At 73.2% G+C, this 57,671-nt stretch carries 38 protein-coding genes (1 of these 38 running past the window's edge); 22 read left to right on the top strand and 16 right to left on the bottom strand.

Annotated elements, in window-relative coordinates:
* From prfB to ACFYWQ_RS38500, 3 genes are all read right to left on the bottom strand, one after another.
* Positions 1-326, bottom strand: partial view of a peptide chain release factor 2 gene (prfB, locus tag ACFYWQ_RS38510; RefSeq protein WP_389523842.1) — the beginning only. The gene continues 781 nt to the left of window position 1, outside the view; the window shows 326 of its 1,107 coding nt (coding positions 1-326); the start codon lies at positions 324-326; the stop codon falls past the left edge of the window.
* A 114-nt stretch (positions 327-440) separates the two neighbouring features.
* Positions 441-1,688 carry a serine/threonine-protein kinase gene (locus ACFYWQ_RS38505; RefSeq protein ID WP_389523839.1) on the bottom strand — a complete coding sequence of 416 codons (1,248 nt, stop codon included), beginning with the start codon at positions 1,686-1,688 and terminating at the stop codon, positions 441-443.
* 506 nt (positions 1,689-2,194) lie between these two features.
* Positions 2,195-3,877, bottom strand: coding sequence for a serine/threonine-protein kinase (locus ACFYWQ_RS38500; protein WP_389523836.1), 1,683 nt, complete (start codon positions 3,875-3,877; stop codon positions 2,195-2,197).
* 322 nt (positions 3,878-4,199) lie between these two features.
* Between ACFYWQ_RS38500 and ACFYWQ_RS38495 the strand changes: the two genes are divergently transcribed.
* The 9 genes from ACFYWQ_RS38495 (at position 4,200) to ACFYWQ_RS38455 (ending at position 22,590) form a co-directional block, all read left to right on the top strand.
* Positions 4,200-7,931 carry an FHA domain-containing protein gene (locus tag ACFYWQ_RS38495; protein ID WP_389523833.1) on the top strand — a complete coding sequence of 1,244 codons (3,732 nt, stop codon included), beginning with the start codon at positions 4,200-4,202 and terminating at the stop codon, positions 7,929-7,931.
* Between the two features lie 497 nt (positions 7,932-8,428).
* Positions 8,429-9,808, top strand: coding sequence for an ABC transporter substrate-binding protein (locus ACFYWQ_RS38490; protein ID WP_389523830.1), 1,380 nt, complete (start codon positions 8,429-8,431; stop codon positions 9,806-9,808).
* A 7-nt stretch (positions 9,809-9,815) separates the two neighbouring features.
* On the top strand, positions 9,816-11,162 hold the full coding sequence (locus ACFYWQ_RS38485) for a carbohydrate ABC transporter permease (RefSeq protein ID WP_389523826.1): 1,347 nt from the start codon (positions 9,816-9,818) through the stop codon (positions 11,160-11,162).
* Complete coding sequence (locus ACFYWQ_RS38480) at positions 11,159-12,040, top strand: carbohydrate ABC transporter permease (RefSeq protein ID WP_389523823.1); 882 nt, start codon at positions 11,159-11,161, stop codon at positions 12,038-12,040. The genes ACFYWQ_RS38485 and ACFYWQ_RS38480 overlap by 4 nt, the downstream gene beginning before the upstream one ends.
* A gap of 150 nt (positions 12,041-12,190) precedes the next feature.
* Entirely contained in the window at positions 12,191-14,470 is a 2,280-nt protein-coding gene (locus tag ACFYWQ_RS38475) for a CDP-glycerol glycerophosphotransferase family protein (protein WP_389523820.1), read from the top strand.
* A gap of 163 nt (positions 14,471-14,633) precedes the next feature.
* Positions 14,634-16,838, top strand: a complete 2,205-nt coding sequence (locus ACFYWQ_RS38470) for a CDP-glycerol glycerophosphotransferase family protein (RefSeq protein WP_389523817.1) — start codon at positions 14,634-14,636, stop codon at positions 16,836-16,838.
* An 8-nt stretch (positions 16,839-16,846) separates the two neighbouring features.
* Positions 16,847-19,060 carry a CDP-glycerol glycerophosphotransferase family protein gene (locus ACFYWQ_RS38465; protein ID WP_389523814.1) on the top strand — a complete coding sequence of 738 codons (2,214 nt, stop codon included), beginning with the start codon at positions 16,847-16,849 and terminating at the stop codon, positions 19,058-19,060.
* A 620-nt stretch (positions 19,061-19,680) separates the two neighbouring features.
* Positions 19,681-20,949 (top strand): hypothetical protein, encoded by a 1,269-nt coding sequence (locus ACFYWQ_RS38460; RefSeq protein WP_389524066.1) that lies wholly within the window; start codon positions 19,681-19,683, stop codon positions 20,947-20,949.
* 87 nt (positions 20,950-21,036) lie between these two features.
* The gene (locus ACFYWQ_RS38455; RefSeq protein WP_389523811.1) at positions 21,037-22,590 is read left to right on the top strand and encodes a hypothetical protein; all 1,554 of its coding nucleotides are present in this window, start codon (positions 21,037-21,039) and stop codon (positions 22,588-22,590) included.
* Between the two features lie 173 nt (positions 22,591-22,763).
* Here ACFYWQ_RS38455 and ACFYWQ_RS38450 read toward each other — a convergent pair whose 3' ends face one another.
* Positions 22,764-23,177 (bottom strand): organic hydroperoxide resistance protein, encoded by a 414-nt coding sequence (locus ACFYWQ_RS38450; RefSeq protein ID WP_389523808.1) that lies wholly within the window; start codon positions 23,175-23,177, stop codon positions 22,764-22,766.
* A 139-nt stretch (positions 23,178-23,316) separates the two neighbouring features.
* Between ACFYWQ_RS38450 and ACFYWQ_RS38445 the strand changes: the two genes are divergently transcribed.
* Positions 23,317-23,844: a MarR family winged helix-turn-helix transcriptional regulator gene (locus tag ACFYWQ_RS38445; RefSeq protein ID WP_389523805.1), complete on the top strand. Its 528-nt coding sequence runs from the start codon at positions 23,317-23,319 to the stop codon at positions 23,842-23,844.
* 56 nt (positions 23,845-23,900) lie between these two features.
* Positions 23,901-24,881: a UDP-glucose 4-epimerase GalE gene (gene galE, locus ACFYWQ_RS38440; RefSeq protein WP_389523802.1), complete on the top strand. Its 981-nt coding sequence runs from the start codon at positions 23,901-23,903 to the stop codon at positions 24,879-24,881.
* A 57-nt stretch (positions 24,882-24,938) separates the two neighbouring features.
* Here galE and ACFYWQ_RS38435 read toward each other — a convergent pair whose 3' ends face one another.
* Positions 24,939-25,565 carry a TetR/AcrR family transcriptional regulator gene (locus ACFYWQ_RS38435; protein ID WP_389523800.1) on the bottom strand — a complete coding sequence of 209 codons (627 nt, stop codon included), beginning with the start codon at positions 25,563-25,565 and terminating at the stop codon, positions 24,939-24,941.
* Between the two features lie 330 nt (positions 25,566-25,895).
* On the opposite strand from ACFYWQ_RS38435, the gene ACFYWQ_RS38430 reads away from it, so the two are divergent.
* Positions 25,896-26,813, top strand: coding sequence for an ABC transporter permease (locus tag ACFYWQ_RS38430; protein WP_389523798.1), 918 nt, complete (start codon positions 25,896-25,898; stop codon positions 26,811-26,813).
* On the top strand, positions 26,806-27,666 hold the full coding sequence (locus ACFYWQ_RS38425; protein WP_389523795.1) for an ABC transporter ATP-binding protein: 861 nt from the start codon (positions 26,806-26,808) through the stop codon (positions 27,664-27,666). The genes ACFYWQ_RS38430 and ACFYWQ_RS38425 overlap by 8 nt, the downstream gene beginning before the upstream one ends.
* Before the next feature lie 68 nt (positions 27,667-27,734).
* On the opposite strand, the gene ACFYWQ_RS38420 is transcribed toward ACFYWQ_RS38425, so the two are convergent.
* Complete coding sequence (locus tag ACFYWQ_RS38420; protein ID WP_389523794.1) at positions 27,735-32,678, bottom strand: NAD-glutamate dehydrogenase; 4,944 nt, start codon at positions 32,676-32,678, stop codon at positions 27,735-27,737.
* A 611-nt stretch (positions 32,679-33,289) separates the two neighbouring features.
* Here ACFYWQ_RS38420 and ACFYWQ_RS38415 point away from each other — a divergent pair.
* Positions 33,290-33,856, top strand: a complete 567-nt coding sequence (locus ACFYWQ_RS38415) for a DJ-1/PfpI family protein (protein ID WP_389523792.1) — start codon at positions 33,290-33,292, stop codon at positions 33,854-33,856.
* A gap of 174 nt (positions 33,857-34,030) precedes the next feature.
* On the opposite strand, the gene ACFYWQ_RS38410 is transcribed toward ACFYWQ_RS38415, so the two are convergent.
* Positions 34,031-34,693, bottom strand: a complete 663-nt coding sequence (locus ACFYWQ_RS38410; RefSeq protein ID WP_389523790.1) for an HAD family hydrolase — start codon at positions 34,691-34,693, stop codon at positions 34,031-34,033.
* Between the two features lie 124 nt (positions 34,694-34,817).
* Entirely contained in the window at positions 34,818-35,336 is a 519-nt protein-coding gene (locus ACFYWQ_RS38405; protein WP_389523787.1) for a DUF6912 family protein, read from the bottom strand.
* Between the two features lie 337 nt (positions 35,337-35,673).
* Between ACFYWQ_RS38405 and ACFYWQ_RS38400 the strand changes: the two genes are divergently transcribed.
* Positions 35,674-36,240, top strand: a complete 567-nt coding sequence (locus ACFYWQ_RS38400; protein ID WP_389523785.1) for an Rv3235 family protein — start codon at positions 35,674-35,676, stop codon at positions 36,238-36,240.
* 113 nt (positions 36,241-36,353) lie between these two features.
* Here ACFYWQ_RS38400 and secA read toward each other — a convergent pair whose 3' ends face one another.
* Positions 36,354-39,164, bottom strand: a complete 2,811-nt coding sequence (gene secA, locus ACFYWQ_RS38395) for a preprotein translocase subunit SecA (protein ID WP_389523782.1) — start codon at positions 39,162-39,164, stop codon at positions 36,354-36,356.
* A gap of 279 nt (positions 39,165-39,443) precedes the next feature.
* Between secA and ACFYWQ_RS38390 the strand changes: the two genes are divergently transcribed.
* Positions 39,444-40,028, top strand: a complete 585-nt coding sequence (locus ACFYWQ_RS38390) for a GNAT family N-acetyltransferase (protein WP_389523779.1) — start codon at positions 39,444-39,446, stop codon at positions 40,026-40,028.
* A 49-nt stretch (positions 40,029-40,077) separates the two neighbouring features.
* Positions 40,078-41,274 (top strand): winged helix-turn-helix domain-containing protein, encoded by a 1,197-nt coding sequence (locus ACFYWQ_RS38385; RefSeq protein WP_389523776.1) that lies wholly within the window; start codon positions 40,078-40,080, stop codon positions 41,272-41,274.
* 66 nt (positions 41,275-41,340) lie between these two features.
* Here ACFYWQ_RS38385 and ACFYWQ_RS38380 read toward each other — a convergent pair whose 3' ends face one another.
* The 7 genes from ACFYWQ_RS38380 to mtnA form a co-directional block, all read right to left on the bottom strand.
* Positions 41,341-42,087 carry a response regulator gene (locus tag ACFYWQ_RS38380; protein ID WP_389523773.1) on the bottom strand — a complete coding sequence of 249 codons (747 nt, stop codon included), beginning with the start codon at positions 42,085-42,087 and terminating at the stop codon, positions 41,341-41,343.
* A gap of 206 nt (positions 42,088-42,293) precedes the next feature.
* Positions 42,294-42,986 carry a ribosome hibernation-promoting factor, HPF/YfiA family gene (gene hpf, locus ACFYWQ_RS38375; protein WP_389523770.1) on the bottom strand — a complete coding sequence of 231 codons (693 nt, stop codon included), beginning with the start codon at positions 42,984-42,986 and terminating at the stop codon, positions 42,294-42,296.
* 308 nt (positions 42,987-43,294) lie between these two features.
* Complete coding sequence (locus ACFYWQ_RS38370) at positions 43,295-44,347, bottom strand: ComF family protein (protein WP_389523767.1); 1,053 nt, start codon at positions 44,345-44,347, stop codon at positions 43,295-43,297.
* 219 nt (positions 44,348-44,566) lie between these two features.
* Entirely contained in the window at positions 44,567-46,351 is a 1,785-nt protein-coding gene (locus tag ACFYWQ_RS38365; protein ID WP_389523764.1) for an LpqB family beta-propeller domain-containing protein, read from the bottom strand.
* Between the two features lie 142 nt (positions 46,352-46,493).
* Positions 46,494-48,557, bottom strand: coding sequence for an MtrAB system histidine kinase MtrB (mtrB, locus tag ACFYWQ_RS38360; protein ID WP_389523761.1), 2,064 nt, complete (start codon positions 48,555-48,557; stop codon positions 46,494-46,496).
* Between the two features lies 1 nt (position 48,558).
* Positions 48,559-49,248, bottom strand: coding sequence for a two-component system response regulator MtrA (gene mtrA, locus ACFYWQ_RS38355; RefSeq protein ID WP_187283109.1), 690 nt, complete (start codon positions 49,246-49,248; stop codon positions 48,559-48,561).
* 1,294 nt (positions 49,249-50,542) lie between these two features.
* A complete protein-coding gene (gene mtnA / locus ACFYWQ_RS38350; RefSeq protein WP_389523757.1) occupies positions 50,543-51,685 on the bottom strand; it encodes an S-methyl-5-thioribose-1-phosphate isomerase in 1,143 nt (380 codons plus the stop codon).
* Between the two features lie 140 nt (positions 51,686-51,825).
* Between mtnA and ACFYWQ_RS38345 the strand changes: the two genes are divergently transcribed.
* The 5 genes from ACFYWQ_RS38345 to ACFYWQ_RS38325 are packed head-to-tail and all read left to right on the top strand — an operon-like array spanning position 51,826 to position 57,532.
* On the top strand, positions 51,826-53,193 hold the full coding sequence (locus tag ACFYWQ_RS38345; protein ID WP_389523754.1) for a glycerophosphoryl diester phosphodiesterase membrane domain-containing protein: 1,368 nt from the start codon (positions 51,826-51,828) through the stop codon (positions 53,191-53,193).
* Positions 53,194-53,197: 4 nt separating this feature from the next.
* Positions 53,198-54,040 carry a DUF4129 domain-containing protein gene (locus tag ACFYWQ_RS38340; protein ID WP_389523752.1) on the top strand — a complete coding sequence of 281 codons (843 nt, stop codon included), beginning with the start codon at positions 53,198-53,200 and terminating at the stop codon, positions 54,038-54,040.
* Positions 54,037-55,233, top strand: a complete 1,197-nt coding sequence (locus ACFYWQ_RS38335; RefSeq protein ID WP_389523749.1) for a DUF4350 domain-containing protein — start codon at positions 54,037-54,039, stop codon at positions 55,231-55,233. Before ACFYWQ_RS38340 ends, ACFYWQ_RS38335 begins: the two co-directional genes overlap by 4 nt.
* Positions 55,233-56,222 (top strand): AAA family ATPase, encoded by a 990-nt coding sequence (locus ACFYWQ_RS38330; RefSeq protein ID WP_389523747.1) that lies wholly within the window; start codon positions 55,233-55,235, stop codon positions 56,220-56,222. Before ACFYWQ_RS38335 ends, ACFYWQ_RS38330 begins: the two co-directional genes overlap by 1 nt.
* Positions 56,222-57,532, top strand: a complete 1,311-nt coding sequence (locus ACFYWQ_RS38325) for a DUF58 domain-containing protein (protein ID WP_389523745.1) — start codon at positions 56,222-56,224, stop codon at positions 57,530-57,532. The genes ACFYWQ_RS38330 and ACFYWQ_RS38325 overlap by 1 nt, the downstream gene beginning before the upstream one ends.
* The last annotated feature ends 139 nt before the right edge of the window (positions 57,533-57,671 follow it).

The following is a 57,671-nucleotide window of genomic DNA, read 5'->3' as shown; positions in this document are numbered from 1 at the left end:
AGCGCCTTCCGGACGGCGGCGAGCTCGGACTCGGCCTCGGCACGGGTGTCCGGGTCGTCCTCCTCCTCGGCCATCTCGAACAGCACCGCGAGGTCGTCGATCCGGCCGCGCAGCGCGTCGGCCTTCCTGACCTCGGCCTGGAGGTGGGACAGCTTGCTGGTGATCTTCTGCGCCTCTTCGGGGTTGTCCCACAGGGACGGCGCGGCCGCCTGCTCCTCGAGCACGGCGATGTCTGCCCTCAGCCTGTCGAGGTCCAGAACGGCCTCGATCGACTCCATGGTCGAGGAGAGGGACTTGAGCTCTTCGGATACATCGACGACTGCCACGCCTCCAGCGTAACGGCTCCGCCAGGCGGGGACGGCCGGAGGACCGGGCCCGGGGTGCTCCCCGGCGCGGACGCGGCCGTCACCGGGGGCGGCGGCGCCCGGTGACGGGCCGGGTCACGGCGAGGCCGGTGCCGAGTTCTTCGTGTCCCCGGGGCCGGTGCCGGGGTCGTCGTCCGAGGTCGCCGCCCAGGTGCCGACGCCCACGGCGGCGAGCAGCACCGCCGCGGCCACGCCCAGCGTGATCCGGCGGCGCCGGGTCGCCGCGCGGTTGCGCGCGGAGCCGGGGCGCGGTGCCCCGGCCGTCCTCGGTACCCGTGCCGTCCCGTGCGCGCCCCCGGCCAGCTCGTCGGGCGCCGGCACCCGCATCGAGGTGTGCGTGTCCCGGCTGGAGTCGGGCTGGGCACCGGGCACCAGGGGGACCGAGCCCCGGCGGGCCCGCCCGGCGAGGGCGGTGGGCTCGGCGGCGGGTGCCGTCTCCTCCCGGCGGCCCTCCTGCGCCGTCTCCGCGTCGGGCTCGTCGACGTCCAGCGGCGGCATCCCCGCCAGCGTCGGCAACTGCTCCCGCAGCCGCGCCGCCAGCTCGGAGGCCCGCAGACGGGAGGCCGGGGCCTTGGCCAGGCACTGCACGAGCAGCTGCCACAGCTCGTCGGGGATGCCGGGGAGCGGGGCGACCGTCTCCGTGACATGGCGGCGCAGGACCGCGCCCGGGTGCCCACCGCCGAACGGGGTGAAGCCCGCGAGCAGCTCGTACAGGACCGTGGCGAGGGCGTAGATGTCGACGGAGGCGCGCGGGGGAAGGCCCTCGACGATCTCGGGGGCGAGGTAGTCCGGAGTGCCGATGATCTTCGTGGCGCGGGTCCGCTTCGGGGTGTCGATCAGCTTGGCGATCCCGAAGTCGGTCAGCAGCGCCCGGTGCGAGCCGCCGGGGCCCAGCGGGCCCCGCATGTCCAGCAGCACGTTCTCCGGCTTGACGTCCCGGTGCACGACCCCGGCCGCGTGCGCGGCGGCGAGCCCCTCGGCGATGTCGGCGACGATCGCCACGGCGGCCTCGGGCGCGAGACGCCGGTCGCGCTCCAGGCGGGTGCGCAGGTCCGTGCCGCGGACGAGGTCCATGACCAGGGCCAGGTCGTTGCCGTCGACCACCAGGTCCCGTACGGAGACCACGTTCGGGTGCTCCAGGCCGAGCAGGGCGGTGCGCTCCTGCACGAAGCGGCCGACCAGCTCCTCGTCCGACGCCAGGTCCTCGCGCAGCAGCTTGACGGCGACGGGTCCGTCCGGCCCCTCGCCCAGCCACACCGTGCCGGCGCTGCCCCGGCCCAAGATCTGGTGGGCGGTGTACCGGCTGCCGATCTTCCGTGCCAAGACTGCTCCTACAGACGCGTGTTGCCGACAAAAGTACGCGTCCGCCGAGCCAACCTTCACCGCGGAGACGGAAATCACCCGTCAGGAGTCGACAAATCCCCGAAGCCGCGGTCGGGTCCGGCCCCCGCAGGGGCGGGAGTCGCCGCGGCGGGGGCGCCATGGCGGGGGTCGCCGCGGCAGGTCACCACGGCGGGGGCGCCGCGGCGGGGCACCACCGGCGGGGGGTCGCCGCGGCGGGAGCGGCCAGGACAGCGGCACCGCGGCAGGGATCGCCACGGCGAGGGGCGTCACGGCGGGAATCGCCGCGGCAGCGGGCTCCACGGCGAGGCATCGCCGCGGCGGGGCTCACCACGGCCGGGACCGCCACGGCAAAGGGCGTCACGGCGGGAATCGCCGCGGCAGCGGGCTCCACGGCGAGGCATCGCCGCGGCGGGGCTCACCACGGCCGGGACCGCCACGGCAAAGGGCGTCACGGCGGGAATCGCCACGGCCGGGACCGCTGTCGCTCAGGCGCCGCCGCTCGTGCCGCTGCTCGATCCGCTGCCGCCCAGGTCCTCGATCCACCCGGCGATGTCGCCGATCCACGTGGTCAGCTGGTCCCAGTAGCCCTTGCCGGAGCCGATCCAGTCCTGCAACGGGCTCAGCTCCCAGATGAGCCACCCGGCCACGAAGAGGATGACGATCGTGAACAGGCAGCCCTTGAGGCAGCCCAGGCCGGGGATCTTCATCGGGTTGGCGCTGCGCTGCCGCGGCTCGCGCGGCGGACGGGCCTGGCGGGGCTCCGGCGCGGGCCGCTGCGGGGGCTGCTGCGGCTGCGGCGCGTACCTCTGGGGCTGCCTCTGGGGCTGCGGGGCGTGCTGCTGCGGCTGCTGCTGCGGATGGCCGTAGCCCTGCTGCTGGGGGCGCTGCTGCTGTTGGGGACGCGGCTGCTGCTGGGGGCGGGCGACCTGCCGCTGGGGGCGGCGGCGCAGCGGGTCCTCGTCCGGGGCGAGGTACTGGACCTGGGTCTGTTCGTTGCGGTCGCGGGCGGCGCGCAGCTGGTTCTGCCAGGGGTGCGGCTCCTCGGGCTGCCCGCCCTGCCCGCCGGGCTGGTGCGGAGGCACCGGCGGCAGGACGGCCGTGGGGTCGGCCGCGCCCGCCGGGCCCCCGGTGTGGGGCAGGACGGCGGTGGGGTCGGCCGCGCCGTGCGGGGCGCCGGGACCGGAGGTGTGCGGCAGGACGCTGGTCGCGGCGTTGGGGTCGTAGGCGCCGGCCGGGTCGCCCGGCACGGGCGCGGGCGCCGGGTCGGGCGCGAGGAGGTGGCCCACGCCGTCGGCGGCGGCGATCTGCATCGAGTTCGCGTGCACCCCGATGCCCTCGGCGACGATCCGCAGCCCGCGCGCGAGGTTCTCGGCGCTGGGGCGTTCCGCGGGGTTCTTGCGCAGGCAGCGCTCGATGACCGTCCACAGCGGGTCGGGGACGGTGGAGGGGCGGCGCGGTTCGGCGCTCAGGTGCTGGTGGAGGACCTCCAGGGCCGACCCGCCGGAGAACGGCGGACGGCCGGTGACCAGCTCGTACAGCAGGATGCCGGCGCCGTAGACATCGACGGCGGAGGTCTGCGGGCGGCCCTCGGCGGACTCCGGCGCGACGTACGCGGGCGTGCCGACGAACTCGCTGGTGCGGGTCAGGCCCGGGGAGTCGGCGAGGCGGGCGATGCCGAAGTCGGTGAGCAGCGGGTGCATCTGCCCGCCGTTCTGCATCAGCAGGACGTTGGCCGGCTTCAGGTCGCGGTGGACGACGCCGTCGGCGTGGCTGGCGGCGAGCGCGTCGGCGATCTGCGCGGTCAGCAGCGCCGCGGCGACGGGCGTGAAGGGGCCGTTCTCCCGCAGGTAGCGGTGCAGGTCGGGGCCCTCGACGAGGTCCATGACCAGCGCCAGCAGATCGCCCTCGACGACCAGGTCGCGGACCCGGACGATGTTCGGGTGGGTCAGGCGCAGCAGGACGGAGCGCTCCCGCAGGAAGCGCATCACGACGTCGGGGTCGCTCGCGAGCTCCTCCTTGAGGACCTTGATCGCGACGGTCTCCCCGGGCTGGCCGGGCACGGCCGCCTCGGCGCCCGCGGTCTCGTGCTGGCGGGCTCGCCAGACGGTGCCCGTGGCGCCGCGTCCGAGCGGCTCCTCGAGCAGGTACTTGCTGCCGACTGGCCGCACGTCACGCGCTCCCTGCTGCTTGCTTGCCTGTGTTGCGATGTTCCGACCCACTGTAGTGCCGGGGCCTTCGTGGCAAGGCTTGGAAGGAAAGACGCACCCGCCGGTCCGGACGGTTGCCGGGCCGGACGTGACCGATCTCAACTGATCACGGGTGGGACACGGGTCAGGCACTTTTGCGGGCAGAGCCGACCAATCAAGATCACTTCTCTTCGGGTGGCGGGCGGATTGTCGGCGACAGGTGCGAGGATGCGTGCAGTAACTGGCCGAGTGCTCGGCGGGGTGGGGGAAGTCCGCGCCCGGGCAGAAGGGACCGCTGACGGCGATGCAGATCCGGCTGACCGTCGTAGACCCGCAGGCCCCGCCCGCCGGGGCGCGCGGCCGTGCCGCAAGCTGCGACGTGCTGGTCACCGCGCCCGCCGGCACGGCCCTGGCCGCGGTGGCGTCCGCCCTGGCCGCGGCGGTCACCGGGGAGGGCGGCGCCACGCCGTCCGGAGGAGCGCAGCCCGTGCTGTACACGGGCGCGGAACGCCTGGACGCCGGGCGCTGCACGCTGGGCGAGCCGCCGCTGGTCGACGGCGCCGTGCTGGCCGTGGGCGCCCCGGCCGACCCCGAGCCGCATCCCGAGGTCGACGACGCCCCGGCCCGGCTGGACGTGGTGGCGGGCCCGGACGCCGGCGGGGTCCATCTGCTGCACGGCGGCCAGGTCCGCGTGGGCCGCTCCGCCGACGCCGACGTCCCGGTCGACGACCCGGACGTCTCCCGGCTGCACTGCGCGGTCACCCTGGAGGCCGACGGCCGCGTCACGGTCGCCGACCTCGGGTCCACCAACGGCACCACCCTGGACGGCGCCCGCGTCCAGAGCCGCCCCCTGCGCTTCGCCCCCGGCGCGCTGCTCCGGGTGGGTGAGTCCGCCCTCCGGCTGGCTCCGCCCGGGGGGCCGGGCGCCCGGGTGGCGACGACACCGGACGGGGAGGGGCACGTCCGGGTGGCGTGCAAAGGCGCGCAGGCCGACGGCGAACCGGCGGCGGGCGCGGCTCCCGCGCGCGGGGCGGGCCCGGCGGCAGCGGAGCACCCGCGCGCGGCGGGCGCCGGCACCGCGAGCATCCCGTCCGCCCGCGCGGGCGGCACCACCGGCCTCCCCCACACCTCGGGGCCCTGGTGTCCCCCGGGCCCTCCCGAGCCCTCCGGCGACACCTCTCACCCCGGGCACTCCTCTTCTCCCACCGCCCACCCCTCCGGCCCCACCCGCCACACCCACGGCGCGGTCGACTGGAGCGGTTCCGTCCCGGCCCGCGCGGCGCAGGACGACCGGGCCCACGTGCCCGGAAGCGCTTCCGTGGTGCCCGTCCAGGGCGGTGCCCCGCGCGTCGAGGGCCGTACGGGCGCCCGGTCAGCGGCCGGGGGCGACGGCTCCGGTGAGACGCACGGCGGACGCGCCGGCCTCGGCTCCTTCGCGTCGGACGGGACGCCCTCCGGGGCCCGCGGCCCGCACGCCCCCGCCCCCCAGCCCGCCGCCCCGCCGTACGACGACGAGGGCGTCGCCGGCCGCCGCAAGGGCACCCCGCTGCGCGGCACCGACGTGCCGCAGGGCCTGCGCCGACGCGGCGGTCTCTCGGCGTGGGCGCGGCGCCTGACCGGTGGCCGCGGCGGCGACCAGGACACGGCCGCACCCGAGGCGCGCCCCGAGGAACCGGCCGACCCCCAGCCGGCCGCCGGCGTGTCACCGGTGCCGGACACCTGGCCGGACCCGGCCGCGCTGCTGCTGGCCGCGCTGGGACCGGGCCCGCGTCTGTGGGAGCGCGGGCCGGGCCATCCGGAGGCACTCGCGGTCCGGCTCGGCACCGCCGACCGGGCGACGCCCGACGGCTCGGGCCTGCTGCCCGCCGTACCGGTGACCGTGGGCCTGCGCGAGGCCGGGGCGCTCGGCCTGGCCGGGCCGCGCCCGCGCCTGGCCGGTCTGGCGCGGGCCGTGCTGGCCCAACTCGCCGCGCTGCACTCGCCGGACCTCCTGGAGATCGTGCTGATCAGCACGGACCGCGCGCGTCCGGAGGAGGAGCGGGTCGCCGAGTGGTCCTGGCTGGGCTGGCTCCCGCACCTGCGCCCCGCGCACGGGCAGGACTGCCGTCTCCTCCTCGCCTACGACCACGACCAGGCCGCGGCCCGCGCCGAGGAACTCCTGCGCCGTCTGGAGGACCACCCCACCGACACCGGACGGCCGACGGCGAACCCGCACACGGCCACGGGAACGGACACGGACACGAGGACGGACACGAGGACGGGGGCGGAAGCGGGGACCGGCGGACGCGGGTCCGCGGCGTCCGTGTCCGTTCCGCCGCCCCGGGGCACCGGCCGACGCCCCTCCTGGGCACTGGCCGACGCCGGCCGGGACGGCTCCACGGGCCCGTACACGGTCGTCGTCGTGGACGGCGACCCCGGCGGCGCGGAGCTGCGCGAGGCGCTGGCCCGGCTGGCGGCGGCGGGTCCCCGCGTCGGCATACATGTCGTGTCGCTGGCCGAGACGGCCGCCGCCTCCCCCGCGTCGCCGGTGGCGCAGACGTACGAGGCGGCCTGCGCGGCGGCGCCCACGTTCCGCGCGTGCGGGGCGGTCGCCCTGCTCAGCGGGGACGTGGCGACCGCGCTGCGGCTGCTGAGGGTCGCACCGGGCGGCGCGGACCCGCAGCGGCCCGGCCCGGTGGGTCACGGCACGACCGGGGCCGTGGACGCGGTCTCCCCGGCCTGGGCGGAGCGTTTCGCCCGGGCGCTCGCCCCGCTGCGCCCGGACGGCGCGGGCGGCGGCGAGCGCGCCCCGCGGGTCTCCGCGCCCCTCCCCCAGTCGGCCCGCCTCCTGGACGAACTGGGCCTGGCGAGGGCGACGCCCGCCTCCCTGATGGCCCGCTGGGCGGACGCGGCCGACGACGCCGAGGCCCTCGGCGGCCGGGCCTGGGCCGTGCTCGGCGCCGGGCCCCGCGGCCCGGTCACCGCGGACCTCGTCGCCGGAGGCCCCCACCTGCTGATCGAGGGCCCGCCCGGCAGCGGGCGCACCGAGCTGCTGCGGGCGGCCGTCGCCTCGCTGGCCGCCGCCGAACGCCCCGACCGGCTGAGCATCGTCCTGCTCGACGGCCGGGACACCGTGGGCAAGGGCGCCGACGGCCACGGCGACGGCCTGCGCGTCTGTACGGACGTACCGCACGTCACCACGCATCTCACCGCCAACGACCCGGTGCGGATGCGGGAGTTCGCGCAGTCGCTGAGCGCCGAGCTGAAGCGGCGGGCGGAACTGCTCGGCCGGTCCGACTTCACCGAGTGGCACACGCACCGCGCGGTCTCGGGCCGTATCGTGCCCCAGCGACAGCCGGGCGGCCCGCAACGGCAGCCCGGCGGTCCGCAGCGACAGCCGGGCGTGCCGCCCCGGCAATCGGTCGGCCCGCAGCGGCAGCCGGGTGTCCCGGGGACCGGTGCCGCCGATCTCGACACCCCGCCCAGCTCGACGCTGCGCCTGCGCCCCAGGGCGGCGGCCCGGCAGCGGGCGGAGGCGGCACCGCCGCTGCCCCGGCTCGTGGTCGTCGTCGACGACCTGGACGCCCTGGTCTCACCGGCCCTCGGCTCCCCCGGCCGGCCCGCGGCGGGCTCCGTCATGCGCGCCCTGGAGGCGGTGGCCCGCGACGGCGAGCGGCTCGGCGTCCATCTGGTCGCGGCGGCCGGCCCCGGCGGCCGTACGGCCGACTCGGAGCCCGCCCGGCAGGCCACGCTGCGGATCACCCTCGACGCCCCCGGCTCCGGCGCCGACGAACCGTCGCCGGGGCGCGGACGGCTGCGCGGCGCGGACGACAGCCTCACGCCCTTCCAGGGCGGCCGCGTCACCGGCCGCATCCCCCGCACGGCGACCCTGCGCCCCACGGTGGTCCCCCTGGAGTGGCAGCGCATGGGCGACCCCCCGGCCCGCAGACCGGTGCGGGAGCTGGGCAACGGCCCGACCGACCTGGCCCTGCTGGCCAGCGCGCTCGAACGGGCGGCACGCGAGGTGTCGGCGGTCGAGGTGCCGTCGCTGCTTTGACGCCCTCGCCCGCGTGAAGGCGGGCGATTCCGGTCAGCACCGCTACGCGATGCTCCCTCGGGTTCCTGCTTCGCGGGCCCCTGCCACCCGGAGGTGGTCTTACAAGGCCTCCACAGGCCTGACTTCCCGCCCGTCCGGCGGTAGGTCCGCCAACCACGTTGTCGGACAAGGCGACCGTAGCAGTGACGCTGCGTCCCTACGGACCGCCGAGACGAGGATGCCCTACACCTCCACCCCGAAGGGCGGAGCACTGGGCAAGCGTTCGGTAGTGCCCCCGGCCGGACTGCGTGACAGCGGCGGCGTACGGCCGGCCGCGTACAGCGGCCGTGGCGTGCGGCCGCACTGCGTACGGCCGAAAGTGCACCCCGCAGTCACGACGCGGTCACGATCGCCCACTTGACACCGCATGCGTACTTGCCGACCTTTCGCACCCGGCGTAGACCAGTGCCCACGGGACAGCGCTCGGACCTTCGACGAGGACGAAGAACGGGGCAGTGATGCGCAGCACGAGCAACACCAGCCGGACCCGCAGGACCGTAAGGGCCGCCGCCGCACTCGTCGCGGGAGCGCTCGCGCTCTCGCTCACCGCGTGCGGCAGTGACGACGACAAGAGCAGCGGAGGCGAGAGCAGCCCCGGCGAGGAGTCGGGCAGCTCCCTCACCCTCCCGAAGCTGGACGGCACGACCCTCTCGGTCGCCGCCGTGTGGACGGGCGCCGAGCAGGCCAACTTCAAGAAGGTCCTGGCCGAGTTCGAGAAACGCACCGGCGCGAAGGTCACCTTCGTGCCCGCCCAGGACCCGATCGTCAACTTCCTCGGCTCGAAGATCGCGGGCGGTCAGCCGCCGGACGTCGCGATGCTCCCGCAGCCGGGCGCGATCCAGCAGGCCGTGGAGAAGAAGTGGGCCAAGCCGCTGGGCGCCGAGGCGAAGGCGGAGCTGGCGAAGAACTACTCGCAGGGCTGGCAGGACATCGGCGCGGTCGACGGCACCCAGTACGGCGTCTACTACAAGGCCGCCAACAAGTCGCTGATCTGGTACAACGCCCAGGTCTTCGAGAACGCGGGCGCGAGTGAACCCAAGACGTGGGACGAGCTGCTGACGACCGCTCAGACGGTCTACGACTCCGGCGTCACCCCGTTCTCCATCCCGGGCGCGGACGGCTGGCCGCTGACCGACTGGTTCGAGAACGTCTACCTCTCCCAGGCCGGCCCGGAGAAGTACGACCAGCTCGCCAAGCACGAGATCAAGTGGACGGACCCCTCCGTGACGGAGGCCCTGACCACGCTGGCGCAGATCTGGGGCAAGAAGGACTACGTGGCGGGCGGCGCCGGCGGAGCCCTCCAGACGGAGTTCACCGAAGCGGTCACCCAGACCTTCACCGGCGGGGACCAGCCCAAGGCCGCCATGGTCTACGAGGGCGACTTCGTGCAGGTCAACATCGGGCAGACGAAGGCCGAGGTGGGGACGGACGCGAAGGTGTTCCCGTTCCCGAAGGTCGGCGACACCGCGCCCGTGGTCTCCGGCGGTGACGCGGCGGTGATCCTGAAGGACTCCGAGGGCGCCCAGGCGCTGGCGACCTTCCTGGCCTCGCCGGACGCGGCGGAGATCCAGGCGAAGCTGGGCGGCTACCTGTCGCCCAACAAGAACGTCGATCTCTCCGCGTACCCGAACGACGTGCAGCGCACGATCGCCGAGGCGCTGATCGAGGCGGGCGACGACTTCCGCTTCGACATGTCCGACCAGGCCCCGCAGTCCTTCGGCGGCACGCCCGGCAAGGGCGAGTGGAAGGACCTCCAGGACTTCCTGAAGAACCCGACGGACGTGGCCGGCATCCAGAAGAAACTGGAGTCGGACGCGGCAGCGGCGTACGGGAACTGACCCGGCCATGAAGTCGGCCGCGGCGGCGGGGGCTCCCGGAGCCCCCGCCCCTCCTCGCCTGCGCAAGAGCGTGACCGGCACCCGCCGGACCGTGGCGGCACTGTTCCTGCTGCCCGCCCTGGTGCTGCTGGGCGCGCTCGTGGTCTACCCGATCGGGTACTCGGTCGTACGCAGTCTCTACGACCAGTCCGGCGACGGTTTCGCCGGACTCGACAACTACCGGGCCCTCTTCACCGACGACGGCATCCGCACGGCGCTGAAGAACAACGTGATCTGGGTGGTGTTCGCGCCGACGGTCGCGACCGCGCTCGGTCTGGTGTTCGCGGTGCTGACCGAACGGATCCGCTGGGGCACCGCGTTCAAGCTGGTCGTCTTCATGCCGATGGCGATCTCGATGCTCGCCGCCGGCATCATCTTCCGGCTGGTCTACGACCAGGACCCGGACAAGGGCGTGGCGAACGCGGTGTGGGTCGGTGTGCACGACACGTTCGCGCAGTCGTCGGCGTTCCCCAAGGCCCACCCGGGCCGTGAGTCGCCGCTCCGGGCGGAGAAGGGCGGGGCGTTCATCACCGCGGAACCCGTCCGCGCGGGCGACCCGGTCGCCCTGCCCCTGGTCGGCGTCGCCCCCGACCAGATGCCCGACGGCGCCGAGAACGCCGTCCGGGCGGAGTCCGAGCCCGGCAAGGTCACGGGCACGACCTGGCAGGACTTCACCCGCGGCAAGGGCGTCGGCACGCTCGGCGCCCCGGACCCGTCCGAACTCGGCTACGCGGGCATGCGGATCGAGGCGGTCAAGGACGGCGAGGTCGTCGCGTCCGCCGAGGCCGCGGCCGACGGCACCTTCACCCTCCCCGCGGCGGCGGACGGCGCCCGGCTGCGGCTGCCCGCGAGCAACTTCCAGGAGCCGTACAACGGCCTGGACTGGCTCGGCCCGTCCCTGGTCACGCCGGCGATCATCGGCTCGTACATCTGGATGTGGGCGGGCTTCGCGATGGTGCTGATCGCGGCCGGGCTGGCGAGCGTGCCACGGGAGCTGCTGGAGGCGGCGCGGGTCGACGGCGCGAACGAGTGGCAGGTGTTCCGCAGGGTCACCGTGCCGCTGCTCGCGCCGGTCCTCGCGGTCGTCGTCGTCACCTTGATGATCAACGTGCTGAAGGTGTTCGACCTGGTCTTCATCATCGCCCCCGGCTCCTCCCAGGACGACGCGAACGTGCTCGCCCTGGAGCTGTACCGCAAGGGCTTCTCCGAGGACCGACCAGGTGTCGCCAGCGCCATCGCGGTGTTCCTGCTGCTGCTGGTGATCCCGGTGATGTGGTTCAACATCCGTAGGCTCCGACGGGAGGTGCGGCGATGAAGGCCGCCGACGGACCGGTGCGGGCCGAGCGGTCCCCGGCCACGAGGATCGTGGAGAGGCTGGGCGGCGGTCTGGTCCGGGTGTTCCTGCTGCTGGTCGGTCTGTTCTGGCTGGTGCCGACCATCGGCCTGCTGATCTCCTCGCTGCGCTCGCCGGAGGACCTCGGCGCGAGCGGCTGGTGGACGGTGTTCACCGAGCCGTCCCAGCTCACCGTGGACAGCTACCGGAAGCTGCTGGAGAACGGCGACATCACGGACTCGATCGTCAACACCGTGCTGATCACGGTCCCGGCGACGGTGCTGGTCGTGGTCGTCGGCTCGCTCGCCGGCTACGCGTTCGCGTGGATGGAGTTCCCGGGCCGGGACTGGTGGTTCCTCGGCGTGGTGGGCCTGCTGGTGGTGCCCGTGCAGGTGGCGCTGATCCCCATCGCCGAACTGTTCGGCGCCGTCGGCCTGTTCGGGTCGGTGCTGGGGGTGATCCTGTTCCACGTGGGCTTCGGTCTGCCGTTCGCGGTGTTCCTGCTGCGGAACTTCTTCGCGGAGATCCCCCGCGAACTGCTGGAGGCGGCCCGCCTCGACGGCGCCGGCGAACTGCGCCTGTTCGTGCGGGTCGTGATGCCCCTGGGCGGGCCGGCCATCGCCAGCCTGGGCATCTTCCAGTTCCTGTGGGTCTGGAACGACATGCTGGTGGCGCTGGTGTTCACCGACGCCGGCAGCCAGCCGATCACGGTCGCCCTCCAGACCCAGGTACGGCAGTTCGGCAACAACGTCGACGTGCTGGCGCCCGGCGCGTTCATCTCGATGGTGATCCCGCTGGCCGTTTTCTTCGCGTTCCAGCGGCAGTTCGTGTCCGGTGTGATGGCCGGCGCGGTCAAGTAGGCGTCCGTACAAGGGGGGTGGACCGTCACCGGTCCGCCCCTCGCCGTTCACCCGGTGTCCCCCGGATGCCGTAGGCGAACGTAACCAAGTCACTCCATCGGCCGTTGCCGGGCCAGGCCCTGTCGTCCCGCGCCGACCCATGGATGTCCCTTGCCCAGGTTCAGTGTCATCGTCCCCGCGTACAAGGTTCAGGCGTATCTGCACGAGTGCCTCGAATCGGTGCTGTCCCAGTCGTACCCCGACCTGGAGGTGATCGCCGTCGACGACCGCTCGCCGGACGCCTGCGGCGAGATCATCGACGAGTTCGCGGCGCGCGATCCGCGCGTGCGCCCCCTGCACCTGCCGGAGAACGCCGGCCTGGGCCCGGCCCGCAACGCCGGTCTGGCCCGGGCGACCGGCGACTACGTGCTCTTCCTGGACTCCGACGACACGCTCACCCCGGACGCGCTGGAGGCCATCGCCGACCGGCTGAAGGAGACCGGCGAGCCGGACGTCCTGGTCTACGACTACGCCACCACCGACTGGACGGGCGAGGCACGGCGCCACCGGTTCGCCGCGCAGCTCACCGAGGAGGGCCCGGCGCCCTTCCGGCTGGAGGACCGGCCGGGCCTGCTCCGGGTGCTGATGGTGGCCTGGAACAAGGCCTACCGGCGGGACTTCGTCACCCGCGCCGGCCTCACCTTCCCGCCCGGCCTCTACGAGGACACCCCCTGGACGTACCCGGCGCTGCTGACCGCCGAGTCGATCGCGACGCTGGACCGGGTCTGCGTGCACTACCGGCAGCGCCGCCGGGGCAGCATCCTGTCCACCACCAGCCGCCGGCACTTCGACGTCTTCGACCAGTACGACCGGGTCTTCGCGTTCCTCGACGAGCGGCCCGCGCTCGCCCGGTGGCGGCCGGTGCTGTTCCGCCGGATGGTCGACCACTTCACGACCGTGTTCACCCGGCCCGGCCGGCTGCCCCGCGGGGCGCGCGCCGAGTTCCTGCGCCGGGCCCGCGCCCACTACCGCCGCTACCGGGCCCCCGGCGCGCCCGTCCCGCCCCGCTCCCGGCTGCGCCACGCCCTCGTCCGCCTCGGCCTGCACCGCACCTACCGGACCCTCCAGGCCACCGAGACCGCGGCCCGCCGCGCCCGCGGGCTCGCCGGGACGCTGGGCCACGCCCTGCGGGCGGGCCTGCTCCAGGCCCACTACCGCATCCAGCTGCGGCTGCCGCTCCGTGCCGACCGGGCCGTCTTCGCCGCCTACTGGGGGCGCGGCCACGGCTGCAACCCGGGCGCGCTGGAGGCCGCGTTCCGCACCTTCGCCCCGCACGTGCGCACGGCGTGGATCGCCCGTCCCGAGCACCGGCGGGACATCCCGCCGGGCCCGCGCCCGCTGCGCCCCGGCACCGCCGCCTACTGGACGGCGCTGGCCCGCTCCAAGTACCTGGTGAACAACGTCAACTTCGACCGCCGGCTGGTCAAGCGCCCCGGCCAGGTCTTCGTCCAGACCCAGCACGGCACCCCCCTCAAGCGCATGGGCCTGGACCTCCAGGAATACCCGGCGGCCGCGCGGGACATGGACTTCGCCGAGCTGCTGCGGGGCGTCGACAAGTGGGACTACGTCCTGTCCGCCAACCGCCACACCACCCTGACGTGGGAGCGCGTCTACCCCGGCGGGTACACCACGCTGGAGTACGGCTACCCCCGCAACGACGTCTTCCAGCAGGCGACGGCCGCGGACGTGACCCGGCTGCGCGACGCGCTCGGCATCCCCCGCGACACGGTCGCGATCCTCTACGCGCCGACCCACCGCGACCACCGCCGCACCCAGCGCGCCGTCCTCGACCTGGAGCGGATCCTGCGCCGCCTGGGCCCGCGCTTCGTGATCCTGGCCCGGTCCCACTACTGGCAGCCCGCCCCGCCGCCGCGCGACGGCCGCGTCCTCGACGTCAGCGGCCACCCCGGTGTGGAGTCCCTCTGCCTGGCCTCGGACGTCCTGGTCACCGACTACTCGTCGATCATGTTCGACTACGCCAACCTCGACCGCCCGATCGTCGTCCACGCCCCCGACGACGACTGGGCGGCCTACGAGGCGGCCCGCGGCACCTACTTCGACCTGCGGGCCTGCCCACCGGGCGCGGTCGCCCGCAGCGAGGACGAACTGATCGACATCTTCGCCACCGGCCACTGGCGCGGCTCCCGCTCCGCCCAGCTGCGCGCCGCGTTCCGCGAGCGGTTCTGCCCGTACGACGACGGACGGGCCGCCGAGCGCGTCGTACGGCACGTCGTGCTGGGCGAGACGACGCCGCCGCCGGTCGTGCCGCTCGCCGAGCGCCGGCCCGTGCCGTCGGCGGCCTCGGCGTTCACGCGCACCCCGCTCACCACCGTGCCGCAACCGTCCGGTCCGCAGCCGTCCGACCGCCGCACCGTCACCGACCGGCTCTGACCGTCACCGACCCCGGCGCTGACCGTCACCGACCGGCTCCGAGGGCCGCTCGCCCCCGCGGCCCGGCCGGGCCCGGCCTCCGGCCCCTTCCGGCGACTCCGGCGGCTCCGGACCCTCCGGCCTCTCCGGACCCTCGACAGCGAAAGAACAGAGAAAGAGCAGTATGCCCCGCTTCAGCATCATCGTCCCGTCCCACGGTGTCGCGGGCCGGCTGTCCCTGGCGCTGGACTCCGTCCTCGCCCAGTCCTTCGGCGATTTCGAGCTGCTCCCGGTCTGCGACGCGCCCGGCACCCCGGCCGCGGACGTCGCCGCCGGGTACGCCGCGCGGGACCCCCGGGTGACGCCCGTGCACTCGCCCCCGTCGGCGGGCCTGGCCGGCGCGCGCAACGCCGGGCTGCGGGCGGCGACCGGCGCGTACCTGCTGTTCCTCGACGGCGACGACACCCTCGCCCCGGGCGCGCTGACCGCCGTGGACGCCCGCCTGGCCGAGACCGGCGAGGTCGACGTCCTGTACGCCGAGCACGAGCGCTGCCCGTGGTGGGAGGGCGAGCCGGCCAACCCGGCGGCCCCGCTGCTGGCGGGCGCGCCGCGGGGCGCCTTCGCCCCCGCCGAGGCGCCCCGGGTGACCGGCGTGGAACTGCCGGCGTGGAGCGCGGCCTACCGGCGGTCCTTCCTCACCGGGCACCGGCTCGCCTTCCCCGACGGCCACTTCACCGACATCGGCTTCGGCGGCCTGGTCACCCTGCGCGCCGAACGGATCGCGGTGCTGCGCCGGGTCGTCGTACGGCACCGGCTGCGCCGGCAGGGCGGCCGGCTCAACCTGCCGGGCGAGCACCACACCGAGCTGCTGGACCGGGCGGAGGCGGTGCTGACGGCGGCGGCCGAGCTGTCCGTGCCGGCCGGGCGGTCGGGGCCGCTCTTCGAGCAGCTCTTCGCCGCCGTCCTGAAGACGGCCGCGCATCCGGCACGGCTGCCCGGTCCGCTGCGCCGCGCCTTCTTCCGCCGGGCGGCCCGGCTGTACCGGCTCCACCGCCCAGCCGGTTTCCGCAGGCCCGGCGGGAGCATGGGGGTGCAGCACCGGCTGCTGGCGGCGGGGGCGTACACGGCGTTCCGCGCGCTGCGGGACGCCAACCGGACGGCGTCGGCGGCCGTCCGGCGCGTCCCGCGCCCCCGGGGGCTGCGCACGCGCCTGTACTACCGGATGCAGCTGCGCCGCCGCATCGACCCGAACCTGGCGGTGTACTGCGCCTACTGGGGGCGCGGATACGCCTGCAACCCGGCCGCGATCCACGCCAAGGCCGCCGAACTCGCCCCGCACATCCGGTCGGTGTTCCTCGTCGAGGCCGACCGGGCGCACACCCTCCCCGAGGGCGTCGACCACGCCGTCATCGGCTCCCGCCGGTACTGGCGGGTCCTGGCGCGCGCCAGGTACCTGGTCAACAACGCCAACTTCGCGGAGGGCGTCGTCAAGCGCGCCGGCAGCGTGCACGTGCAGACCCAGCACGGCACCCCGCTGAAGAAGATGGGCGTCGACCAGTCGACGTACCCGGTGGTGGCCGCCGCGAGCGGCAGCTTCACCAAGCTGCTGGGCCGGGTGGACCGCTGGGACTTCAACCTCTCCGCCAACACCCACTCCACCCAGATGTGGGAACGCGCCTTCCCCGGCTCCTACGAGCACCTGGAGTACGGCTATCCGCGCAACGACGTCTTCTGCACGGCGACCGCCGAGGACGTGGCCCGGATCCGGCGGGAGCTGGGCGTGCCCGACGGGACGACGGCCGTCCTGTACGCCCCCACCCACCGCGACTGGCGGACCGGGTTCGACACGGGCCTGGACCTGGAGGCGTTCTGCGAGGCCGCCGGCGACGACGTCGTGGTGCTGCTGCGCGCCCACTACTTCTACGACCGGGGGGTGCGCGCCGGCACCGGCCGGATCATCGACGTCACCGGCCACCCCTCCACCGAGGAGGTGTGCCTCGCCGCCGACGCGCTGGTCACCGACTACTCGTCGATCATGTTCGACTACGCCAACCTGGACCGCCCGATCGTGGTGTACGCCGACGACTGGGACGTCTACACCGAGACGCGGGGCGTGTACTTCGACCTGATGGCGGCCCCGCCCGGACCGGTCGCCCGGACGCCTCGGGAGCTGGCGCGCGTCTTCCGCGACGGCTCGTACGCCTCCGCCGGGTCCACGGAGCTCAGGGCCGCCTTCCGGGCCCGTTTCTGCGGGTTCGACGACGGCCGGGCCGCCGAGCGCGTGGTGCGCCGGGTGCTGCTCGGCGAGCCCGCGGAGGCACTCCCGCCCGTGCGGCCGCTCACCGAGCGCGTCCCGGCCCCCGCCGCCTCCCCCCTCGTAAGGAGCTGACCGCAGCAGTGCCCCGCTTCAGCATCATCGTCCCCTGCTTCAAGGTGCAGGGCTTCCTGCGCGAGTGCCTCGACTCCGTCCTGGAGCAGTCGTACCGGGACCTCGAGGTGATCGCCGTCGACGACCGCTCCCCCGACGGCTGCGGCGCGATCCTCGACGCGTACGCGGCCCGCGACGACCGGGTACGGGTCCTGCACCTGCCGGAGAACGTCGGCCTCGGCCGCGCCCGCAACGCGGGACTGCCGCACGCCACCGGCGACTACCTCTTCTTCCTCGACAGCGACGACACCCTCGCCCCGGGCGCGCTGCGCGCGGCGGCCGACCGCCTCGACGAGACCGGCGACCCGGACGTCCTGGTCTTCGACTACGCCCGCACCTACTGGTGGGGCGGCACCCGCCGCAACGCCCTCGCGCACGTCCTCGCCGACTGCGGCCAGGACACGTTCACGGCCGCCGAGCGCCCCGAGATCCTCGACCTGCTGATGGTCGTGTGGAACAAGGTGTACCGGCGGGACTTCGTCGAGTCGAACGGCTTCCGCTTCCCGCCCGGCTACTACGAGGACACCCCCTGGACGTTCCCGGTGATGCTGAGCGCGGAGCGGATCGCCACGCTGGACCGGATCTGCCTGTACTACCGCCAGCGCCGCCAGGGCAACATCCTGTCCACCACCAGCCGCAAGCACTTCGACGTCCACGACCAGTACGAGCGGGTGTTCGCGTTCGTCGGCTCCCGTCCGGAGCTGGCGGGCTGGCGGCCCTACCTGCACCGCAAGATGGGCGAGCACTGTCTGGACATCCTCGCCAAGCCGGACCGGCTGCCGCCGTCGGACAAGGGCGAGTTCTTCCGGCGTACGGCCGAGCTGTTCCGCGCCCACCGGACGGCCGAGCCGGTCCCCGACGAGCTGCGCGTGCTGGAGGGCGGCTACCAGGCCTACCGGGCCCGGCGGCTGGCCGGGCGGGCCGGGCGCGAGCTGGCCCGGCGCGGGGGGCAGGCGCGCGCGGCGGCGGGGGCGCGGGCGCAGCGGGCCGTGGGCGCCGTGCAGGCCCGGCGCCCGCTCGATCCGCACCTCGTCGTGTACTCGGCGTTCTCGCACCGGGGCGTGCTCGGCGATCCGGGGGCCGTCTACTTCACGGCCCGCGAGATCGCCCCGCAGCTGCGGGGGGTGTGGGTGGTGCGGGACGAGGAGACGGCCGCGCGGCTCCCGGACGGCGTCGAGCACGTGCTCCTGGACTCCCCCGCCTACCGGCGGGTGACCGCGCGGGCCGGTTTCTTCGTCAACAACGTCAACTGGCCCGGCTCGCTCGTCAAGCGCCCCGGCAGCGTCCACATCCACACCCACCAGGGCACCCCGCTGAAGTACATGGCGGCCGACCTGCTGGAGCGGCCCGGCGCCCGGTACGGGGTGGACGTGCCGCAGATGCTGCGCCGCGCCGACCGCTGGGACCACAGCCTGGTCGCCAACCCGCACTCCGAGCTGGTGTGGGAGCGGGCGTACCCGTGCCACTTCGCGTCGGCGCGGACCGGCAGCCCGCGCAACGACGTGCTGGTGAACGCGGGCGAGGGCGCGGGCGCGGCGGTGCGGGCGCGGCTGGGCGTGCCGGACGGCCGCACGGTCGTGCTGTACGCGCCGACGCGCCGCGAGTACGTGCGCGGCGGGCACGTCGACCGGATCGACCTGGCCCGGTTCGCCGCCGACCTCGGCGAGGACCACACCCTCGTGGTGCGGCTGCACCCCTCCCTGGCGACCGGTCCGGCGCGCGGGACGGGCCTGGCCGAGCTGCACCGGCGCGGGATCCTCGTCGACGCGACCGACGAACCGCACGTCGAGGACGTCCTGCTCGCCGCCGACGTCCTGGTCACCGACTACTCGGCCCTGATGTTCGACTACGCCAACCTGGACCGGCCGGTCGTCGTCCACGCCGACGACTGGACCACGTACGCGGCGAGCCGGGGCGTCTACTTCGACGTCACCGCCGAGCCGCCCGGCCATGTCTCGCGCGACTACCGGGAGCTGGCCCGGCTGTTCGCCTCGGGCGGCTGGCGCGACGAGGAGTCGGCGCGGCTGCGGGCGGCCTTCCGGGAGCGGTTCTGCGCGTTCGACGACGGGCGGGCGGCCGAGCGGGTCGTACGGACGCTGCTGCTGGGCGAGCCGATGCCGCAGCGGGCGCGGGTACACGTCCCGGGCCCGGCGACGTCCCGCGACCTGCTGGCGTCCACGTGAGCGTGCGCCCGCGATCCACCGGTGAGCGGGTGGGGACGCGGCCACGGCCGGCCGGCGTCCGGGGGTGGTTCCGCCGGCGGCCCGTCGACGTGCGGATGTGGTTCCGCGCGCGGCAGGCCGGTGGCCGGGTGGGGACCCGTCCGCGGCCCGCTCGCGGTCGGGCCTGGTTCCGTCCGCGGCCCACCGACGCACGGGTGTGGTTCCGCCCGCGGCTCGTCGACGTCCGAGCGTGGTTCCGCTCGCGGCCCGCCGACGTCCGGGTGGGAACGCGTCCGCGGCCCGCCGGCGGTCGGGCCTGGTTCCGTCCGCGGCCCGCCGACGTCCGGGTGGGAACGCGTCCGCGGCCCGCCGGCGGTCGGGCCTGGTTCCGTCCGCGGCCCGCCGACGCACGGGCGTGGTTCCGCCCGCGGCAGGCCGACGTCCGGGTCGGGACGCGTCCGCGGCCCGGCGGCGGTCGGGCGTGGTTCCGCCCGCGACCCGCCGACGCACGGATGTGGTTCCGCGCGCGGCAGGCCGGTGGCCGGGTGGGGACGCGTCCGTGGCCCGCCGACGGCCGGGGGTGGTTCCGCCCGCGGCCCGCCGGCGGCCGGGCCTGGTTCCGTCCGCGGCCCCGGGGCTGGGTGCTGGTGCTGGCCGTCGTGTTCGCGCTGCTTCAGCTCACGAGCGTCACCGGCCGGGACACCCCGGACAGCAAGAACTACCTGTCGTACGCGCTGAGCCTGCGCGGGGAGGGCAAGCGGGAGGCGGCGGCCGCCACGATCGACTGGGCGTGCGCGGGGCAGGCCTCGATCGCGGTCCGGCGGCAGCGCGTGGACGTGATCCGCTTCCACCGTCCCGACCCCGGCGCCCGGGTCGGCGGCGACTGCCGGGCGCGGGAGTGGCGCAACGCCGGGGCGCGGCTGGCGGCGGGGCAGACCGGCGGGCACACCGTGCCGTTCATGTCGGAACGCTTCATGCGGATCTTCGAGGTGCGGCCGGGCTATCCGGTGTTCCTCGTCCCGTTCGTCACCGTGTTCGGGGTGGTGTGGGGGATGTGGGCGGCGGGCGTCGCGGTGACCGTGGCGGGCGGAGTGCTGGCGTTCCTGATCCTGCGGACACTGCGCGCGCCGACCCGGTTCTGCCTGACCGGGCAGGTGCTGTACTACGTCCTGCCGTGCGGCGCGACCGCCATGCGCCCGATGACCGAGGGGCTGCTGCTGGCGCTGACGCTGACGGCGGTGTGGGGCTGCGCGCTGGCCCTGGACGGGCGGGTGCGGTGGGGGGCGGGGCTGGTGGGCGGTGCGCTGGCCGCCCTGTTCGCGGTCAAGCACTCGCAGGCGCTGTTCCTCGGGCTGTGTCTGGCGGGTGCGGGCGCGCTGGTCGCCGTACGGCGCCGGCGGCGCGGGGGGCCGGTGGGGCGCGGGGTGGCGGTGCTGGGCGTGGCGGGCGGGTGCGGGGTGCTGGGGACGGTGCTGCTGGCGTGGCTGCTGCGCTACCCGTCGGCGTCGGAGAGCCTCCAGGACCTGCTGACCCACCACTTCACCCGGCCCGACCGCGTCCGTCCCTGGCCGGAGTTCTGGCAGCTCCAGGGGAACTTCTGGGGGGAGTGGGCGCGGCGGCAACTGGGGGATCCGCTGTTCCCGGCGGCGCTGGCGGCGGGGGCGTGGGGGGCGCTGGGCGGCCGGCGGCGGACGTTCGGCGTGTTCCTGGTGGCGGCCGCCTGCACCGGGGTCCTCACCCAGGCCGGGCACCCGGACATCGTCATCTGGGGCGGCCGGCTGATCGTGCTGGCCTGGCTGCTGCCGGTGCTGGGCCTGCCGCTGCTGCTTCAGTCCGCGGTCCGGGAGCGGGCCGTGCCGCCGGCGCCCCGGGAGCGGACCGGAACCGTCAAGGCTCACTCGATGAGGTGACAGTCGGCAAGGCTGTTGACGCGGGCGGGAACACATACGGCCGATGTCTCCCATGGCCCCTCCCCTGTTCCCGCTCCTCCCGGTCCGATGAGCGTCGGCGTACTGATCCGGCGTCCGGTGCGCGGGGCGACGGCGCTGCGCGGCGGGCGCCTGTGGCGTCCGACGCCGTACCAGGTGTGCGGGTTCCTGTTCTGGCTGGTGGTGTCGCTGGCGTTCTGGCGGGTGCCGCTGTGCTGCGACGCGGGCCAGCACGCGGCGGTCGTCGAACGGCTGAGGGCCGACCTCCTCCGGCCGCGCCATCCGACGGCGGACCTGCCGGGGGCGGGCAGCCCCTACTACTCGCCGTACGCGGTGGCCGAGGGCGCCTTCGCCCGGCTGACCGGTCTGCGGGGCTGGGAGGTGCTGCGGGTCGCGGGGCCGGTGAACCTGCTGGTGCTGCTGACCGGGATCGGCCGCTTCACGCGGGTGCTGACGCCCCGGCCGTGGGCGCCGGTGTTCGCGCTGGGCGCGATGACCCTGCTGTGGGGCACCGAACGGGCCTGGTGGAGCGGCTACCTGGGCCTGATGTCGATGACCGGCAACCTCGGCTACCCGTCGACGTTCGCCATCGGGCTCGCCTTCTGGGCGTGGGCGCTGACGGGGGCACGCGCGCGGGACGCGCGGCGGGTGCGGTTCGTGGGGCCGGGCGGGCTGCGCGGCTTCACCGGCTACGCGGCGGTGGGCGCGCTGTACGGGGTGGTCCTGCTGGTGCATCCGATCACGTCGGTGGCGGCGGTGACCGGGGGCGCGGCCCTCGTCCTGGGCCGGCAGCGGCGGTGGCGGCCGGCGGTGGTGCTGCGGTGGGCGGCCGCGGGCGCGGCGGCGCTGCTCGTCGCGGCGTCCTGGCCGTACTTCGACGTGTTCGCGCTGGCCGGGGACGGCAGCGTGGACGCGATGCACCGGCGGCTGTACGAGGGGCTCGTGGACCACTTCGGGCTGGCGCTGCTGGGGCTGCCGGCGCTGTGGCTGCGCGGGCGGGCCTCGGCGCGCGATCCGCTGGTGCTGATGTTCGCCGCGGACTGTCTGGTGGTGGCGTACGGCTGGGTCAGCGGTCACTACACCTACGGGCGGATCCTGGGGCTGACGCTGGTGGCGCCGCAGTTCGCGCTGGCGGTGGAGCTGGCGGCGCCCCGGCCGTGGGGCGCGGGGCGGCGGGTGCTGGGGGCGGCCGCGGCGGGCGCGGCCTGCCTGGGTTTCCTGACCGTGCACGCCGGGGCGGTCGTACCGCGCTCGCTGGATCCGGTCGGCTTCGCGCAGCCGCCGCGCTGGCCCGCGTACGACTGGGCCGCGCCGTACATCCGGCCCGGCGAGGTGGTGATCACCGACGGCTACTACGCCGTCCACGCCATCGCCGGGTACGGGCCGAACCTCGCCGCGCCCGCCTGGCCGGACGCGGCGGTCGGGGAGGGGGAGCGGCTGCGGCGGCTCGCGGACGTCCGCGCCTACCTCTCCCCGGCGTCGACCCGCGCCGAGCGGTCGGCGATCGTCCGCCGCCACCGCGTCCGCTGGCTGCTGCTCACCCGCCGGCAGCGGGTGCCCGAGGAGGCGGTGGTGGTGGCGTGGAGCCGACGGACGGGGGAGGTGCTGGCGCGGGTCGGGTGAGGCGCCGCGATTCCCGGCGCCTCACCGTGTACTCGCGGCGGTCACCGTGTACTCGCGGCCGTCACCGTGTACTCCCGGCGGTCGCCGCGGCCGTCACCGTGTACTCCCGGCCGTCACCGTGGACTCCCGGCCGTCACCGTGGGCTCCCGGCCGTCACCGTGGGCTCCCGGCCGTCACTCGATGACGAGGTCGACCTCGATGTTGCCGCGGGTGGCGTTGGAGTAGGGGCAGACCTGGTGGGCCTGCTCGACCAGCTTGCGGCCGGTCTCCTCGTCCACGGTGTCCGGCAGCTCGACGCGGAGGGTGACCTTGAGGCCGAAGCCTTCGCCCTGCTTGCCGATGCCGACCTCGGCGGTCACCGCGGCGTCGCTGACGTCGGCCTTCGCCTGGCGGCCGACCAGTGCGAGGGCGCTGCCGAAACAGGCCGCGTACCCGGCGGCGAAGAGCTGCTCGGGGTTGGTGCCCTGGCCGTTGCCGCCGAGCTCCACCGGCATGGCCAGCTGGAGGTCGATCCTGCCGTCGGAGGAGACGGTGCGGCCCTCGCGGCCGTGGGTGGCGGTGGCGACCGCGGTGTAGAGCGCGTCCATGGAATGAACCATCCCTTACGGAGATCGGTGTCGGGGGTGGCCGGCCCTCGCGCGGTGGCGTCCGGGCCGTCCCACGAGAAGTGAAGCACACAATCAAATTGTGCACAACTAAATGGCCTCCAAGAGCTACCCTGGAGCCATGACCCCGCTCCCGCCGCCCGACACCGGCGCTGCCGCCGCCCCCGAGGAGAACTGGCTCCGCCTGGACCGCCAGATCTGCTTCTCCCTGCACGCCGCCTCACGCGCGTTCAACGGCGTCTACCGCGTGATCCTCAAGGACCTCGGGCTGACCTACCCCCAGTACCTGGTGATGCTGGTGCTCTGGGAGGAGGGCGAGCTGCCCGTCAAGAAGCTGGGCGAACACCTGCGGCTGGACTCCGGCACCCTCTCGCCGCTGCTGAAGCGGCTGGAGTCGGCCGGCCTGGTCCGGCGGGAGCGCAACGCGCGCGACGAACGCTCGGTCGTGATCCGGCCGACCGAGGAGGGCACGGCGCTGCGCGAGCGGGCCCTGCGGGTGCCGCGCCGGATCGCCGGCGCCACGGGCTTCGACCTGGAGGAGATCCGCGAGCTGCGCGAACGCCTCGACCGGCTCACCGATGCGCTGGACGCGGCGGCGGTGGCGGCGGACGCCGACGGCGAGGAGGGCCGCGACCAGCCGGTGCGGTAGGGCCGGCCGCCTGTTTGACTGTGAGACGACGCGCGGCCGAGGAGGGGGAGGCACGGATGACCTGGTTGATCACGGGCGGCGCCGGCTACATCGGGGCGCACGTCGTACGGGGCATGACCGAGGCGGGCGAGCGGGTGGTGGTCTACGACGACCTGTCCTCGGGCGTCGCCGAGCGCGTCCCTGCGGGGGTGCCGCTGGTGGCGGGCTCGACGCTGGACAAGGCCCTGGTGGCCCGCACCCTGGCCGAGCACTCCGTCACCGGCGTCGTCCACCTGGCGGCGAGGAAGCAGGTCGGGGAGTCGGTGGAGCGGCCCCTGCTCTACTACCGGGAGAACGTGGAGGGGCTGCGCGTCCTGCTGGAGGCGGTCACCGAGGCGGGCGTCCCGTCGTTCGTCTTCTCCTCCTCCGCCGCCGTCTACGGCATGCCGGACGTGGACCTGGTCACCGAGGAGACGCCCTGCGCCCCGATGTCCCCCTACGGCGAGACGAAGCTGGCCGGCGAGTGGCTGGTCCGCGCGACCGGCCGGGCCACGGGCCTGTCCACGGCCTCCCTGCGCTACTTCAACGTGGCCGGCGCGGCGAGCCCCGACCTCGCGGACACCGGGGTCCTCAACCTCGTCCCCATGGTCTTCGAACGGCTCACCCGGCACGCCCCGCCGCGCATCTTCGGCGACGACTACCCGACACCCGACGGCACCTGCGTCCGGGACTACATCCACGTCACCGACCTGGCCGAGGCCCATGTCGCCGCCGCCCGCGCGCTCCAGGCGTCGCCCGGCCACTCCCTCACCCTGAACATCGGCCGGGGAGAGGGCGTCTCCGTCCGCGAGATGATCGACCTCGTCAACGCCGTCACGGGCTACGGCCGCCCGCCGACGGTCACCCCGCGGCGCCCCGGCGACCCGGCGCGCGTGGTCGCCTCCGCCGACCGCATCGCCACCGAACTGGGCTGGCGGGCGAAGCACGACGTCCAGGACATGATCGTCTCCGCCTGGGAGGGATGGGTGCGGCTGCATCCGGAGGCGGCTCGGGCGTAGGCCTCGGGTGGGGCCCTCGGGCGCAGGCGGGAACGGCGGGACACGGGCCCCGCTCCCTCACAGGGCCTTGATCGCCTCCGCGGTCGCGCGCGCCAGGGCGTCCAGGTACCCCTTGGGCAGCTTCGGGGCGCGGATCACCACCGAGCGCCAGTACAGCGGCCCCGAGATCAGGTCGAGCGCCAGTTCGCCGTCGAGTCCCTCGCGCACCTCGCCGCGCCGGGCCGCCGCCGCCACGATCTTCAGCGCGACCCCCTCCTGCCCGTCCCGGAGCGCCTTCTGCATCGCCTCGGCGATCTCCGGGTTGCGGGCCGCCTCGGCCTGGAGGTCGGGGATGATCTGCGAGGCGACCGGATGCCGCAGCGCCCGGGACGTCACCTCGTACAGCAGCCGCAGGTCCCCCTCCAGGCTCCCGGTGTCCGGGGCCGGCAGTCCCTGCACGGCGATCGCCGAGACGACGTCCAGCACCAGGTGCAGCTTGGAGCGCCAGCGCCGGTACACCGCGGTCTTGCCGACACCGGCGCGCCGGGCGATGCCCTCGATGGACATCCGCGCGTAGCCGACGGTCGCGAGCTCCTCGAACACGGCCGCCCGGATGGCCTCCGTCACGTCCTCCCGGAGCACGGCCGCTCCGGCGGGGGTCCGGCGGCGCGGACGCGTCTGGGGACCGTCGGCGTTCGTCGTCATGCGGACAGCATAGGGCGTTGCGACGATACGGGCCCGTCCCCACGCGCCCTCCACGCCCCTCCTCACGCGCCCTCCGCGCCCCTCCTCACGCACCTCCCCCCCCTCCCCCACGCGCCCGCCGCGCCCCCTCCCCCGCGCGGCCCGGCGGGACGGCGCCGCCGTGACGACGAAACGGTTGCGTTCCGACGCCCGCTCGCCTTACGCTCACGTTGCGACGATACGGTCCCGTCCCGACGTAAGAGAACGTGAAGAGAAGCGTAAGAGAACGCCGGGCGACGACGGGCGCACGCCGGACGCACGCACCCCACCCCCCGAGTGAAAGCAGCGGATGTGAGCCAGGTCCTCCACACACCGCCCCCGACGCGGCCCGAGGTCCACGAAGACCTCGCCGCTCTCGCGGCCCGGCACGGCCTCTCGGTCAGCGGCGCCCGCCCGTCCCTGCCGCAGTACGTCCGTCAGCTGTGGGACCGCCGCCACTTCATCAGCGCGTTCGCCACCGCCAAGCTCACCGCGCAGTACAGCCAGGCGAAGCTCGGCCAGGTCTGGCAGGTCATGACCCCGCTGCTGAACGCGGCGGTCTACTACTTCATCTTCGGCGTCCTGCTGGAGACCAAGGACGGCGTGCCGGACTTCATCCCGTTCCTGGTCACGGGCGTGTTCGTGTGGACGTTCACCCAGAGCTCGATCATGACCGGCACCCGGGCCATCTCCGGCAACATCGGCCTGGTACGGGCCCTGCACTTCCCGCGCGCCGCCCTGCCGATCTCCTTCTGCCTCCAGCAGCTGCAACAGCTGCTGTTCTCGATGGCCGCGCTGGTGGTCATCCTGCTGTGCGTCGGCGTCCCGCCCGCCGTCTCCTGGGTGCTGGCGGTGCCCGCCCTGGTGCTCCAGTTCGTCTTCAACGCCGGCGTCTCGATGATCCTGGCCCGCCTCGGCGCCAAGACGCCGGACATCGCCCAGCTGATGCCGTTCGTCCTGCGCACCTGGATGTACACCTCGGGCGTGATGTGGAGCATCGACAACCTGCTCAGCCAGCACAGCGACCTGCCGCCCTGGATCGCCGACCTGCTGCGCGCCAACCCGGCCGCCATCTACATCGACCTGATGCGCTTCGCGCTGATCGACACGTTCACCGCGAGCCAGCTGCCCCCGCACGTGTGGGCCTGGGCGGCCGGCTGGGCCCTGCTCGCCGGCGTCGGCGGCTTCATCTACTTCTGGAAGGCTGAGGAGACGTACGGCCGTGGCTGACACCGCAGGACTCACCGAGCCGACACCGACCGGCGGGCACGTCCCCGCGGGTGAGCGCGTCCCCACCGTCGTCGCGGACGGCGTCGACATCGTCTACCGGGTCAACGGCACCGGCGCCGGACGCGGCTCCGCGACCGCCGCCCTCAACCGCATCCTGCGCCGCAAGCAGACCGAGAAGGCGGCGGGCGTCCGCACCGTGCACGCCGTCAAGAACGTCTCCTTCGTCGCCCACAAGGGCGAGGCGATCGGGCTGATCGGCACCAACGGCTCCGGCAAGTCGACCCTGCTCAAGGCGGTCGCCGGCCTGCTCCCCGTGGAGCGCGGCAAGATCTACACCGACGGCCAGCCCTCCCTCCTCGGCGTCAACGCGGCGCTCATGGGCGACCTGACCGGCGAGCGCAACGTCTACCTCGGCGGCCTGGCCATGGGCATGTCCCGCGAGCAGATCAAGGAGCGCTACCAGGAGATCGTCGACTTCTCCGGCATCAACGAGAAGGGCGACTTCATCTCCCTGCCCATGCGCACCTACTCCTCCGGCATGGGCTCCCGGCTGCGCTTCTCCATCGCCGCCGCCAAGGACCACGACGTCCTGCTCATCGACGAGGCGCTGTCCACCGGCGACGCGCGCTTCCAGACGCGGTCGGCGGAGCGCATCCAGGAGATGCGCCGGCACGCCGGCACCGTCTTCCTCGTCAGCCACAGCAACAACACGATACGCACCACCTGCGACCGGGTGCTGTGGCTGGAGCGCGGCGAACTGCGCATGGACGGCCCCACGGAGGAGGTCATGCAGGCCTACGAGGCGTTCACCGGCGACAAGCCGAAGAAGAAGCCGCGCCCGAAGCCGGCGTAGGTCCCGTCGGACGTGAGGGCGCCCCCCCGATACCTCGGGGGGGCGCCCTCACGCGGTGCGGTCACGCCCTACGCATGCGTCCGCAGCAGGGTCCGCATCGTCCGCATCGCCACCGACAGGTTGGCCAGGTCGAACGTCTCCGACCCCTGGATCTCCTCCAGGGTGACGCGCGCCCGCCCCAGGATCGCCGCGTTCTTCTGCTCCCAGGCCGTGAACCGCTGCTCGGGCGTCGAGGTGCCGTTGCCGACGGACAGGATGTCCGCGGTCAGCGCCGCGTGGGCCGCGTACAGGTCCTCGCGGATGGAGGCGCGGGCCATGGACTGCCAGCGGTCGGCGCGCGGCAGCTCGATGATGCGGTCCATCAGCTGGGTGATGTGCAGCCGGTCGGCGAGGTCGTAGTACACCTCGGCGACGTCCAGCGGGTCCTTGCCCGTGCGGTCGGCCACCGACACGATGTCGAGCGCCGGGAACGCCGACGAGAACCCGGCCACCCGGGTGGCGAGCTCGTCGGGCACGCCGGCGCCGGTCAGCTCGTCGTGGATCATCTGCCACCACTCCAGGTCCGCACCCCGCAGCAGCTTCGTCAGCTGCGACCAGACCTGCTCGACACGGTCGGCGAAGAACTCCACCGTCTCGGCGAGCTGAAGCGGCTGCGGCCGGTTGTTGAGCAGCCAGCGCGTGCCGCGTTCCACCAGACGGCGCGAGTGCAGGCGGATACGGGTCTGGACAGCCGCCTCGACCTTGTTGTCGAGGTCCTCCACCGCGTCCCACACGGGAGCCGAACGGAAGATCGCCCGGGCCGCGGTCTGCGCCCGCACGATCTCCTCCAGCGAGGCGCCGGTCTCCTCCCGCAGCCGGTGCAGGTAGGTCGTACCGCCGGTGTTGACGGTGTCGTTGACCAGGACGGTCGTGGTGATCTCGCGGCGCAGCGGGTGGTTGTCGATGTGCTCGGGGAACCGCTCGCGCAGCGCGCTGGGGAAGTAGGCGTACAGCAGGGTCCGCAGGTAGGGGTCGTCGGGCAGCGAGGTGTGCAGCAGCTCGTCCGACACCGTGATCTTCGTGTACGCCATGAGGACGGCCGTCTCCGGCCCGGTCAGGCCCTGGCCGGCGGCGAGGCGCTCGCGGATCTGCCGGTCGGCGGGCAGGAACTCCAGCGCCCGGTCGAGGTGGCCCTCGCGCACCAGGTGGCGCATGAACCGCTGCTGGGCGTGGAGCATGTCCTTGGACTGGGCGAGGGCGTTGGCGATCGCCGTGTTCTGCGCGTAGTTGTTGCGCAGGACGAGCCGGCCGACCTCGTCGGTCATCTCGGCGAGCAGCTTGTTGCGCTGCTTGACGGTCATGTCGCCGTCGGCGACCACGCCGTTGAGCAGGATCTTGATGTTCACCTCGTGGTCGGAGGTGTCCACGCCCGCGCTGTTGTCGATGGCGTCCGTGTTGATCCGGCCGCCGCGCCGGGCGAACTCGATCCTGCCGAGCTGGGTCAGGCCCAGGTTGCCGCCCTCGCCGACGACCTTGACGCGCAGGTCGGCGCCGTCGACGCGGATGGCGTCGTTCGCCTTGTCGCCGACGTCGGCGTTCGACTCGGTGGACGCCTTGACGTAGGTGCCGATGCCGCCGTTCCACAGCAGGTCCACCGGCGCGGCGAGGATCGCCCGCATCAGGTCGGCCGGGGTCAGCTTGGTGACGCCCGCCTCGATACCGAGGGCCTCGCGGACGTGCGCGTTGACCGGGATCGCCTTCGCCGTACGGGGGAAGACGCCGCCACCGGCCGACAGCAGGGCGGTGTCGTAGTCGGCCCAGCTGGAGCGGGGCAGGTCGAACAGGCGGCGGCGCTCGGCGTACGACGTCGCCGCGTCCGGGTTCGGGTCGATGAAGATGTGCCGGTGGTCGAAGGCGGCGACCAGGCGGATGTGCTCGGACAGCAGCATGCCGTTGCCGAACACGTCACCGGACATGTCGCCGATGCCGACGACCGTGAAGTCCTCGACCTGCGTGTTCACGTCCAGCTCGCGGAAGTGCCGCTTCACCGACTCCCAGGCGCCGCGCGCGGTGATGCCCATCGCCTTGTGGTCGTACCCGGCGGAGCCGCCGGAGGCGAAGGCGTCGCCGAGCCAGAAGCCGTACGTCTCGGCGACCTCGTTGGCGATGTCGGAGAAGGTGGCGGTGCCCTTGTCGGCGGCGACGACCAGGTAGGTGTCGTCCTCGTCGTGCCGGACCACGTCCGCCGGGGGCACGACCTCGCCGGCGACCATGTTGTCGGTGATGTCGAGCAGGGCGGAGATGAAGGTCCGGTAGCTGGCGACGCCCTCGGCCATCCAGGCGTCGCGGTCCACGGCCGGGTCGGGCAGCTGCTTGGCGACGAAGCCGCCCTTGGCGCCGACCGGCACGATGACGGTGTTCTTCACCATCTGCGCCTTGACCAGGCCGAGGATCTCGGTGCGGAAGTCCTCCCGCCGGTCGGACCAGCGCAGACCGCCGCGCGCGACCTTCCCGAACCTCAGGTGCACACCCTCCACGCGCGGCGAGTACACCCAGATCTCGAAGGCGGGGCGGGGCGCCGGCAGGTCGGGGATGGCCTGCGGGTCGAACTTCATCGACACGTAGCCGTGCGGTGTGCCGTCGTCGGTCCGCTGGAAGAAGTTGGTGCGCAGGGTCGCCTTGATGACGGTGAGGAAGGAGCGCAGGATGCGGTCCTCGTCGAGGGAGGCCACCTGGTCGAGGGCGGCCTCGAGCTCCTCCTGGAGGGCGTCGACGAGCTCGTGCCCGGCGCGCTGCCGGTCCGGCGACATCCGCGCCTCGAACAGGGAGACCAGCAGCCGGGTGGTGTGGACGTTGTTGCGGAGGGTGTCCTCCATGTAGTCCTGGCTGAAGGTGGAGCCGGCCTGCCGCAGGTACTTGGCGTACGCGCGCAGCACCATCGCCTGCCGCCAGTGCAGGCCGGCGCTCAGCACCAGGGAGTTGAAGCCGTCGTTCTCCGCCTTGCCGGTCCAGGTCGCGGCGAACGCCTCCTGGAACCGCTCACGGCCGTCGTCCCCGAGGTGGTCGCCGTTGCCGCCGCCCAGGGAGCGCGGGATGCGCAGACCGAAGTCGTAGATCCAGGCGACGCTGCGGTCGGCCAGGCGCAGTTCGTAGGGCCGCTCGTCGATGACCTCGACGCCGAGCCGGTTGAGGACCGGCAGCACGGCCGACAGGGAGATCGCGTCGCCCTTGCGGTAGATCTTGAAGCGGCGCTCGTCCGGTCCCGCGCCCACCGGCTCGTACAGGCTGAGCGCGAAGTTCCGTTGCTCGTCGAGGCGTTCGAGGTGGACGAGGTCGGCGACCGCGGAGCGCGGGATGTGGTCGGCCTTGTAGCCCTCGGGGAAGGCGTTGCCGTACCGGCGCAGCAGCTCCGCGGCCCGCTCCTCGCCCAGTTCGGCGTTGAGCGCCTCGGAGAACGCGTCGGCCCAGGACCGGGCCGCCGCCACCAGCCGGGCCTCGATGCGCTCCTTGTCGCCGTCGGACAGCTCGGGCAGCTCGGTGCCCTGCGGGACGCGGACGACGAAGTGCAGGCGGGAGAGGATCGACTCGGTGTTCCAGGCGGTGAAGTCGACGCTGATGCCGCCGAGTTCCTCCTTGAGGATGTCGATGATCCGCAGCCGGACACCGGTGGTGTAGCGGTCGCGGGGCAGGTAGACGAGCGCGGAGTAGTAGCGGCCGTACTCGTCCTGCCGCAGGTAGAGGCGGAGCCTGCGGCGTTCCTGGAGGTAGAGGACGGAGGTGACGATGGACCGGAGTTCGCCCACCGGCGTCTGGAACAGCTCGTCGCGCGGGTACGTCTCCAGGATCTGGAGCAGGTCGCGGCCGTCGTGGCTGTGGGGCGAGAAGCCGGCGCCCGTCAGGACGGCGTCGACCTTGCGCCGGACGACCGGCACGCGCAGCACCGACTCGGTGTAGGCGGCGGAGGAGAACAGGCCGAGGAAGCGCCGCTCCCCGACGACGTTGCCGTCCGCGTCGAACTTCTTGACGCCGACGTAGTCGAGGTAGGACGGCCGGTGCACGGTGGCGCGGCTGTTGGCCTTGGTCAGCACGAGCAGCTTGTGCTCGCGCGCCTTGGCGCGGGCGTCGGCCGGGAGCCGCTCGAAGGAGGGGCTCACGGGGTGGGTGTCGCCCTCGGCGTGGTGCGGGTCGGAGCGCAGGATGCCGAGGCCGGTGCCGGGGACGGCGGCGAGGGAGTCGTCCTCCCGCAGCTGGTACTCCCGGTAGCCGAGGAAGGTGAAGTGGTCGGCGGCCAGCCAGCGCAGCAGCTCGCGGGCCTCCTCGACCTCGGGCCCGGGCAGGTCGCCGGGGACGGGCTCGTCCTCGAGCCGGTCGGCGACGCGCAGGGCCGCGTCCCGCATCTTCTCCCAGTCCTCGACGGCCTCGCGGACGTCGGACAGGACGCGCAGCAGGTCGGCGGTGATCTGCTTGAGGTCGGCGCGGTCGGTCTCGCGGTCCGTCTCGACGTGGATCCAGGACTCGACGTGCGCGTCGTGCGGCAGGCCCTCGGCGGGCGGTGCCGTGAGCACCTCGACGAGCTTGCCGGTGAGGTCGCGGCGGACGACGACCTGCGGGTGGATGACGAGGTGGATGCCCCGTCCCTGCCGGGTCAGCTCGTTCGTCACCGAGTCGACCAGGAAGGGCATGTCGTCGGTGACGACCTCGACGACGGAGTGGGAGCAGGTCCAGCCGTTCTCCTCGACGGTCGGGGTGTGCACGCGGACGTTCGCGGTGCCCTGCGGGCGGTTCTCGGCCAGCCGGTAGTGGGAGAAGGCGGCTCCGAAGATGTCGACCGGGTCGCGGCCGGTGAGGTCTTCCGGGGCGGTGTGCAGGTAGTAGCGCTGGAGGAACGACAGCACGGCGTCGCGGTCCGGGATCCCCGGAGTGCCCTCGTCCGTCGTCCCGGTCGGTAGGTGCCCCCCGACCGGGCTGTTCTCAGCGACCAGGGCCGCCCTTTCGAGCAACTCGGCCTTGGCTTCGTCCAGCTTGGTCTGCATTGTCCTCTGACTCCTGTCGCGCGCCGTTGCGTGACGTAGAAGGAAGTACGGTCTCTTCCCCTGCGGCTCGACGCCACGTCCCGGGGTCTCCGGTCTGCTCCGACGCTATGCCGCAAGGGGAGATGAGCGGGGCGTTATCAGCCATTCTCGACGCCGCTCCGGGGTGTGACGCTGATCTCCGCGCCACCTGCGCCCGGGGTGTGTACGGCGTCCTGGGGGCCCTCGCGGCCCCGTCCCGCCCGTGCGGACCAGCGACTGCCACCCGGTCGCGGTCGTCGTCCGCGGTCACCGGGCGCGGGGCAGGGGCAGCAGCGCCCCCGCGAGATATCGCGCTGATCACGCCACCAAGGCTATCGCTCTCCACCGGGGGCCCGTCATGAGCCGTATGTGTACAAAACAGGGGCGGGAAGTTTGACGTTCTGCACAGCGGCGGGGCGGGGGGCCGTGTGTGAGGGGCCGGCCGCCGGCCGGCCCCCGCCCTCGGGCCTCAAGGGGAAAAGTCGACGCGCGGCCCGCCGCCGGGGCAACCTGAAAGCACCCCACCTCTTGGCAGGGCCGCCACCAAGAGGCACGTTGCTGCAAGAGCGCCCGCCCGAGAGGAGCCGTCCGTCATGACCGCGAAGATCCTCATCGTCACCGGCGACGCAGCGGAGTCCCTGGAGGTCCTCTACCCCTACCAACGCCTGCGCGAGGAGGGCTACGAGGTCCACATCGCCGCCCCCACCCGCAAGCGGCTCCGCTTCGTCGTCCACGACTTCGAGCCCGGCTTCGACACCTACACCGAGAAGCCCGGCTACACCTGGCCGGCCGACCTGGCCTTCTCCGAGGTCGATCCCGGCCAGTACGCCGCCGTGGTCGTCCCCGGGGGCCGCGCCCCCGAGTACCTGCGCAACGACCCCGAACTCCGCAAGATCCTCAAGTCGTTCTTCGACGCGGACAAGCCGGTCGCCCAGATCTGCCACGGCCCCCTCCTCACCGCCGCCACCGACAGCCTCCGCGGCCGCCGGGTCACCGCCTATCCGGCGCTGGAGCCGGACATGCAGACCGCCGGCGCCACCTTCCAGGACACCGAGGCCGTGGTCGACGGCACCCTGGTCTCCTCCCGCGCCTGGCCGGACCACCCGGCCTGGATGCGCGAGTTCCTCACCGTGCTGCGCGCGAAGGCACCGGCGGCCTGAGCCGCCCCCGGACACCACGGCCCCCGCAGCCACCACCGGCCCCCCGGAGGCACGGGTGCGGGGACCGTGGTGTCCGCGGGTGCGGTGCCTCCCGGAGGCACGGGTGCGGTGCCTCCCGGAGGCACGGGTGCGGTGCCTCCCGGAGGCGCCGCACCCCACCGGCCGGCGTCCGGTTCACGCGGCGATCCGCTCCGCCACCTCCACGGCCTCCGCCAGCGAGTCCACCACCGGCACGCCCACCTCCTCGAGGCTGGCCCGGCCGTGCGAGCCGCCGGTGTACAGCACGGCCCGCGCCCCCGCGTGCAGCGCCGCCACCGCGTCGTCGGCGGCGTCCCCGATCACCACCGTGTGCTCGGGGTCCACGTCCGCCAGCGCCATGAGGTGGCGCACCATGTGCTCCGCCTTGCTGCCCCCGGACGGCCCGGTCCGCCCGTCGACCCGCAGGAAATGAGGCTCGATCCCGAAACCGCGCACCAGCGGAACGAGCTCCTCGTGGACGTACATGCTCAGCAGCGACTGGCTGCGCCCCTCCGACCGCCACCGCGCGAGCAGGTCGGCCGCCCCTTCGGTGAGCCCGCACCGCACCCGGTGCTCGGCGTAGTACCGGTGGAAGACGTCGTCCATGAGTTCCCACTCGGCGTCGGTGGGCAGCCTGCCCATCAGCCGCTCGTAGAACTTCGGCACCGGCACGCAGTAGAGCGCCCGGTACCGCTCTATCGTGATCGGTTCCAGCCCCAGCTCGACGAACGCCGCGTTCGTCGCCCCGATGATCGCGTCGTTGTCGTGGAACAGCGTGCCGTTCCAGTCCCAGACGATGTGCGCCGCTGACTTCCCCATGTCCGCAAACGTACCCGCCGCCACCGACAATCAAGAGAGCCCCGGACCCGCGGCCGTCGGCCGGCCGGGCCCGGCAAGAGAGCGCGGGGCCCGTGGCCGTCGGCCGGCCGGGCCCGGAGGGGTCTCAGTGCCCGGGTCCGACCAGGTGGGGAATCTCCTGGGTGGCGAACCACAGCAGTTCGTGGTCCTCGGCGCCGTCCACGACGGACTGCGCGTCGTCGTCGCCGCCGTCCGCCGCCGCCAGCGCCCGGGCAGCGGCGGTCACGTCCGTCTCCGCGTCCGGCGCGTCGACGTGTACCGAGGCCGCCTTGGCCAGGGGCAGGGCGGCGGCCACCCGCACCTCGCCGGGCGCGGCCGGGTCGGCCCCCCGGTCGGGGTCGGCCGTGGCCGCGCCGTCCGGTACGTCCACGGCGACGACGACCCGCCGGCGCGGCGCGCCCGGGTCCGCCGCCAGCAGCCGCAGCGAGGCGAGCGCGGCCCGGCCGAGGGCCGCGTACTCCAGCTCCTCCATGTCGTCGGAGAGGTACCACTCGCACAGCGCGGGCGTGACGGCGTACGCGACGAGCGGCCCGGCCACCCCCAGCCGCCCCGTCTCGTGCGCCTCGGCGAGACCGGGGAGGGTCAGGGGGACGTAGACACGCATGGTGGGCCGCTCTTTCCTGGTCGGAGGCTCCGTTCGAGGCCCCGGGGAGGGCGCGGTCCGCGCCTCCGGAGCGCCTTCAGGATACGTGCGGGAGTCCCCTTTCGAGTCCCGGTCCGCGCCCCCGCACACGTCAGCCCCGAGCCCGCCGATTCACCCCACCCGCCCCGTCTTCCAGGGACTTTCCCTCCCCGGCCACCCTGATAGGTGAACCCGCACGCCCGGCCACCGGCACCCTCCGCCGCCTTGCCCTCACGCACCGCGACCCCGTACAAGATCCACAACAGGAAGTTACCGCCCGGTAGACGACCGGCCGGGCAGCCACCGAACGGGGACACCCATGAACAAGGTCATGACGAGGGCCCAGCACACCCCCGGCGCCCGGCCGCCCGGCGCCCGGCCGGCCGGCACGCGTCCGCCCGGCCGCCGTGACACCCGCCGCCCCGCCGGCGCACCACCCCGCTCCCCGAACGGCAGCACCCCCCGCACCACCCCGCGCCCCGAGTCCCCCGCCGCCCCGGCCCCCACCCCTCACCGGCACCTCCCCCAGCCCCCTCGGCCCCAGCCCCGCCCCACCGACCTCTTCGCCGACCTCCTCGTCGCCGTCCTCAGCGGCCAGCGCCCGGTCCACGCCATGCTCCGCCACACCCTCGGCCACGCCTACGACGACCTGGCCCACCTCGCCGAACGCGGCCCCCTGCGCACCACCCACGGCCTCCGGCCGGTCGTCCGCGACATCGGCTACGAGATGCCCCGCCCCGGCGCCATCGAGGCCTTCGCCCGCATCAGCGCCGGCGACCGCCTGCGCGCGATGGCCTTCCGCCTGGAACTGGGCACCGACCACCGCTGGCGCTGCACGGCCGTCGAACTGGGCGGCCCCCGCAACCCCCGCCCCACGGACGACTGACCCCGCCCCCTCCCGCACCGGCGACGCACGCACACGCAGAAGGGCCGGACCACCCCCAGGTGACCCGGCCCTCACGCCCTACGAAGCCTCAGCGGGCTCCTGGCGCCCTGCTCCTACTTCTTGCGGCGCCGCCCCGCCTTGGCCTGCTTGCGGCGCTCCGCACGCGTGAGACCGTCGGCCTCGGACCGCACCGGCTCCTCGTCGACGAGATCGCCCTCGATGGTGCCGCCCTCACCGTCCACCGTCGGCGCGGAGAAGTGCAGGTTCCGCCGCTGCGGCACGTCCAGGCCCTTGGCACGGATCTCGGGCCGCCCGCTCGCCTGCGCCGGAACCACGTCCTGCTTCTCCATGTCGACCGGCGCGGCCTCCTCGACCGGAACCTCCTCGACCTGCTGCTCCACCTGGACCTCCAGGTTGAACAGGTAGCCGACGGACTCCTCCTTGATGCCCTCCATCATCGCGGTGAACATGTCGAAGCCCTCACGCTGGTACTCCACCAGCGGGTCCTTCTGCGCCATCGCGCGCAGACCGATGCCCTCCTGGAGGTAGTCCATCTCGTAGAGGTGCTCACGCCACTTGCGGTCCAGCACCGACAGCACGACCCGACGCTCCAGCTCCCGCATGATCTCGGAGCCGAGCTGCGCCTCACGCGCCTCGTACTGCTCGCTGATGTCGTCCTTGATGGACTCGGCGATGAACTCGGCGGTCAGACCGGCCCGGTCCCCGGCCGCCTCCTCCAGCTCCTCGATGGTGACCTTCACCGGGTAGAGCTGCTTGAACGCACCCCACAGCCGGTCCAGGTCCCAGTCCTCCGCGAAGCCCTCGGCGGTCTCCGCGGTGACGTAGGCGTCGATCGTGTCGCCCATGAAGTGCTGGACCTGCTCCTGGAGGTCCTCACCCTCCAGGACGCGGCGCCGCTCACCGTAGATGACCTCACGCTGCCGGTTGAGGACCTCGTCGTACTTCAGGACGTTCTTCCGCGTCTCGAAGTTCTGCTGCTCGACCTGCGACTGCGCGGACGCGATCGCCCGCGTGACCATCTTGTTCTCGATCGGCACGTCGTCCGGCACGTTCGCCATGGACATCACGCGCTCGACCATCTGCGCCTTGAACAGCCGCATCAGGTCATCGCCCAGGGAGAGGTAGAAACGCGACTCGCCCGGGTCGCCCTGACGGCCGGAACGGCCCCGCAGCTGGTTGTCGATACGGCGCGACTCGTGCCGCTCGGTGCCCAGCACGTACAGCCCGCCGAGGTCCTCGACCTCGTCCTTCTCCGCCTTGACGGCCTGCTCGGCCTTCTCCAGGGCGGTCGGCAGGGCCGCGGCCCACTCCTCGATGTGCTCCTCCGGGTCGAGGCCGCCCTGCCGCAGCTCCGCCTCCGCGAGGTCCTCGGGGTTGCCGCCGAGCTTGATGTCCGTACCACGGCCGGCCATGTTCGTGGCGACGGTCACGGCACCCTTGCGGCCGGCCTGGGCGACGATCTGCGCCTCACGCTCATGGTGCTTGGCGTTCAGCACCTCGTGCTGGATGCCCCGCTTGCTGAGCTGCTGCGACAGGTACTCGGACTTCTCGACCGACGTGGTGCCGACCAGGATCGGCTGGCCCTTCTCGTGCTTCTCGGCGATGTCGTCGACGACCGCCTCGAACTTCGCCACCTCGGTGCGGTAGATCAGGTCCGACTGGTCCTTGCGGACCATCGGCTTGTTCGTCGGGATCGGCACCACGCCGAGCTTGTAGATCTGGTGGAACTCGGCGGCCTCGGTCATCGCCGTACCGGTCATGCCCGACAGCTTGCTGTACAGGCGGAAGAAGTTCTGGAGGGTGATCGTGGCGAGCGTCTGGTTCTCGTCCTTGATGTCCACCCCTTCCTTCGCCTCGATCGCCTGGTGCATGCCCTCGTTGTAACGGCGGCCGGCGAGGATACGGCCCGTGTGCTCGTCGACGATCATGACCTCGCCGTCGATGACGACGTAGTCCTTGTCCTTCTTGAAGAGCTCCTTCGCCTTGATGGCGTTGTTCAGGTAGCCCACCAGCGGCGTGTTCACCGACTCGTAGAGGTTGTCGATGCCCAGCCAGTCCTCGACCTTGGAGACACCCGCCTCGTGGATGGCGACCGTGCGCTTCTTCTCGTCGACGTCGTAGTCGCCGGTCTCCTCGAGACCCTTCAGCGGGTTGCCCGCCTCACCCCGCTTCAGGCGCGTCACCAGCTTCGCGAAGTCGCCGTACCACTTGGTGGCCTGGTCCGCCGGACCGGAGATGATCAACGGCGTACGGGCCTCGTCGATCAGGATCGAGTCGACCTCGTCGACGATCGCGAAGTTGTGCCCGCGCTGGACGAGCTCGTCCTTCGACCACGCCATGTTGTCGCGCAGGTAGTCGAAGCCGAACTCGTTGTTCGTGCCGTACGTGATGTCGCAGGCGTACTGCTCGCGACGCTGCGCGGGCGTCATGTTGGCGAGGATGCAGCCGACGCTCAGTCCCAGGAACCGGTGGACGCGGCCCATCATCTCCGAGTCGCGCTCGGCCAGGTAGTCGTTGACCGTGATGAGGTGGACGCCGTCCCCGGAGATGGCGTTCAGATAGGCCGGCAGCGTACCCACCAGGGTCTTGCCCTCACCGGTCTTCATCTCGGCGACGTACCCCATGTGCAGGGCCGCACCGCCCATCATCTGCACGTCGTAGTGACGCTGGCCCAGCACCCGCTTGGCCGCCTCACGCACCGTGGCGAACGCCTCCGGCAGCAGGTCGTCGAGGCTCTCGCCGTCGGCGTACCGCTGCTTGTACTCATCGGTGAGGGCCCGCAGCTCGGCGTCGGAGAGGTCGACGAAGTCCTCTTCGATGGAGTTGACCTGGTCCGCGATGCGGTGCAGCTTGCGCAGGATCTTGCCTTCGCCTGCACGCATGATCTTCGAGAGGACGGACACGGGGGTTGGTCTCCTTGCCGGTCGGGCCTGGGACGGTCGGTTTCCATTTGACTTACTGAGCAACGGCCATCGTATGCGAGGACCCCACCACGCCGGGAGGTCTGGCGTGACGAGGACCGCACGCCGCCGCGCGCGACTTCACGTTCGGCTTCGAAAAGGACAACGGCCGGGCCCCGCGGATGGTGCCGCCCCCCGCAGACGAATTGCGCGAATTGTGATCACCCGCTCACCCGCCGCAAACGCATGGCGCCCGCCCCCCGCCCCGCGCAGAATCGGCCGATGCAGTCCGTCACGCTCACCACCCACCGCCTGGTCCTGCGCCCGGTCGGCCCCCAAGACACCGAAGCCGTCCACACCGCCGCCCAGGACCCCGACATCCAGCGCTGGACCACCATCCCCTCCCCCTACCTCCCCGAGCACGCCCGCACCTTCACCGAGGAGGTCGCCCCGGCGGGCTGGGCCGACGGCACCCTGTTCACCTTCGGCGTGTTCCTCCCCGACGGCACCCTCGTCGGCGTCAACAGCCTCATGAGGCGCTCCCTGGGCACGGCCGAGATCGGCTACTGGGCCACCAAGGAACACCGCGGCCGCGGCTACACCACGGAGGCCGCCCGCACCGCCTCCCGCTGGGCCTTCACCGACCTCTCCGTCGACCGCGTCGAATGGCGCGCCGAAGTCGGCAACACCGCCTCCCGCGCGGTCGCCGAACACGCCGGCTTCACCCTGGAGGGCACCCTGCGCTCCGCCATCGACAACAAGGGGGTACGCCGCGACTGCTGGGTGGGCTCCCTGCTCCCGTCGGACCTGGGCCTGCCGTCGACCGCCCCGTACCTCCCGGCACCCACGAACGGGCCGCACCCCTGACCCGTCCCGGACGGCCCCACTGTCAGACCCACCCCCTATCGTGCGCACCATGACGACCCCGCGCGCGACCGCAGAGCTCTCCGCAGACGAAGCCCGCCGCATCGCCCTGCGGGCCCAGGGCTTCCTCGGCGCCCCCGACCGCAGAGCCGGCGTCCGCGGCGTCCTGCGCCACCTCGGCGCCGTCCAGCTCGACACCATCTCCGTCCTCGCCCGGTCCCACGAACTCGTCCCCTACGCCCGCCTGGGAGCCGTGGGCCGCGGCACGGTCGAGGACGCCTACTGGAAGCCGTCCCCCGGCACGTCCGCGGCACGCCCCCACGCCTTCGAGTACTGGTCCCACGCCGCCTGCATCCTCCCCATCGAGGAATGGCCCCACTTCGCCTTCCGCCGCCGCGCCTACCGCAACCGCCCCCACTGGAACCACCACCTCCCCGAGGGCACCTACGACCAGGTCGTCAAGCAACTGCGCACCGAGGGCCCCCTCACCGCGACGGAACTGGGCGGCGCGAAGCGGACCAGCGAGTGGTGGGACTGGTCCGGCACCAAGGTCGCCGTCGAACGCGCCCTGATGTACGGCGAGGTCGTCTGCGTCGAACGCCGCGGCTGGAAACGCGTCTACGACCTGGCCGAGCGCGCCGTCCCGGCCGACCTCCTGCACGACGAGCTCGACGACCGCGCATGCCTGCGCCGCCTGGTCCGCCTGGCCGGCCGGTCCCTCGGCGTCGGCACCCGCGCCGACATCGCCGACTACCACCGCCTCAGGGGCGACCAGGTCGACGCGGTGATCGCCGACTCCGGGCTGGTCCCCGTCACCGTCGAGGGCTGGGCGAAACCGGCCTGGGCCGACCCGGAGGCCCTGCGGACACCCCCGCGCGGCCGCCACCGCACCACCCTGCTGTCCCCCTTCGACTCCCTCGTCTGGGAACGGGCCAGGACCGAACGGCTCTTCGGGTTCACCCACCGCCTGGAGGCGTACGTCCCCCGGCAGAAGCGCATCCACGGCTACTTCGCGATGCCGGTCCTGGCCGGCGGCCGCCTCGTCGGCCGCGTGGACCCGGCCCGCGAGGGCCGCACCCTGGTCGTCAGGCAGGTCACCCTGGACGGCCCGAAGGCGGTCCCGGCGGTCGCCCGCGCCCTGGTCGAGGCGGCGACCTGGGTCGACTGCACGGACGTACGGGTGGAACGCGTCGACGCCCCGGACCTGCGCGAGCCCCTCACACACGAACTCGCCCGCGCTCTCGCCTGACCGACGGCGCGCCACCGGACCGTTCCATGTGCGACGGCGCCACCGGATCGCTGCCGGATCACATCGCTAGCGGATCTCGAGGATCTTCTCCCGCATCGCGTACACCACCGCCTCCATCCTGGAGTGCAGCTGAAGCTTCTCCAGGATGTTGCGCACGTGGTTCTTCACCGTGTTCTCGGAGATGAACAGCTCCTTGGCGATGTCCCGGTTGTTCATCCCCGTGGCGACGAGCTTGAGCACCTCCAGCTCACGGTCCGTCAGCCGGGGTGCGGGAACGAGCCGCCGCTCGTCGGTCCGCTGGATCATCGACTTGAACTCGGTGAGCAGCTTCGACGCCATGGAAGGGCTGATCTGCGACTGCCCGTCGGCCACGGCGCGGATCGCCGTGGCGACCTCGTCCGTGGAGATCTCCTTCAGGAGGTATCCGGTCGCGCCCGCCTTGATCGCGTCGTAGAGATCGGCCTCCTCGTCACTGATCGTCAACATGATGATCTTCGCGCTGGGGGCCACCTCCTTGATGGACGTGCACGCCTCGATACCACCGCGCTTGGGCATCCGCACGTCCATCAGCACGATGTCCGGCAGCAGATCGGCCGCCTTGTCCACGGCCTCGGCGCCGTCGCCCGCCTCACCCACGACCTGGATGTCCTCCTCGGCCGCGAGCACGATCTCCAGTCCGCGACGGAACAGGGCGTGGTCGTCCACGACAAGGACTCTGATCGGCTCCTTGCGGGGAGTGCCCGCGTCCGGGCCCATGCCGACGACGCCGTCGACGGCATCCCCGTCATGCATCGGTCCGAAGCTGTCCGCCATCGTTCCTCCCCCTGAAGGCTGTGGCCGTGGTCCAGTGCCATCGCCAACGCAAGGCAACGGCCCACCGGTTGAGCCGTTGCCGCCATGATTCCATGCCAGGACGACAACGGTGTGACAGAGCGGTGCGCGAAGGGGTCGCACACGGGTGCCCCTGGGGGCGCATACCAGCGCTCCAGGGGCACCCGCTCAGCTGTCACGGGACCGGGTCAGCCGCCCAGCGCGCCGCCCGCCTCGGGCGCGTGCGTCTGCGTGACCATCGTGTCCGTCCTGAGGTGGATCACGCCGTAGTCGTAGGCGTGGCGCCGGTAGACGACGCTGGGTTCCTTCGTCTCGGAGTCGACGAAGAGGTAGAAGTCGTGCCCGACCAGTTCCATCTCGTAGAGGGCCTGGTCAAGGGTCATGGGTGCGGCGACGTGGGTCTTCTCGCGCACCACGAGGGGGCCGTCGCCCTGCACCTCGAGCGAACCGATCCGCTTGGTGGGGACGCTCTCCGCCTCCTCGGCCGAGGTGAGACGGCCGGTGCCGTCGAGGGTCGCGACACCCGGGACCTGGTCGGAGACCTCCGCAGCCGAGATCCGGCGTGCGCCGCGCCGCGTGTAACGCTTGTCGTGCTGCTTGCGCAGCTGGGCGTCCAGCTTCTCCGCCGCCAGGTCGAGTGCCGCGTACGGGTCGCTGGCCGCTGCCTCCGCCCGGATCACCGGGCCACGGGAGCGGAGCGTGATCTCCACTCGGTCGCTCCGGTCGGCCTGTCGGGGGTTGGGCTCCTTGGACACCTCGACGTCGAGGCTCATCACCTTGCCGTCGAGCTTCTGGATCTTCTCCAGGTTCAGCTTCTCGGCCACGTGCTTGCGGAACCGCTCGGGCACCTCGGTCTTGCGGCCCTTGACGACGATGTCCACGCAGAACTCCGTTCCCGGATCGCTCCGCACCCACGGCGGAGCATCTCCCTTTTGCACCAGACTCCGGCGAGCACCGGAACCTCGGACTCGGTGACTTCCACCTCCTCCTCCCCCATGGGCGAGATCTCCACCCAGGTGCTGCGGGTGATTAACAAAAACCGCAGCACGCAGCACGGCATTCGCAATGGAGGGGTGTGGCCTGCGGCTTCCCTCACAACCGAACATATCTCGCCCGGACGGATGTCGTCACCCTCTACCGCGACGTACCTCCGTTCAGGTGAATTCACGCTCCTATTACCTGCAACGACTCAACTCCGTCGCCGGTTCCGGTTTATTTCGAAAGCGTCCGGCGGCGCTGCCACCACGGCCGCGCAGACCACCTGACCTGCACCGCCGACGCCGGCTGTCCCCGCCGGCACCCGTCCCGCACCTCCCTCCCGTGCTCCGGACGGCCGTACCTCTCTGCCTTCCCGGGTGACGCGCCCGTACACAGCCGTCGCGCCCTCAACCCGTGCCGGCCACCCGACCGCACCCGCCGGCCGGTTCCGCCCGGCCGACCCGGCCGACCCGGCCGGGCCTGTCGCACCGGCGACCCGTGCGGCGGCCGCGTTCTCCGTCTCCCGCTCCCGGGCCACCGCCGCACGCACGGCGCGCGCCGCCTCGGCCAGTGAGGCACCCGTCGTGACGAGGTCGTCGACGAGTACCACCGGACCGCCGCACAACACCCGCGCCCCACCGGGCACCACGGCCAGCGCGCCCACCAGGTTCTCGAGCCGCTGCCGGGAGCTCAGCACCGACTGGTCGGCCACCGCCCGCCGCTGCCGCAGCACCGCGGCCACCCGCACCGACGCCCCTGCCCTGCGCAACTCGGCGGCGGCCGCGAGGGCGATACGACGAGCCGGATCGTGCCCTCGGGCCCGGACGGCCCGGGGGGAGGAGGGGAGAGGGACGAGGAGGACGGCGGCGGGGGCGGTGCGGGGGATGGGACTGGGGCTGGGGCTGGGGCTGGTTCCGGCTGTGTTCTCTCCGGCTTCTCCGAGGGGTGGGGGCCCCTCCCCCTCCCCCAACCCCACCCCCACCGCCCCCGCCAGCGCCGCCCCCAACGGCCGTGCCAGGCCCAGCGCCCCGCGTTCCTTGTGTGCCAGCAACACGGCGCGTACCTCGTCGGCGTACCGGGCCGCCGCGTGCACGGCGGGCAGCCCGGGTGGTTCGGGGTCCGGCCGTACGCGGCGCGGCGCGGTTGCGCCGAGTGCGGTACGGCATTCGGGGCAGAGCACCGTACGGGCTTGTCCGCAGCCCGCGCAGTCGGCCGGCAGCACGAGCCCGGCCAGTTCCTGCCACCACTGCCGAAGGCCTTCCATGGGGACTACTGTGCCGGGGCGGGAGTGAGTCGACCACCCCTGTGGAAAACGCCTGTGGAAAAGTCCCGAAAGGCGGCGGGGCGGGAAACCGGCTCGAAAGAAACCGGCTCTACGAACAAATGGACGAGTCGTACGACCGATCCAGCTCAGCCGCGCACATGCAAGGCAAAGTCCTCTCGCGTTTCTCCGAGAACAACCACCCCCGCCGGAACACCGCCCTCATCCCGGATAGAACGCCACCGAAGCGGTCTCCTTCAGCGTCCGCCATCCGCTTCCTCCGGGCAGCCACAGCAGTCCGTCCTTGGAGGTGGCGAAGAGCGGGGCGTCGCTGTCCTCGGAGGCGGCGATGCTGGTGACTTCGGTGAGGCCGGGCAGGGTGCCGGTTTCGGGGATGGAGCCGTCGCACTGCACGTACTGCACCTGTTCGACGCCGCCGGTCTCGCGCCCGACGACGACGAGCCGGCTGTCTCCGGCCCAGGACATGGCGGTGACCTGTTCGAGGTCGGGTGTGGCGGAGCGCAGTTCCTGGACGCTGACGGTGGGCTGCGTTCCGGTCCGGTCGCGTTCGATGCGTCCGATGAGCAGGGACTGCTTGCCGTCCTTGTCCACGACGAGCGCGATGCGTGTTCCGTCGGCGGCGACCCGGACGGCGTTGATCCGTCCGTCCAGGCCGGGGGTGAGCACGGTGAGGGGCTGGCCGGTGCCCTTCTCCAGGAGGAGCAGCCGGGGGGCGGTGGGGTCGCGGTCGGCGACCCACAGGTCGCCCTGGGCGTCCCAGCTGGGTGTGGTGAGCCGGTCGGCCTCGGTCTTGCCCTTGCTCTGGAGGAGGGGTTGGCCGAGGGCGGTACCGACCGTGGTGGGGGTGACGTAGAGGGCCTTGCCGTCGAGGGAGACGCCGGCTGCGGTGTCCTCGTCGCGGGCCACGGCCACGGAGCGCAGCTCTTTGCTGCCGTCGCCGAGCGCTCCGGGCACGGTTTCGGCCCGGGCGCTGCCACTGCCGCTGTTGGGCATGCGGACGAGCCGGTGGCCGCCGTCGATGAAGTAGAGGTAGTCGGGGCTGTTCTCCGCGCCGCGGTCGGCGACGGCCGTGGCGCGGTCGTCGCTGAGGGTGCACAGTTGTCGGCCGCCGGCGCGCAGTTCGATCTCGTCGACGGCGGGGCTGAGGCTCTGGAGGGTGAAGAGCAGCTGGGCGGCCATCTCGTCGCACTTGCCCTGGCCTATGCGGGCGGCCTTGCCGTTGAGCGGCACGGTGAGTTTGTTGCGGTCGTCCAGGGTGAGCGCGGTGACGTCCTGGGTGAGTGCCGTGCCGGTGGGGAAGCTGGACCGGACGACGGGCTCCAGCCAGCTGGTGGGCCCGTTGAGCAGGGAGCGCACCATCTGGGTCATGGGGTCGACGCGTTCGCGGACGTAGACGGGGTCGGCGACGGCCATGGTCCGGCCGGCGCCCGTGGTGGTGGTGTTGGAGGCGAAGTAGTACTTGTTGACGGACATGAAGTTGCGCTGGAAGTCGGACTTGCCCATGACGATGCCCTGGGGGAGTGCGTCGATGCGCCACTGCCGGGTCTTCTTGTCGCGCGTGAGGTACACGGTCTGGCGGTAGTTGCCGGAGGCGGGTGCGTAGGACTGCTGGGCGTCGAGGGTGGCGACTTCGGTGCCGGTGAGTTCGAAGGCGAAGTCGTCGCCGTCGTCGCGGTCGCCGGACTGGACGACCTCGGTGCCCGGCCCGTCGGCGAGGACCGTCGTGGAGCTGTCGGGTTGCCAGCGTTGCGCGGCTTTGGTGGTGAGGTACTGGCGGGCGGTGGAGTAGCGCGGGTCGTCGCTGGTCAGCGCTTCGAGGAAGCCTTGGACGATTTCGGAGGGCGGGGCGTCGTCGCGGGGCGGCATGGCGAACACCCTCACCTGGGTGTCCTGGCGCGGGGTGGACTCGACGCCTTGGAGGTCCCCGCTGTCGGGCATGGAGGCGCAGCCGGCGAGCAGGACGGCACCGCAGGCGGCGTACGCCATCGCGCGCGCCGGCGTGCGCCGACGGCTCCCCCTGGGGCGGCCCGCGCCTACGGCAGGTGTTCCCTCACGGCCGGTGGGCACCGCAGACGGCACCGTACGTTCCCCCTCCTGGTCAGCGCCCACCACATGTCTCCCGTCGCGGTCAGCGCTCACGGAATGCCTCCCCTCGCTGGTCCGGGCCGGCGGGTCGTGTGCCCGTCCGCTCGGGTGTCTCCCCGTGTGCCGTCCCGGTGGCGGGTGGTTCGTCCGGTCGGCGGGTGCCGGTCGTGGGCCGGGGCACGACGCGTGCGCCGTTGCCGGGCAGCGCGGTGGGGTCGGCGGTGGGGGCGGGCGGGGCGGGGCGGGGGGTGAGCGAGGGCCGCTGTTCACCGGCCGCGGGCTGCACGGGCACGGTGGCGCTCTTCTCGCCCGCGCCGCGGGGCGGGCCGGTGTCGTCGACTCCGCGGTTGCGGCGCGAGTCCTTGGGTTCCAGGGGTATGGGGGAGCCTCGCAGCGGCTCGTCGGCGGTCCTGGGCAGGGTCAGCCGGAACTGTGAGCCGCCGCCCGGCTCGCCCCAGGCCTGGAGCCAGCCGCCGTGCAGCCGGGCGTCCTCCAGGGCGATCGACAGGCCGAGTCCGGTGCCGCCCGTGGTGCGCGCGCGTGCGGGGTCGGCGCGCCAGAAGCGGCTGAAGACGCGGGTGGCCTCGCCGGGCTTGAGTCCGACGCCGTAGTCGCGTACGGCGACGGCGACCGCGCCGCCTGCGGCGGCGAGCCGGACGACGACGTCCTTGCCCTCGCCGTGTTCGACGGCGTTGACGACGAGGTTGCGCAGGACGCGTTCGACGCGGCGTGCGTCGGCTTCGGCGATGACGGGCTGCTGGTCGCCGCGGATCCGTACGGTGGTGCCCTTGCGCTCGGCGAGCGGTGCGGCCCCGCTGACGACACGGCGTACGACTTCGCGCAGGTCGATCGGTTCGGCTTCCAGGGCGGCGGCGCCGGCGTCGAAGCGGCTGATCTCGAGGAGGTCGGCGAGGAGGGACTCGAAGCGGTCGAGCTGGTCGGCGAGGAGTTCCGCCGACCGTGCGGTGACGGGGTCGAAGTCCTCACGGGCCTCGTGGATGACGTCGGCGGCCATGCGGACGGTCGTCAGGGGGGTGCGCAGTTCGTGCGACACGTCGGAGACGAAGCGTCGCTGCATCCGGGACAGGTCCTCCAGCTGGTTGATCTTCAGCTGGAGGTTCTGCGCCATCTTGTTGAAGGCCTCGCCGAGCCGGGCGATGTCGTCCTCGCCGGTGACCTTCATCCGTTCCTGGAGGCGTCCGGCGGACAGCCGTTCGGCGATCCCGGCGGCCATCCGTACGGGGGTGACGACCTGCCGTACGACGAGCCAGGCGATGGCGCCGAGGAGTACGACGACGAAGAGGCCGGCGGTGGCGAGGGTGCCCTTGACGAGGCTGAGGGACTTCTCCTCCTGGGTGAGCGGGAAGAGGTAGTACAGCTCGTAGGACTCGCCGTTGGGGTCGTTGAGCTGTTTGCCGATGACGAGGGCCGGCTGGGACTCCTTGTCGTTGCTGTAGATGATGCGGGTGTAGCTCTGGGCGGCGCCGGTGCTGGTGTTGACGCGGGTGCGCAGGTCGTCGGGGACGCTCTTGTTGGGGTCGACGTAGCCGGAGGCGCGTGGTCCGCGTCCGCCGCCGCTGTCGTCGCCGGGGGGCAGGGTGACGACGTCGAAGGCGCCCTGGCCGCCACTGGAGAGCGACGACACGAGTTCGCTCATCCATTCGATGACGTTCTGGGACGTTCCGCCGTCCACGGCGCTGTCGTCGTCGGCGGCGGCGCTGGCGGCCTCGTCGGCCTTCTGCTTGGCGACGGCGAAGCCTCCGGTGGCCTGGCTCTGGGAGGCCTTGACCTTGGCGTCCAGGAGTCCGTTGCGCACCTGTCCGATGACGACGAAGCCGAGCAGCAGGACGACGCCGAGCGACATCAGCAGGGTGGTGACGACGACCTTGAGCTGGATGTTGCGCCGCCACAGCCGCATGACGGGCAGCAGGGGCCGGCGCACCCAGCGCAGCAGGAGCCTGAGGACGGGGCTGTTGCGGATCCCGCCGTGCAGCAGCCCTCCGTCGAAGAGGTGCCGGAGGCGTGGTCCGGCCGCCTTCCGGCCGACAGGCCGCCCCGGGCGGGCCCCGGACCGGCCGGGAGCCGAAGCGGCGCTGTCTCCGGACATGTCAGCTCGGTCCTGCCTTGTATCCGACGCCACGGACGGTCACCACGATCTCCGGCCGCTCCGGGTCCTTCTCGACCTTGGACCGCAGCCGCTGTACGTGCACGTTGACCAGGCGGGTGTCGGCCGCGTGCCGGTAGCCCCACACCTGTTCGAGCAGGACTTCCCGGGTGAACACCTGCCAGGGCTTGCGGGCGAGCGCGACCAGCAGGTCGAACTCCAGCGGCGTCAGCGCGATCGACTGCCCGTCCCGCTTCACGGAGTGCCCGGCCACGTCGATGACGAGGTCACCGATGGCGAGCTGCTCCGGCGCGGGCTCCTCCGACCTCCGCAGCCGCGCCCGGATCCGGGCGACCAGTTCCTTCGGCTTGAACGGCTTCACGATGTAGTCGTCGGCGCCGGACTCCAGCCCGACGACCACGTCGACGGTGTCGCTCTTGGCCGTGAGCATCACGATCGGCACCCCGGACTCCGCCCGGATCAGGCGGCACACCTCGATACCGTCCCGCCCGGGCAGCATCAGGTCCAGCAGCACCAGGTCGGGTTTGGCCTCCCGGAAAGCGGCCAGCGCCTTGTCGCCGTCGGCTACGAAAGACGGTTCAAAACCTTCACCACGCAGCACGATGCCGAGCATCTCGGCCAGTGCGGTGTCGTCGTCGACGACAAGGACTCGTCCCTTCATAAACGACATCATCCCATTCTCATAACGGTGAAGGTGGCGCAGGTGAGCAGCGTCACCGGCCAGTGACCTTAGTCGCACCGAACCGTCACTGTCTGCCCCCGTCCCCCGCCGCTGATGTCAGCACCGATGTCGGCCCGGCGGCCAGAGGATCGTTCCTCCTGGACAGGCCCTGCCACGTCCCCGGTCGCCCCCCCACGACTGCTGGGCGCAAGGGCCTGGTGTTGCCGTCAGGGGTGGGGGCCGGTGCCTCCGCACGCCCCGCACGCTGCCCTTCCCCCATGGCGGGGTCGTCGGCACGCTGAAAGCCCGGTCCGCAGGCCTGAGGCGCTCACGATGACAGTGACCGTGATCCTAGTAGTCCTCTTCGTCGTCATCGGCTTGACCGTGGAGTACGGCAGCCCGCTGCCTCCCGGGACGTGCGGTGTGTGCCGAGGAAGAGGTACGTGGTTCAAGGACAATTGCCCGACCTGCGGCAGATCGGGCAGGGTGCGCAGGTAACCGCGTGAGGCCGGCCGGCCCGGACGCTCTCGGCGCAGAGCCTCGGCGTCTCGAGACCGCCGCCTCGAGGTGACGCGGAGCGACGCGTTCACCGGCCGCGGCGGCAGGACCGTGTCACCGCCCGCAGGGGACCGGCACTGATCCACAATCGCCTTGAGCAGTCGCCACCCCCAGGAGGGACGACGCGATGTCCGAGGACAGGGGTCATTGCTGCGGCCCTTCACGGCAGCGTCCCGGCACAGCGGCGGCGGTGGCCGGACCACGCACCGGGACCTCGCCCGCGCTCACCGCGGAGAGCGGTCCTGCCCGGAACGGCATGGGTCGGGGTAGTACTGGTCGGCCTCGCCACCGAGAAAACCGTAGACCTCGTGTCTCCTCAGCGTGCGTTGAACACTGCGGCGCAGTGCCGAAGCGACAGCCCCCGGAAGGGCACCGACCACCATGAAGCACCGGCTGCGGCCCGAAGACCCCGGATTCCTCGAACGCGCTCCCTTCCGGCGAACCTGCACCGGCGAGCTGCCGGCACCGGCCGGAGCGGTCTTCGAGCAGCTCGCCGCCCGGCCGGAGAACTGGCCCCGCTGGTTCGCCCGTACGGAGGCCCTCCGACGAAGTGGACGTCGTCGGCCGGGGTCCGTGTCCGATGGTGGCGGCGTTCCGGCGCAGGCCGGGGAGGCGGGGCAGGAGGGGGAAGCTCGGGTGGCGGTGGTCGGTTCACCCTTCTTCAGGCCCCTTCACCATCGGACACGGAACCCAAGACCGGGACTCCCACAGCCGGACAGGCCGATTCCCGCCCAGACCGTCCCGTCGATCAGCCGGCCGTCACCCGGCGAGGCCGGGCGCACAGCTCGGCGAGGCCCTCGGCGGTCACCGGCGACACCACGCCGTCCTCCGTGACGATCGCCGTCACCAGCTCGGCCGGCGTCACGTCGAACGCCGGGTTGTACGCCTGCGTCCCCAAGGGCGCGACCGGAATCCCCCCGCCTGCACCCGCCATCGGCACCTGCGGCGCCGTCACCTCCGTCACCTCGAACGCCGGCCGCTGCTCGACCTCGATCGACGCCCCGTCGGGGGTGTCCGGGTCCACCGTCGTCACCGGCGCCACCACGATGAACGGCACGTGGTGGTAGCGGGCGAGCACGGCGAGCGGATAGCTGCCCACCTTGTTCGCCACCGAGCCGTCGGCCGCGATGCGGTCCGCCCCGATCAGCACGGCGTCCACCTCGCCGGCCGCGAACAGCGACCCCGCCGCGTTGTCCGTGAGCAGCGTGTACGCCATGCCGTTGCGGCCCGCCTCGTACGCGGTCAGGCGGGCGCCCTGCAACAGGGGCCGCGTCTCGTCCACCCACAGCCGCCGGAGCCGCCCGGCCCGGTGCGCGGCGAGCGCCACCGCAAACGCCGTCCCCTCCCCGCCCGACACCAGCGAACCGGTGTTGCAGTGCGTGAGGACCCGGTGCCCGCCCCCGGGCAGCAGCTCGTCGAGGAGGGCCAGTCCGTGCCCCGCCATCCGGGCGCTCGCCTCGGCGTCCTCCTCGTGGAGCCGGCGCGCGGCGGCCAGCGCGGCCCGGGCGCCCTGTTCGTGACCGCCGCCCTGGGCGAGCTCCGCCCGGTAGGCGGAGCGGGCCCGGCGCACACCGACGGAGAGGTTCACCGCGGTGGGCCGGGCCCCTTCGAGCGCGGCCGCGGCCTCGTCCACGTCGAAGCCACGCGCGGCGGCGAGCGCGACGCCGTACGCCCCGGCGATGCCGAGCAGCGGCGCCCCGCGCACGGCGAGCGAGCGGATCGCCTCCACCAGCGCGGACGCGTCCGTACAGACCAGTTCCTGTTCCTCGGCCGGCAGCCTCGTCTGGTCCAGGAGCACCAGTACCGGGCCTTCGGGTGGTTCCTCCCAGCGGATCGCCGGTATGCCGGTGGGCCGCTTGTGCTCGCCAGGTCGCGCGTACGGATCAGCCATGCCGTCAGTCTGCCCGTTATCCGGCGGACAATTGATGCTGTGCAGCCCCGACCGCGGCCGGTCCCTCGACGACCGGCCCATGGCACGATGGCTCCCGAACTGCCGCCGCGCCCGCGGTCGGGCACCGTGAAGGAGCAACGATGAACGACACCCCGGGCTGGGCATCGCCCGGATCCGCCCCGTCCGACGGACAGGAGCCCGGGGTGTCCCACCCTGCCGATTCCGCCGACCGACCCGGCGGTACGCAGCCCACGGACCAGCCGGCCGCGAACCCGCAGAACCCCGGCACGAAGTGGTCCGAGGAACAGCCGCCACCGGCCCCGTGGTCCGCGCCCGCAGGCCCCCGCGACCCGGCGCAGTCTCCCCCGCCGCCCCCGCCCGCCCCCGGCTGGGGCACCCGCCCGCCCGGCGCCCCGGGTCCCACGGGCCCCGGCGGATACGGCGGCCATGGCGGCTACGGCACCCCCGGCGGACACGGCGGCCATGGCGGCTACGGCGGCTGGGGTGCCGGCTGGGGCGGCCCTCCGCCCGCCGTCAAGCCCGGCGTGATCCCGCTGCGCCCCCTCGGCGTGGGCGAGATCCTCGACGGCGCCGTCTCCACCATGCGCGCCCACTGGCGCACCGTCCTCGGCATCTCCCTGACCGTCGCCGTCGTCATAGAGGTCGCCGTCGTCCTCGTCCAGGGCCTGTTCCTCAACGACAGCGCGAGCACGGCCGCCCTCAGCGACCCGTACGCCACCATGGACGAGAAGTGGCGCGCCATGGTCGACGTCGCGCGCGACTCGGGCGTCGTCTTCCTGATCGCCCTCGTCGGCAGCATCACGGCGACCGCGCTCCTGACGACCGTCACCAGCCGCGCGGTCATCGGCAGGCCGGTGACGACCGGCCAGGCCTGGCGCGACGCCCGCCCCCAGGTACCGCGACTGTTCGGCCTGGTCTTCTTCCTGATGCTGACGGCGGTCGCGATCGTCGTCGTGGGCGCCCTGCCCGGCGCCCTGGTGGGCGGTGCCGCCGGTGACGGGCTGTCCGCACTGGGCGTCATCGCGGCCCTCGTCGTCGTGGCGTGGCTGCTCACCCGCTTCTCGCTCGCCTCGCCCGCGCTGATGCTGGAGAAGCAGAGCATCAAGAAGGCGCTCGCCCGCTCCGCGAAGCTGGTGCGCGGCTCCTGGTGGCGGGTCTTCGGGATCCAGCTGCTCTCCATGATCCTCGCCAACCTCATCGCGACGATCGTGGTGGTCCCCTTCGCCCTTTTCGGTGCCGCCCTCGGCGAAGGAGGAATCTCCGCCTTCACACAGGGCGACACCGACCTCGGCTGGTCGTACCTCGTCGTCAGCGGGATCGGCTCGGTGATCGGCTCCATGATCACGCTCCCGATCACGGCGGGCGTGACCGCCCTCCTCTACGTCGACCTGCGCATCCGCCGCGAGGCCCTCGACCTCGATCTGGCCGACGCCGCCGGCATACAGGGCTACGGGACCGCCTCCCCCGCCACCCCGCCGCGGAGCTGATGCGGTGAGCCCGACGGGGGGAGTCCTCACAGCCCTGCCGGCACCGCCGGGCGGCCCGGTGCCCGCGACGGTGCCGCACGGCACGCCCGCCTCCGCCCCGTCGTCCCTCTCACACGCCGCCGACCGGGCCGTACGCGTACTGCTGCGGGCGGGCGACGGCCTCCCCGTGTCCTTGCGGAGCGACGAGCCGCCGGTGACCGTCCCCCGCGATCCGGCGCGGGAAGCGGCCCGGCGCGAGCTGTCCAAGGGGCTGTACCACGAGAACGACCCCAGCCTGTTCGAACGCTTCCTGAACGGCCTGTGGGACTGGATCGGCGACCTGCTCACCGCCGCCTCCACCGCCACCCCGGGCGGAGCGGTCGGCCTGGTCGTGATCGTCCTGGCCGCCGTCGCCGCCCTGGCCGCCCTCTGGTGGCGCCTCGGCACCCCGGGCCGCCGGCCCGCCTCCGCCGCCGCCCTGTTCGACGACCGCCCCCGCAGCGCCGCCGACCACCGCGCGGCCGCCGAGGCACACGCCGCCCAGGGCCACTGGACCCAAGCCGTCCAGGAACGCATGCGCGCCATCGTCCGCGCCCTGGAGGAACGCGCGCTCCTCGACGTCCGCCCCGGCCGCACCGCCGACGAGGCCGCCGCCGAGGCGGGCCGCTCCCTTCCGGCCCACACCGAGCGGCTGCACGCCGCCGCCCGCGACTTCGACGACGTCACATACGGCGGCCGCACCGCCACCGACCAGGCGTACCACCGCATCACCGGCCTCGACCGCGACCTGGACGACACCACACCCCAGGCCATCCACAGCAGCACCCCCAGCGCGGACCACCACACCCGCCCCGGAGCGCCCGCATGACGACCGAGGCCGCCCTCCCGTCCACCTCGGTCTCGCCCACCGCCCGCCACCTGTGGACCCACGCCCGAGGCATCGCCCTCGCCTTCGTACTCCTGCTGGCCGGTGCCGTCGCCCTCGCCGCCCTCCGCTCCGACGCCCGCCACGGCGCCCTCGACCCGCGCTCCGCCGACCCCTACGGCAGCCGCGCCGTGGCCGAACTGCTCTCCCGGCACGGCGTCGCCACCCGTGTCGTCACCACTCTGGCGGACGCCCGAACCGCCACCGGCCCGGACACCACCCTCCTCGTCGCCGACCCCGATCTCCTGACGAAACGCCAGCAGCGCCGGCTGCACGCGGCGACCACCGACTCCGGCGGCCGCACCGTCCTCGTCGCCCCCGGCAGCTGGTCGGTGAAGACACTCGCACCCGGCGTCGCCGCGGACCCCGCCGCCAGCCGCGAGTCCACCCTCTCCCCGGCCTGCGCCCTGCCCGCCGCCCGCCGCGCCGGCACCGCCGACACCGGCGGCATCCGCTACACCACCACCCTCCGCGACGCGGACAAGTGCTACCCCAGCAACCGCCTCGCCACCCTCCTGCGCCTCCCCGCGCCCTCCCGCGACGGCGACACCGTCGTGCTCGGCGCCCCCGACATCCTCTTCAACGACCGCCTCGACGAACAGGGCAACGCCTCGCTCGCCCTCCAACTCCTCGGCTCCCGCCCTCACCTGGTCTGGTACCTCCCCTCGCTCTCCGACTCCTCCGCCACCGCCCCGGACGACGAGAAGAGCCTCGTCGAACTGCTCCCCGCGGGCTGGCTCTGGGGCACCGTGCAGCTCTTCGTCGCGGCAACCCTCACCGCCCTGTGGAGGGCACGCCGACTCGGCCCCCTCGTGCCGGAGAAACTCCCCGTCGCGATCCGCGCCTCCGAAACGGCCGAAGGCCGCGCCCGCCTCTACCGCAAGACCCGCGCACGCGACCGCGCGGCCACCGCTCTTCGCTCCACGACCCGCACCCGCCTCGCCCCTCTCGTCGGCCTCCCCGTCGCCCAGGCCCACACGCCCGAGACGCTCCTCCCCGCCCTGTCCGCCCACCTCCACGGCGACGGACAGGCCCTGCACCCCCTCCTCTTCGGCCCGCCCCCCGGCGACGACCCAGCACTGATCACGCTCGCCGACCGACTCGACGCCCTCGAAAGAGAGGTACGCCGTCCATGATGGACCCGACCACTGACAACGCCGGGAAGACCGGGGACCCGGGCGACGCCCGCGCGTCCCTGGAAGCCCTGCGGGCCGAGATCGCCAAGGCCGTGGTCGGCCAGGACCCCGCCGTGACCGGCCTCGTCGTCGCCCTCCTGTGCCGCGGCCACGTCCTCCTCGAAGGGGTCCCCGGCGTCGCCAAGACCCTGCTCGTCCGCGCCCTCGCCGCGGCACTCGACCTCGACACCAAACGCGTCCAGTTCACCCCGGACCTCATGCCGAGCGACGTCACCGGCTCCCTCGTCTACGACGCCCGCACCGCCGAGTTCTCCTTCCAGTCCGGCCCGGTCTTCACGCACCTCCTCCTCGCCGACGAGATCAACCGCACTCCGCCGAAGACCCAGGCCTCCCTCCTCGAAGCCATGGAGGAACGCCAGGTCACCGTCGACGGCACCCCCCGCCCCCTCCCCGACCCGTTCCTGGTCGCCGCGACCCAGAACCCGGTCGAGTACGAGGGCACCTACCCCCTGCCCGAAGCCCAGCTGGACCGTTTCCTCCTCAAACTCACCGTCCCCCTCCCCTCCCGCCGGCACGAGATCGACGTCCTCACCCGCCACGCCGAGGGCTTCGACCCGCGCGACCTGCACACCGCCGGCGTACGCCCGGTGGCGGGCGCAGCCGACCTCGAAGCAGCCCGAGCGGCCGTCGCCCGGACCACCGTCGCCCCGGAGATCACCGCCTACGTCGTCGACATCTGCCGAGCCACCCGCGAGTCCCCCTCCCTCACCCTCGGCGTCTCCCCCCGCGGCGCGACGGCCCTGCTGTCCACCGCCCGCGCCTGGGCATGGCTGACCGGCCGCGACTACGTCATCCCCGACGACGTCAAAGCCCTCGCCCTGCCGACCCTCCGCCATCGCGTGCAGCTCCGCCCGGAAGCGGAGATGGAGGGCGTCACGGCCGACTCGGTCATCAACGCCGTCCTCGCCCACGTTCCCGTCCCCCGCTGATGGCGCTCACCGGACGCGCCGCCCTCCTGGCGGCCCTCGGCTCCCTCCCCGTCGGCGTCTGGGCACCCGGCTGGACGGGCATCCTCGCCGTCAACGCCTCCCTGGCCGCGGCCTGCGCCTGCGACTACGCCCTCGCCGCCCCCGTACGCCGCCTGCGCCTGACCCGCTCCGGCGACACCTCCGTACGCCTCGGCGACACCGCCGACGTCACCCTCACGATCACCAATCCGTCCGGCCGCCCCCTGCGTGCCCGCCTCCGCGACGCCTGGCCCCCCAGCAGCTGGCTGCCCGGCACCGAGTTCGCCGCCTCCCGCCACCGGCTCACGGTCCCCGCAGGCGAACGGCGCCGCCTCACCACCCGACTGCGCCCGACCCGCCGCGGCGACCGCCACGCCGACCGCGTCACCATCCGCTCGTACGGCCCTCTCGGCCTCTTCGCACGCCAGGGCACCCACACAGTCCCCTGGACCGTACGGGTCCTCCCTCCGTTCACCAGCCGCAGGCACCTCCCCTCGAAAGTGGCCCGCCTCCGCGAGCTCGACGGCCGCACCAGTGCCCTGACCCGAGGCGAGGGCACGGAGTTCGACAGTCTCCGCGCCTACGTCCCCGGTGACGACACCCGTTCCATCGACTGGCGTGCCACCGCGCGTCAGTCGACGGTCGCCGTCCGCACGTGGCGCCCCGAGCGCGACCGCCGCCTCCTCCTGGTCCTGGACACCGGGCGCACGTCCGCGGGCCGTGTCGGAGACGCCCCCCGCCTCGACGCCTCCCTGGACGCGGCCCTGCTTCTGGCCGCACTGGCCTCCCGCGCCGGCGACCACGTCGACCTCCTCGCCTACGACCGCCGAGTACGCGCCGTCGTCCAGGGCAGAACGGCCCGTGACTTGCTCCCGTCACTGGTCGCCGCGACGGCAGCCCTGGAACCGGAGCTGATCGAGACGGACGCCCGCGGCCTCATCGCCACCGCCCTTCGTACGGCCCCTCGCCGCTCGCTGATCGTGCTCCTGACGGCGCTGGACGCCGCCCCCATCGAGGCGGGTCTGCTACCGCTCCTCCCGCAACTCACCCGAGGTCACACCGTTCTCCTCGCTTCGGTCGCCGACCCCCGCATCGCCGGTATGGCTCAGGCCCGCGGCACCATCGATGCCGTCTACGAAGCGGCGGCGGCCGCCCAGGCCCAGACAGAACGTCACCGCACCGCCGAACAGCTCCGCCGCCATGGAGTCACGGTCGTCGACGCGCCTCCCGACGAACTGGCGCCGGCTCTGGTGGACGCTTATCTGTCCCTGAAAGCGGCCGGACGTCTATAACGCAGAAACGGGCTCTCGCAGGAGAGCCCGTAGTCCATGTTCTCGACCCTGAACGCAGAAATCCCCCGTGCCGTCCGGCACGGGGGATTTCTCAAAAATTGTTCGGCGGCGTCCTACTCTCCCACAGGGTCCCCCCTGC

This window comes from Streptomyces sp. NPDC003247, assembly GCF_042888135.1.
Classification (GTDB): domain Bacteria; phylum Actinomycetota; class Actinomycetes; order Streptomycetales; family Streptomycetaceae; genus Streptomyces.
The sequence above is the reverse complement of the archived record's forward strand: the minus strand, read 5'-3'. Positions and strand labels throughout refer to the sequence as shown.

Coding starts and splice junctions, on each gene's coding strand:
- ACFYWQ_RS38495 (WP_389523833.1), top strand. CDS start 4,200: ATGCAGATCCGGCTGACCGTCGTAGACCCGCAGGCCCCGCCCGCCGGG.
- ACFYWQ_RS38490 (WP_389523830.1), top strand. CDS start 8,429: ATGCGCAGCACGAGCAACACCAGCCGGACCCGCAGGACCGTAAGGGCC.
- ACFYWQ_RS38485 (WP_389523826.1), top strand. CDS start 9,816: ATGAAGTCGGCCGCGGCGGCGGGGGCTCCCGGAGCCCCCGCCCCTCCT.
- ACFYWQ_RS38480 (WP_389523823.1), top strand. CDS start 11,159: ATGAAGGCCGCCGACGGACCGGTGCGGGCCGAGCGGTCCCCGGCCACG.
- ACFYWQ_RS38470 (WP_389523817.1), top strand. CDS start 14,634: ATGCCCCGCTTCAGCATCATCGTCCCGTCCCACGGTGTCGCGGGCCGG.
- ACFYWQ_RS38455 (WP_389523811.1), top strand. CDS start 21,037: ATGAGCGTCGGCGTACTGATCCGGCGTCCGGTGCGCGGGGCGACGGCG.
- ACFYWQ_RS38450 (WP_389523808.1), bottom strand. CDS start 23,177: ATGGACGCGCTCTACACCGCGGTCGCCACCGCCACCCACGGCCGCGAG.
- ACFYWQ_RS38445 (WP_389523805.1), top strand. CDS start 23,317: ATGACCCCGCTCCCGCCGCCCGACACCGGCGCTGCCGCCGCCCCCGAG.
- galE (WP_389523802.1), top strand. CDS start 23,901: ATGACCTGGTTGATCACGGGCGGCGCCGGCTACATCGGGGCGCACGTC.
- ACFYWQ_RS38435 (WP_389523800.1), bottom strand. CDS start 25,565: ATGACGACGAACGCCGACGGTCCCCAGACGCGTCCGCGCCGCCGGACC.
- ACFYWQ_RS38420 (WP_389523794.1), bottom strand. CDS start 32,678: ATGCAGACCAAGCTGGACGAAGCCAAGGCCGAGTTGCTCGAAAGGGCG.
- ACFYWQ_RS38415 (WP_389523792.1), top strand. CDS start 33,290: ATGACCGCGAAGATCCTCATCGTCACCGGCGACGCAGCGGAGTCCCTG.
- ACFYWQ_RS38410 (WP_389523790.1), bottom strand. CDS start 34,693: ATGGGGAAGTCAGCGGCGCACATCGTCTGGGACTGGAACGGCACGCTG.
- ACFYWQ_RS38405 (WP_389523787.1), bottom strand. CDS start 35,336: ATGCGTGTCTACGTCCCCCTGACCCTCCCCGGTCTCGCCGAGGCGCAC.
- ACFYWQ_RS38400 (WP_389523785.1), top strand. CDS start 35,674: ATGAACAAGGTCATGACGAGGGCCCAGCACACCCCCGGCGCCCGGCCG.
- ACFYWQ_RS38390 (WP_389523779.1), top strand. CDS start 39,444: ATGCAGTCCGTCACGCTCACCACCCACCGCCTGGTCCTGCGCCCGGTC.
- ACFYWQ_RS38385 (WP_389523776.1), top strand. CDS start 40,078: ATGACGACCCCGCGCGCGACCGCAGAGCTCTCCGCAGACGAAGCCCGC.
- ACFYWQ_RS38380 (WP_389523773.1), bottom strand. CDS start 42,087: ATGGCGGACAGCTTCGGACCGATGCATGACGGGGATGCCGTCGACGGC.
- ACFYWQ_RS38370 (WP_389523767.1), bottom strand. CDS start 44,347: ATGGAAGGCCTTCGGCAGTGGTGGCAGGAACTGGCCGGGCTCGTGCTG.
- ACFYWQ_RS38365 (WP_389523764.1), bottom strand. CDS start 46,351: ATGGCGTACGCCGCCTGCGGTGCCGTCCTGCTCGCCGGCTGCGCCTCC.
- mtrB (WP_389523761.1), bottom strand. CDS start 48,557: ATGTCCGGAGACAGCGCCGCTTCGGCTCCCGGCCGGTCCGGGGCCCGC.
- mtrA (WP_187283109.1), bottom strand. CDS start 49,248: ATGATGTCGTTTATGAAGGGACGAGTCCTTGTCGTCGACGACGACACC.
- mtnA (WP_389523757.1), bottom strand. CDS start 51,685: ATGGCTGATCCGTACGCGCGACCTGGCGAGCACAAGCGGCCCACCGGC.
- ACFYWQ_RS38345 (WP_389523754.1), top strand. CDS start 51,826: ATGAACGACACCCCGGGCTGGGCATCGCCCGGATCCGCCCCGTCCGAC.
- ACFYWQ_RS38335 (WP_389523749.1), top strand. CDS start 54,037: ATGACGACCGAGGCCGCCCTCCCGTCCACCTCGGTCTCGCCCACCGCC.
- ACFYWQ_RS38330 (WP_389523747.1), top strand. CDS start 55,233: ATGGACCCGACCACTGACAACGCCGGGAAGACCGGGGACCCGGGCGAC.
- ACFYWQ_RS38325 (WP_389523745.1), top strand. CDS start 56,222: ATGGCGCTCACCGGACGCGCCGCCCTCCTGGCGGCCCTCGGCTCCCTC.